Genomic DNA, 56,764 nt, shown 5'->3' on the forward strand with positions numbered 1-56,764 from the left:
AGCAGTTCCCCCAGCCGTGCGAACAGAGCTTCCCGGTTCTGTTTGAAAAGGTAGCCCAGGCGCGCCAGGTTGATGGTCACCACTCCGATGGAACCGGTCATTTCCGCGGAGCCGAACAGGCCGCCGCCGCGCTTGAGCAGTTCCCGCAGGTCCAGCTGGAGGCGGCAGCACATGGAACGCACGGCGTCCGGCTTGTAGGCCCGTTCGTCAGGCACGCGTTCCCCGTTTTCATTGACAGTGTACTGGCTGCCGATGAAGTTCTGGAAGTAGGAGGAGCCTATCTTGGCAGCATTTTCAAACAGGAGCGGGACGTTTTCCCCTTCCCAGTCGAAGTCTTCCGTGATGTTGACCGTGGGAATGGGGAACGTGAAGGGCTGCCCCGTGCTGTCGCCTTCCGTGAGCACTTCATAGAAGGCCTTGTTGATCAGGTTCATTTCCTTCTGGAAGTGCTTGTAGGTCAATTCAGTCAGACTGTTCACCCCGCGTTCCTTCGCTAGGAGGAGCAGGGCGGGGTCTTCCACTCCTTCAAACAGGTGTTCTCCGCCACTGAAAGGGGCCTGGTCCTGAAGGTCGCGCGGAACAGTCCAGTCGATCGTTACGTTGGTGAAGGGGGACTGCCCCCAGCGGGAAGGTACATTCAGGTTGTACACGAAGCTGCGGATGTCCTTCTTGATGCGGGTGAAGTCCGCCTGGTCCTTGAAAACGTAAGGGGCCAGGAAAGTATCAAAGGAGCTGAACGCCTGGGCTCCGGCCCATTCGCTCTGCAGAATGCCCAGGAAATTGGCCATCTGGCCCAGGGCTTCCCGGAAGTGGCGGGGAGGCCGGCTGTTTACGCGGCTGCGCACGCCGTTGAACCCTTCATTCAGAAGGTTGCGCAGGCTCCAGCCCGCGCAGTAGCCCGTCAGGCAGTCCAGGTCGTGAATGTGGTAGTCCCCTTCCCGATGGGCGGTGCCTTCCCGTGCGGAATAGACTTGGTCCAGCCAATAGTTGGCGATCACCTTGCCAGCGGTGTTGTTGATCAGCCCGGCATTGGAATATGTGGTGTTGGAGTTGGCGGCGATGCGCCAGTCGCTCTGGCCGATGTATTCCTCCACCGTCAGCTTGCAGTCCACATACGTATTGCCGGAATACAGGCCGGCAATCTGTTCGCGCTGCATCTTGTGCAGGAAGCGGTAGGTGATGAAAGCCTTGGCGGTTTCAAAATATCCGCAGCGGAACAGAGCCCGTTCAATCAGGTCCTGGATTTCCTCCACGGTTGCGTTGTCCTGGTGGCCCAGCTTGGCCTCCACCTCTTCATAAATGGCGCGGTTGTAAACAGTGCCGGAACTGTGGAACGCCTTTTTAATGGCTTCCTCGATCTTGTAGCCCTGATATGGTTCCTTCTTTCCGGAACGTTTGATGATGCTTGTCGCCATGGTGATGTCTCGCTTGAAAGGATGATGACCGCTCATCCGCGAGCCTGGCACAAGCCTGGAAAATCATAAGCAGGGGAAGCCGCGTGCAGCCCGTCTGGAAAGCGGTACACGAGGAAACCTGTGCGTATGTTCATCCTGTCCGCGGGATGGGAGATACGGCAGCATCAGGTCGTCTTCTGGCTCCCGGTGCGACATGTGATGGAGACTTCCCGATTAACTGGCAATCAGTGTCCGGTCCATCGTCTACCGGTTACAGCGGCGCGTCCGCGACGGATTTTCACCGTCTTCCGTTACCTGCGCTGAAATGCAATGAACCATAGAACATATAGGGCTGCAAGGAAAATGTGCAAATAATGTATTAAATATTTTTATTATACAACATATTGTATAATATTGGAAGCGGATGATTGAAAATACGGCATCCGCCTTCGTCATGACACCATATGTGCCCGGAAGGGCTTCCCTGAGGACGGCATGAGAAAATGGATCAAAAATTACGGGTTCTTTGTTTTACTTTTGTCTTGCCTGATCCGTCCGGGTTATGCATATCAACTGATTGGACGGCGCCATCAAACTTCTGCGTTTATCATTCAAACGCTATCATTAAAGGGGTAAAACGATTCTGCGGGATTATTTCATATAATTCCGAAAAATGATTAAGGAAGAAATTTTAAAACTGGTTTGTTTGTATATATGAGTATGCAAGGATTTTCTTTCTCATTCAACAGGCTGCAACAAAGCATACTGGTTCTGTTTCTGTTCTTTTTGTCCGTATTCAGAGTTGCTTCCGGCGCTCCTGCGGACTGGAAGGAAAAAACCATCAAGGAAAATCTTGAACTTGTAGCAGCCTGGCAGATAGCCCATCCTGTCAAGCGTTCCCATTTGCATTGGACCTATGGGGCATTTTATTCCGGCCTGATGCAGTATGCCCTGGCCAATCCGCAGAGCATGAAGCTTCAAACCGTGAGGACGGTCGGGGAAGGCAGCCAATGGGGCATTCTGAAACGGCCTTACCATGCGGATGACCATGCGATCGGCCATGCCTGGATGGAAATGGCCATGGAGGATGAAAACCCCGCCGCCGCCGAAAAGATCCGGGCCGTTCTGGATAAGGTGATGGCCCGGCCCTCTTCCGCTTCCCTTGAATTCCAGACGCCCGGATGCCAGGACCGCTGGTGCTGGTCGGACGCCCTGTTCATGGCGCCCCCCGTATTCGCGAAGCTGGCGGCCTATACCGGGGACCGCCGGTATCTGGAGTTCATGGACCGGGAATACAAGGCCGCATACGATTATTTGTTCGATAAGAAGGAAGGCCTGTTTTACCGGGATTCCCGCTACTTCACCATTCCGGCGGCCAACGGGAAAAAGATGTTCTGGAGCCGCGGAAACGGCTGGGTAATTGCCGGACTGCCGATGATTCTGCAGGACATGCCGCAGGACTGGCCCACACGTCACTTTTACGTGGACCTGCTCAAGCGCATGGCGGCGGCATTGAAGAAATGCCAGTCTCCCGACGGCTCCTGGCACGCCAGCCTGATGGACCCCGCCGAACCGCCCTTGAAGGAAATGAGCGGCACCCTTTTTATCATGTACGGGATGATGTGGGGCGTGAACCAGGGTTATCTGGATGAAAAGGAATATTTGCCCGTTATCCGGAAGGCATGGCAGGCGGCCTGCGGCGCCGTGAATGCGGAGGGAGCGCTGGGCTGGGTGCAGCCGATCGCGGACAAGCCGGGTCATTATTCCGGGAATGATACGGAAGTGTACGGTTCCGGAGCCTATCTGCTGGCCGGCTGCGAACTGCGCAAATGGGTGATTCGTCAAGATCATCCGCGTCGGAAAACCGTTTCCGTCACCAATCCCTTGAATGTTTTCCGACCCCGGGAAACGGTGTCCGTTCCGTGGAATCCCGGAAAAGGGCGGGATTCTTCCCGGCTGCGCGTGTTTGATGTGCGCAACGGCTGCGTGATCGTTCACCAGCTGGCGGATACCGACGGAGACGGCAGGATGGACACCCTGCTGTTCCAGAGCAATTTCCGCGCGGGAGCGTCCCGCGATTTCTGGATTCTGGAGAATTCCTCCCTGGATGCCGCTCCTGTGGAAGGGGTGTGCTTCAGTCGTCATGTGCCGGAGCGGCTGGACGATTTTGCGTGGGAAAACGACCGTACGGCCCACCGTATTTACGGTCCGGCAGTTTCCAGGCCTGCGCCGGAGGGGGAGGGGCTTGTTTCCAGCGGAACGGACGTATGGAGCAAGAAGGCAGGGGTGCCTGTAATTAATGAATTTTACAAGAAGGGAGATTATCACCGTGACCACGGCAACGGACTGGACATGTACAATGTGGGGCCCGGACGCGGATGCGGCGGCATTGCCGTATTCAGAGACGGGAAAGCCCATGTTTCCGGCAACTGGGCCAAGGTACGGACCCTGTACAACGGACCTGTTCAGACCGCTTTTGAAGTAAGTTACGCGCCGTGGAACGTGGGAGGAGGAATGAAGGCTGTCGAGACCAGGAAGGTGACTCTGGATGCCGGAAGCCATTTCACAAGGGTAAGAAGTTCCGTGACTCTGAACGGGGGCAATTCTTCGGAAATCCGAGTCGGTGCTGGCCTGGATACCGGGAAGAAAAGGAACAGTTATGAAGTTGTCACGGCGGACCGTGAAGCCGGAATCATGGCCGCATGGAGCAGGCCCAAGGAGGATAACGGCTGTTTCGGAACCGCTGTTATGGTGCCGTGGGCGCCGGATGGCGCCGCGGAGGATGGAGAGGGATGCTCCTACTGGACCCGCTCCATGAAGAGCGGGAATTCCTTTGACTGGTACATGGGGGCGGTATGGAGCAAGGCTTCTCCCGTCAAGTCCGCTGAACAATGGGAAAAAGAGGTGCGCCGCGTCCGCGATTGCATCCGGACTCCGCTCCAGGTAAAAGTGCGTTGAGTTCCGGCGGGCGCCGTTTTATCGCAGAATGTCGTGGTTTCCTTCACAGGCTGGCTGCCGTGGCCGTTGCGAACGGCTGCCAGTCCGCCAGCACTTCCGGCTGGATGGGAACGGCGGTTTCTTTTGCCTGCGGGGCGGCCAGGTTCAATTCCGGCCGCACGGTCTCTGAGCGGATGGCCGCCAGGGACAGGAGGGTATGGAAAATATGGTCGTGTGAAACGGCTTTCAGGCGGTTGGCCTTCAGGGCGCGCACCATGTCCGGGTAACGCGCGGCGAAAGCGTCCGAATACCAGACGAACATGGCAGGGCGGTAAACACAGGGGAGAGTGTGGCCCTGGAACATTTTCCCTTTTTCTCCCAGGGCCACGCCGTGGTCGGAACAGTAGAAATAAATAGCGGGCCGGTCTTTCAGCCGGCTGATCATGCGGTGCACGGAGGCGTCAAGGTCCACGATGGAATTGTCGTAGGCATTGATCGTTTCATCCAGATGCGCCTTGGGGTCGTCCATGTTGCAGCGGGCCGGAGTGAAACGGGCGGCTTTTTCCGGATAGGAAAACGCCATGTGGCTGCCCTCGTTGTAAATGACGTACAGTTGTCTGGCGTTCCCGTACTCTCCCAGACATCCCTCCATTACCAGGGAAGTGCGCTCCTGCATCATGTCCGGTGTCCGGTGAAGCGGCGGCGTTTGTTTCTGCACCCGGCAGTTCCGGGTCAGGATGCCCAGGGAATAGTCGTGCACGGAATCCCCGTTCAGGTCCATGATGCGGATGGATTTGAAGCCGTGCTTGTTGAAAAGGTCAATAAAGGAGGAATGGCCGGGCTGGCGCCGCTCCAGTTCCGCATCCGTAAACATGCCGATGGCGGAAATGCGCGTAACGATGCCGAAGGAGGTAGCGTGGGGGAAGGAAACGACATTGGGCTCACGGGAGAGCAGAGGCATTGTATTGCGGTGGTAGCCGTTGAGAGGGAGATGGTCGGCCCGGACGCTCTCGCCCATGTGGAAGACGACGACCAGGTTGTCCGGCGCATCGCAATGGGAAAGCGGCTCCGCGCAGGAGGGAAGCTCCTGGAGCAGGTTGAACTGCCTGGCGTCATTTGCAACGTACTCGTTGACCAGCTTGTGAGCCATTACAAAATCCACCAGCGGCCAGCCCATCGCCTTGTCGGAAGTATAATAGAGGTAAAGGGGTTCCGCACTGCAGGAAACGGCCGGGATGCTCAAAAGAAGGGAAACGCCGTAAAGGCTCCAGATGCAGGCAAGGGCGGCCCATGTGGCCGTCTGGTGAAGGGAACGGCGGCTCCAGTAGATGGCCAGGTAGATAAAGCCGGCCAGCAGCAGCGTTCCCGCTATGGAGCCGGCCGTGCAGAAGGCGCAGGCTTCCTGGAAATTGGTTTCTGCGATGCTGGCCAGGACGGAGAGGCTCAGGGTCACTCCGTACCGCATTTGCATCATGTACAGGCCCGCATTGAACAGGATGACGGCCGGAAGAACGGCGTAAGCCGTGAAGCGGTATTTCAGGCAGAGCAGGATGACGCCGCAGAGCAGGATGACGCCGCAGAGCAGGCTGGTGGAGCAGACAATCCCCATGCAGCTCATCAGCACGCTTTGACCGTCATTGAGTACATATGGATTGACCACCAGTGCCGCTACGAGGCTGGCCGCCCACAGGCAGCGCATGCGGCGGGGTACGAACGCGGCACGCAAAGCCTGCAAAACCGCCGTCCATACGTGTTGTTTTGCAAGGTGCCGTGCCGGAGAGTCGGTAGTTGTCCGGGGTATTGCCATCAGATGAACGGGGCGGGGTTCCTTCCGCCCCGGAAAGAAGCTATTGTAAGGCCTCGGAAACGAGGCTCAAGCAGAATTATGCCGGAATGAATTTCATGGCGGCGAGGGTTTATCTAATTGAAGTATTCGTCAAAGGTGGAAAAATTGAAAAATACGTTTCCTGACGTTTCTATGAGCAATAGTTTATCCCATTCGTCATCTATTCCCTGGTTTCCCCGACGTTTCAAATAAAAAAGTTCCTGCAGACGCACCCGGTTGGAGGAGAGTGATTGAAGCAGTTTTTTGGCTTCCCCGGCATTGCCGGAAAGAGGGTCCATGGGGATTGCCTGGTTCAAAGCCTGCCGGGTTTTGTCCCACTCTCCTTGTTCCGCAAAAAAACGGCCTTTGAGCAACAGCAGCAACTGACGGGATGCATAAGAGGTGTATTTGGAGAAAGATTTTTCCAGATGTTGAAGGGCTAGTGATGGATTATTTTTATAAGTGTCGTCCAATTTGAAAAGATCTGCCCCCATGCGGATATTGTCCCAGGCATGCGTACGCAGGTAACGGGACATTTTGGAATGGGGAGAAATGGAAATAATTCGGGCCTGCACTTTTTCCACTGGCTCTTGTAGAAATGAATCCAGGAAGGAGGGGTCCTTTTTCAGGGGGTGGATGTATGGTTCCACAGCCAGGTAAGATTCCAGGAACTGCTTTACGACAGGAGAGGCATTGAGCCGTGTTTGATAAGGCTGGAGGAATGATTGCAGCTGTTCCATGTTTTCTGCGTTGGAGATGATTTTGAGAAGTTCACTCAAAAGCTGGTTCATCTGCTCAATACGGCGAGCGCGTTTTTTTAATCCGCTGGAATCTTCGCCGTCGTTTTTCAGCGTTTTTTCCATCCAGTTGCGGTAGGAAGCATGGAATTGTTCTATTCCGTCAGGCATGGACAGGAACAATTGTCCGATGAGGCGGAAATCCGGATTTTTGCCGGGCTGCCTGTCCAGGGATTGAAGAATTTTCTGTATGACGGGTTTGCGCTCGGCCGCAATAACCAATTCTTCCAGGACCCAGTCCATTCCCATGGTCCATTCACCGGAGAAACTGTAGTAGGGGCGGCTGGAGGCATCACAAAAAACGATGGCGGTGGACGGAGAATCCTCCGGGTCGGACAGGGGCATTTGCTACTTCACCAGAATGTAGTTGCGGCGTGCGGCATTTGTGAAGTGAATGGAATGGAACAAGGGCTCCGGATTTTCGTCACTGAACAGGGGGTATTCCCCGATTTTGTAAAGCACCAGGATATCCTTGCCATCATTTTGCGCAGCTTGTTTTGCCTTTTCCATGTCCTGCAGCCAAGTTTCATCCGAGGCGGCGGCAGTACACAGCCACAGACAGCAAACGGTCAGTATGAGGAAGATTTTTTTCATTATTGGAATTAGTTGATCTCCAACCATTAGCACTGCTTTTTCATTTCTGCAAGCCCATCTTTAATGGAGATGATGACCGCTGTATCTGTCAGGACGCCTGGTACACATGGGGAAAGGGAGGTAAACAGGTTTTACCGGATTTGCCTGCAAGTGGAGTTTCATGGAAGAGGGCGCGGCTGTGGCTGCACAGGAGCAAATTTCCGGCTACCGGCATTATTTACCCGGAATTCCGTAAACCGAATGATGTTGGAATTTTTTACCTGAGATTCTTTGGCAATGATTGACAATCAGCTGTGGCAAGGTATATAGGAGACATATGGAAACTCAAAACCAACCTGTTGCCTGTCAATGTTCTGGAGTCCTTAAAGGTATTACGGTCGCTTGTGCCGTGCTGGCCGTGGTGCTTCCATGGTTCGGCATGATGGCGGCCCTTATCGGTATTCTGCTTGCGGTAGTATCCATCGTATGCGCCATTGTGGCCGTATGTAAAAAGGCCACCATGTTCGGCATCATCATGATCGTCGTGGGCATGATTGCCGGCGGCATAGCTACGGGTGGGTATTTGTTCTCCGTAGCCAAGGATTTGAATCTCGTTGATCAAGGCAAGATTCAGGTAGAGTTTGCAAAGAAAATCGAGGCTGCCCAGAAGGCCGGCGACCTGAAGAAGGTGGAGGAGCTGAAGAAGGAGCAGCAGGAGGCACTGGAACAATATTCGCAGAATCTGCAGAAAAAGTTCGCTAAATAGAAACTCTTGCTCTTTTCCGGCCCGCGTGTATTGCGGAAGCTGGTGTAAAAAACCGCCCGGGAATAACCCGGGCGGTTTTGCAATGTCATGGAAGGTCTCCGGTGCTCAAGCAGAGTTTATCCAATGACGAGGAATTTTTCAGCCTTGGTGCCGCAGAGGGGGCAGGCTTCCACACCTTCCAGAGATTTGAAGGTGTCCCCGCACACAAGGCAGATCCAGTATTGTCCGGGCAGGGCGCTGGTGTCTCCGTTTTCCAGGGCCTGGAGGGCGGCGGCGTAAAATTCGGCATGTTCCTTTTCCGCTTCCGTGGCCCAGGTGAAGGAACGGACGGCGGCCTTCTGCCCTTCTTCCTCCGCTGCGGCGATGAATTCCGGATACATGCTTTCAAATTCATGGGTTTCCCCGGCAATGGCGGCTTTCAGGTTTTCCGCCGTAGTGCCCACATGAATCTGGATGTCAAAGGGGTCCATGCTGGCTCCGAGTTTTTCCAGTACCTTGTTGTGGTTGGCGGCATGGACGGATTCAGCCTTGGAAGCAGCTTCAAACAGTTTCTGGATGAGAGGCTGCCCTTCCTGGGCAGCTTTGGCTGCATAGGCCGCATAAGTGGCGGAGGCGGTGCTTTCGCCAATAATGGCGGCTTTCAGATTTTCTATGGTCTTGGTCATCGGAATTAAATTTATAATAATTCTAAAAAGATGCAACTGAAAAAGTCCGGAAGCTTGAAAAAATGGCAAAACACGTTTTCTGCGGCATCAGAGGGAGCCGTAACACAATGAGGCATTGACGCAGACATGGAGAGCCTGTACAAGGAGAACGCTATGAAGAGCATTGTAACAATTAGTTCGGCATGTGCCCTGGCATTTGCAGGTATGGCTTCCGCCCAGGATGCCCCGGCTCCGGCCCCCGCGCCGGCTGCTGAAACGCCTGCGGAGCCGGCTGCACCGGCCGCTGAAGTTTCCAAGGAAGCGAAGGAAGCCGCAGACCAGATGCTGGCATTGATGAAGGAAATGTCCGCTACGCTCAGCACGGTAAAGGACAAGGCCACCGCAGATGCGGCCGCCGAAAAGATGGCGAAGATCAATGAAAAGGGCGAGGCCCTTTCCAAGGACGCCCAGAAATTGGCGGACCAGGTGGACGCCGCCATGCAAGCCCGCCAAGCTGAACTTCTGCCCATTTTCATGGGCATGATGACTGACATGCAGCGCTTGCAGCAGGCCGATTTCTTCGGCAGCCAGGCTCTGAAGGACGCCATGAAAAAGACCGGCGCTTCCGGCCCGGAAGAAGGCGTTGAAGTAGAGGAAGAAGAAGTGGAAGTGGATGCCGCTCCGGCTCCCGCTCCTACTCCTGCACCGGCTCCCGCCGCCAAGTAATTTTCCTTTTCTCATTGATTCGCTCCCGGTGTCTTTAGGATGCCGGGAGATTTTTTTGCCGGTTGCGGCATGCCGCCGAAGGGGAAGGGAAATGCCAGACCCGGTTTATGGAGACATGGCCCTGCCGGTCATGCACGTTTTCCGGAATGATGCGGACAAGCTTTCCCATGAAACAGGCCGCATCCGTTCCCGGGTGCGGCCTGCTGTTCAGGGATGTATCAAAGACTGGCTTTACTTGGCCTTCTTTTTCTTGGCGGCGGCTTTGTCGGTCTTGGCAGCGGCCTTGGATGCCTTGGCCGGTTTGCCGCAGACGCTCTGGCATTGATTGACGGAATTCCAGGACCAGTCCCATTTGTCCACATTCATGGCGCAGGCGGCCAGCAGGTCCACGGCCGCATCCAGATCGCTCTTGCTGGCCATTTCAATGACCTGGTGGACGTTGCGCGTGGGAACGGAGATGGCGCCGGCGATGGAGCCGCCGGGCACGAATTTCTGCATGGCTCCGGCGTCCGTTCCGCCTGCGGGCAGCATTTCCACCTGCCATTTGATCTTGTTGGCTTCCGCGGTGGCTTTCATGAACTGAACCATGCGGCGGTCCGCGATGATGGAGCCGTCATAGAGCTTGATGGCCGCGCCTTCGCCCAGGCGGGAGACCTGGTCGTGCGCCGGGGTGCCGGGAATGTCGCAGGCGATGGTGACGTCCAGCGCGATGGAGAAGTCCGGCAGAATATCCAGCGTGCCGGCCTGCGCGCCTCTCAGGCCCACTTCCTCCTGCACGGTGAATGCGGCCACGAAGTTGCAGGAGGGTTTCTTTTTGGAAGCCTTGATGGCGCGGAGGGCTTCAATGAGTACGTAGCATCCGGCGCGGTTGTCCAGGGATTTGACGTTCACGCAGTCGCCCATTTCCACCAGATCCCGTTCGCGGGTGACGGAGTCGCCCACGGAGACGTATTTTTCCACTTCCTCCTTGCTCATGCCCAGGTCGATGAAAAAGTCGGTCACTTCCGGAAGCTTGGTGCGTTCCGCGGGGGACATCACATGGATGGGCTTGACGCCCATGACGCCGATGAGGTCCTTTTTCCCGTGTACGATCACGCGCTGGGCGGTCAGCGTCTTGGCGTCAAATCCGCCCAGGGGCAGGAATTTGATGAACCCCTTGTCGTCAATGTGGCGGACCATGAAGCCGATTTCGTCCATGTGGGCGGCGGCCATCATGGTTTTTTCCGTATCCTTGCCTTCCACAATGGCGATCACGCTGCCCATGTTGTCCACGCGTATGGCGTCTACGAGGGGCGCCACTTCCTGAATGATGAAGTCGCGGATTTTGTCTTCAAACCCCGGAGCGCCCGGAGTTGCGCAAACCTGACGAAGCAGTTCCAAATTCATAATGCCGCCAATGTAATGGTTTTCCTGGGACTTGGCTAGTCCATAATGCGGCCTCGGGGAGGGCCGCACGGCATGGTTTCCTCCCGGATTCAGCGGAGTTCCCGGGTGATGACGGCATCCGGGCGTGCGGGAGCGCCGTTGTCCGGCCTCTTGTAGTTCACGCCGCGGGCGTCCAGGAACGGGAGCTGGCGTTCCAGCCGCAGCCGGAAGTCCTGCTCGTTCTTCAATTCGCGCGGCGTCCAGGCTACTTCCGCCAGCGCCAGAGCGCGGGGAAAAACCTGGTATTCCCACTTCGGCAGGTTGGGGATGTATTCCGCCCAGACGTTGGCCTGGCAGCCCAGGACCTGTTTTTCCCGGGCTTTCGGCGTCCCCGGCGGGACGGGTTCCAGGGAGTACACGTGCTGCCAGGTGAGAGAGTCGTTGTTGATGGTTTCGTATTCCGCGGCGGCGGGTTTTCCGGGTCCCTGGTCATAGTCAAAGTACAGGTGGCTGTTGGGCGTCATCACGATGTCGTTGCCCTGTTCCAGGGCATGCCTGGCGCTGTCCGGCATCCAGCTCCGCCAGACCATCATGGTGGCGGTCGGGGAAAGCCCCCCTTCCTGGATTTCATCCCAGCCGATCAGCCTTTTGCCGTGGGCGTTGATCATTTTTTCCACCCTTCTGACGAAGTAGCTCTGGAGCTCGTGCTCATTTTTCAGGCCCTTGTCTTTCATGACCTGCTGTGCCGCGGGAGACTGCTTCCACTGGTCCTTGGGGGCTTCGTCTCCGCCGATGTGGATGTACGGGCTGTCCGGGAACAGGCGGCACACTTCGTCAATGACGTCTTCCAGAAAGCGGAAGGTTTTTTCCGTGGGGGCGAACGTGTAGGGGTGGACTCCCCAGGTTTCCTGCACCTTCGGGGCGTAATTCGGAATGTCTGCGTTTCCCAGCTCCGGATAGGCGGCGATGGCTGCGGCTGCATGCCCCGGCAGTTCCACTTCCGGAATAACGGTGATGCCCCGGTTCTTCGCATACTGGACTACCTCCCTGATTTCCTCCGCCGTGTAATGGCCGGAATAGGGCTTGCCGTCCGGCTTGCTGCGGCTGCCGATTATGGGGGATTGCGCACGGGTTCCTCCTGTTTCCGTGAGCCTGGGGTATTTGGCAACGGGAAGCCTCCATCCCTGGTCGTCCGTCAGGTGCCAGTGCAGGATGTTGAATTTGTACCTGGACATCAGGTCCAGCACTTTCTTGATGTCCCGCACGGGCATCATGTGGCGGCAGCTGTCCATCATGATGCCGCGCCAGGAGAAGCGGGGCTGGTCCCTTACCTTCAGCGCGGCCAGCGCAGGAGCGCCGCCGCCGTCCGTGACGATGTCCTGCATGAGGCTTTGCAGAGCATGGAGCCCGCCGTTGGCCGCGCCGCAGGCAATGGAAATGGAATCCGGGGTGACGGTCAGGCGGTAGCCTTCCCCTCCCAGGGATTTGTCTTCCGTAAAGGAAATGTCGGCGTCCTGTTCCACCATCGCCGTTTTGACGCCGTTTTCCCGGAAAAGCCGCTCCGCCTGTACGGAAAGGGGATGGCCCTCCGGCAGTTTTACGCCGCCTTTCAGTGAAAAACCGGGTTGTCCGGCCTGGAATTCCAGCGCAGCGGGCCGTGGAATGATGGCGGGAACCTCCTGGACGGGGGCGGAAGGGGCTCCCCAGCAGAAAGGGGCGAGGATAAAAGCTGTTGCCGCAGGAAAGGGGATGGAAGTCATGACAAGAAGGAATACGGGCGGTGCCTGCAAAAAATTCCGTTCTGCATTTTTATTTATTTTTGTTTCCGGCGCGGCAGGTTGGATTTTCCCCTTCAACGGGGCATCCTGGAGCATTTCCCGGCTATTTGAAAACCGGAGGATGGATCACAATTTTATAACAATTATTTTTTAATTGACGAAATGTCTCCTTTATTATTCCATCAGAATAATTCCTCTATCTTTCTTTACTATGTTTTCTCTTTCAGTGACCTGTACCTGGCGCGCCCTGATCCGTTTGTCTGTCTGCCTGTTCGCGGGCGCCCTGACCCTGACGGCGGTACATGGCGCCCCCAAAAGCTCCGGAGCTCCGCAGCAGGCTTCCTCTTCCATTCCCCGGTGTCCTGCCTCCTTCCTGATGGATGCCGTTGTCGACCGCCAGGGCGCCCTCTGGGCCGCTTCCGAGAATCAGGGGCTCTGGAGGCTTATTCCGGGAGGCTCCTGGCAGCAGATGAACAAGACTCCCGGTTTTCCCGGTGATTCCCCCAACATTTACGCGCTGGCCGTAGATGGTCAGGGACGCATTTGGGCCGGCACCGCGCATGAAGGGGTGGCCGTATGGAACGGACGGGAATGGAAGGTCTATAACCGGCTCAACGGCCTCGCCGGAGACCGCGTTTTCGATATCCAGGTCAGTCCGGAGACGGGGGATGTGGCCGTGGCTACTTCCGGAGGACTGAGCATCTACAGCCCGGCGGAAAAAAATTGGACGGCCGTCAGCAGGGCCGAGGGGCTGGCGGAAAACCAGATCGAATCCCTGGCCTTCATGGCCGGTGGAGCCTTGGTGGCGGGCTACCAGTGCGGCGGAGTGGGGATTTCCACTCCGGAGAGCGGATGGAAAAAATGGAACAACACGCAGTCGCCCTGGCACTGGGATGAAGGCAGGCGCATGCACCAGCCCGGAGAAATGTACGGAACGGGACTGCCCTCCAATCTGTGCAACGCCGTGGCGGCGGCGGGAACCCGGCACGTATGGGCTGCAACCAGTTGCGGCCTGGCATGGCTGCGTGATGGCAAGTGGCTTTATACGCGCGGGAAGGATGCGGCGGCCAAGAACAAGGGTATTTACGGAGGGCTTCCCTCCGTCTTCCGCAAAACGGGGTTTCCGTCGGAAATCGGGAAGCCGGACGTTCTGCCGGAGGATTACGTGACGGCGCTGCTGCCCTGCCGCGAAGGATTGTGGGTGGGATTCCGCAAGGAGGGGGCGGCTCTGGTGGATCCCGCGGGAATGAAGGTGATAAAAAGATCGCTGGACAGGCAGCGCAACGGCAGGGCCAAGTGGGTCAGGAGTTTTGTAGTGTTGCCCGGCGGGGATGTGTACGCCTGCACGAACGGGGGAGGGCTGCAAAAGGTGGGAGAGACAGCCAAATACCGTATCCAGGCGCCAGCCGCCTCCACGCCCCCGCATCCCCGGGAAGCGCCGGTGGAACGCATACGGAATGCGGCGGCGGTGAAGGAAGGAGGGAATTCGCCCGCTACGGGAGTGGTGTACGTAGGGGAGGATTGGGCGACGCGCGGGGACTGGTGTGGCCATTATGGACAGGACCAGGCTCTTTTGTGTGCCGTAAACGCTCCTTTGAGCAATACCTATTTTTCTACGCGCTATCCGGATTGGCGCCAACCCGGCGCAGTGACCAAGGGAGAAAAAATTCTGGAAGTGGACATTCGCGGTTACATGGGTCCCCATAAGAGGAAAAAGGACTTTCTGCGCGCCTGGTGCCACAGGCCCAGCTGGCCGGAGAACCGCAACGTACTTTATTGCCCGGAAGTAGGAACGCGCACGGAGGCGGAATGGGACGACCACGGGGAAGCTTATGAAAGCACGTTTGACGGGCCGAATGTCTGGGTGGTAACGGATATTCCGGAAGGGTTGCACGAGGTGGCCCTGTATTTTTACAGTCCGAACGGCAGGGAGGGGAACAACGGCTACCGGGATTTTCTCCTGGAAGCCCGGACATGGAAGCCGAAATATCCGGGCCTTGTCAATTTCCTGATCCAGGGGAACCGGATGCGGTTTCTCCAGGGGAAAGAGCCTCCCCAAGGGGCCTGGGGCAGGAATATGGACAAAAGGAAGGAGGAAATATTCGACCAGCAGGGTAAGCCGGTGGAAGCGCGGACGCGGGTGAAGGATTTTGCGGGGAACGGCGTGTACAAGAGATTTTTGGTGAAGGGGCCCGTCTCATGCGGTTTCACCGTAAGGCGCAATGCGTCGTTTAATACGATCGTCAATGGTGTTTTCGTGACAAGGCTGGACGGGAAATACGACACGTTGCCCATCCTGGCGTCCAGGGATCCTTATATTCCTTCCGTAAACGGTTTGTCGGCAGGGGATGACCTGCCCATGGACGTTCTTTCCCTGTGGAGCGGGGCTTTTACGGATTACCTGCCTTCTCCCTCCCGGTGGGACCGCGGAGAGCGGGACCGTCTCCGGGCCTACAGGTCCATGCGAAAGCATCTGATGCCCCGCGCCGAAAACGTGCAGCACCGGGAATTGCTGAGAGTATGGCAGTTTTCCCTGAAACTCTGGGACGGCGAATTGAGGAACGCTTTTGATAGGGCGTGTATCCGTTCATGGAACGAGCTACAGGAACGCAGCGTTATTTATCGTTCCAGGGAATGGAGGCCCAACAGCCCCAACGTTCTGCCCCTGAGCCGGGAAGAGCTGTCCCAAATGGCGGCCCGCGGCATTGACTGGAAGCAGTATCTCCCGGGTTCGGCATCCCCCCCGCAAATGTCTCTGGAGGAACTGAAACGTTTTCTCAAGGAAGCTCCCCCTCAACAACCCGAAAATAATGATGAAGAATAACGTATTACGCCTATTGCCGATTGCCGGTGCGGTTTTTGGTGTCTGGACCTGCCTGTTCGCCTGCGGATATGCCCAGGACCGGAAACCGGAAGAAGTGGATGTGGATGATGCCCGTTGGAAGAAAACAGATAATCTGACGGTTACTTCCGAAAACGTGACCAAGCACATTGTGGAACTGGAGCACAGCCAGGATTCCGACAGCTTTGTTTATATCCGTACCTCGGAGAACAACAGGGAGCATTTCCGGGCTTCCTGCAAATTCATTCCCACCGTTCACCGGGAGACGAATGCGGAAGTGGAGGCCAAGCTGGTATGGAAGATGGAGGACGACCGGGGCTACGTAAAGCCCAAGGAAGAAGAACTGTCCTGGGAATATCCGTATGAGGCGGATCTCCAGAATATCCAGCCGGAAAATGATCACCGCATTCTGGTTTGCATGCGCGCACGGCTCAAATCCCCGGGAGAAAAGGAGGAATGGAAGGAAAAGCGCGGGCAGTTGCGCCGCGTATTCGTGCAGGATCCCCGGTTGGAGATGCGGGTCAAATCCATTGCGTTCAATACCGTTCCCGGTAAAATCAGCAATGACGCATTTGACCTGGTGGACAAGGTGAAGGGAAAGGTTATCAACGACAAGCCCGAATTCAAGGACGGCAAGCTGGTGAATCAGAACATGGCCGTTGTTTATCCCGTCAAGTCGCAGCCAGTGGTGGAAACCGTACTTCAGCTCTCATCCAAAAAACTGACCGCAAAGCAGCTGGAACCCTTTCAGTGGGGAGCAAGGGCGGAACCATTTGTCAAAGATGATGCAGATAACATCTTGGAAGATTTAAAACAAGACGGAGAGATCAGAAAATCCATTGAAGTCGGAAAATTACTCCTGACAGGTCGTTTTTCGGCTGAGGCACCTCTGGGCGACAAGATGCGCAAAGGGAAAATCGATCTGGAATGGGTTCTCAAGGAGGGCAAGGATGATATTTATCTGGAAAAGGTTCACCGAACCACGATCCAGGACACCTTCCTGATCCTGAGACAGGCGGAAATTGACCAAAGCGCAAGTAAGGACACCAAGATCTGGAAAAATGGTATTAAGCTGGCTGTTGATACACTTCTGCGCCCTACTCCGAAGGAGGACGCGCAAACATGTTCGGAGCCGGGGGAATATGCCAAAATGCTGGTGAAGGGGATTTATCAGAAAAGCTGGTATCCTGAAAAATTTATGCCATCTTATAGCCGGAAGTTTCAGAAAGGAAAGGGTTATGTGCATGACATTTTCCTCAACAAAATGGTAGACAATTTTGCCGAAGACAAGATATTTCTAATCTGTGTAGAAGCTGCCGCCTTATTCCGTTCCATGCAGAATTTGGTGACAGATGGAGAAGCAGCCGCACAGGACATCCTGCGCAAGTATGACTGGGGCCATCAAGTGGCTATTTATGGAGGAAAAGTCTATGACGGTACACCTTGTAAGAAGACGACGGACGGGCAAAGGCCGCCACAGGGAGAACACGAAGTAGGCACCATGACGTTGAATGAATTCATTGACAAGCGAAATGAAGGGATAGTGAATGACCGCTGGTATATTTCTGAAGGAGATACGGAACACCGATTGATTAATTGATATGAAAAGGCTATTGCTGATACTTTTATTGTTCTGGACGGCTGTTCCCGCAGATGCGCGGGTGGGGATGTATTTTTTGAGTGGACCCACACAAACGGCAGTAGAAAAAGAGTCCATGTCGGAATGGGGAGAGTGGATGACGTTTACACCTCTTACAGAGAAAACAAAGACTCTTCGTGAGCTGTTGGGCATCATGTATGACTCTCTGATAGGAGCTAACATGGACCTTCAGGAGCCTCTGCCGGAAAAGATGGCCGTAAAGAACAATCTGAGAATAGGAGAATACTATGTATTCACGCTGGACGGGGAATCTGTTGATTTGAATTCGTGGCTGGTAATGAACAAAAAAGGGCATATTGTCCATGCGTTTAATTTCAGCTACGGCAGCGGAAAGGTGCTTCCGCGCATTGATGCCGTGTGGATTGGGATGTCCGGGTATGGAACGCCCGCGCGGGATAACATGGAACTGCACGAACAGGGCGATGAAATGTGGATCTATTACGTGGATGTGCAACGCGGGAAGAGACGGCTGCGCTCCTTCGTGAAGGGGAATGTTTCTGTTGTTACGGAAGATGTGGCAGGCGGCTATTATTTCGACTGGCCCCTGGAGTACGACTCGCCGACGATCCGGCAGGACGAGTTGGTTCCGGTTTTGCGTGAATTCGTCCGTGTGCAGAAGGGATTGAGCAAGGGAGTGGAGGCGGAGCGGGAAATACTTTCCGTGCTGCCGAAGGCTAAAAAGTTGAAATACGACCATATGTACCGGACGATCCGCTACGAGAACCCGCCTCCACCTCCGCAGGCGCTTCGCAATGGAATGATTCCTTACTTTAAAAAAGACAGGAAGCCGTTGATGGATAAGCTGGGTTTTCCGGATGCTTCCCGGTACAAAATAACGGAGGCTTCCGGTCCGCATCCTCAGAGGATGACGCATTGCCGCTTGGATTGGCTGAAGAAATTCGGAGTCAAGAATGTGGTGCGGGAATATGGAGCGCCAGCGTCTCTTGTATGCCGATATTTGCCTGACGAACGTACCCATAAGTCCATGTATATTGCTGTGGCGCAGTGCGGGACACGGGAGTTTGCTCTGGATAGTTTGGCTCAGATGAGACTCTGGAAGGCGCGTCTGGAGGAGGAATCCCGCCTGAAAGCGCAGGGAGACAAGGAATGGGACAATCCGCCGGAGCCCGATTCCGAGGTGGTCGCGGCCCGGACGAACACGTCGGACAAGCTGGTGGGAGAGTTTGCGCTGTACTTGAAGGGCAGTCTAGACAAGTTGGGCCGGGTGACGGAGAAGGGGATGTACAGTTCCGTGTTCTTCGTGAGGGGGACGACGGCGGTATGTGTGATCTCGGAAGACCCGGAGAGGAACGTGCTGCCCCTGGCGCGCAGGATGGACGAAGAGCTGAAGAAGATGTACGTTCTTGGTCCGGAGAAGAGGGAGCCGAAGATGTGGGAGCCGGATTCCGGTAAAGAAATGAATTTCAATGATTATCTGAAGTCGAAGGGGGTGGATCCGGAGACGGGAGGGCCATGGAAGGGGGGAGAAGATCGGGAACCCGACAGCGAGGAGCCGGAATAATGAGAAGGGGAGTGGTGATGATCTGGCTGGCCCTGTGTTGCTGGGTGCAAGTTGTTCCTGCGGATGCGCGGGTGGGCATGTATTTTGTGAAGGGAGACAGGCATGATTCATTGGAAAAAGAATCAATGTCGGAGTGGGGCAAGTGGATGACCTTCGGACATCCGTATGAGGAACCCCAGACCACCCGGGACCTGCTTGGCATCATGTATGACTCCCTGATGGGCGCCCACATGGACCTTCAGGAGCCTTTGCCGGAAAAGCTGGCCGTAAAAAACAATCTGAAGATCGGAGAATACTATGTATTCACGCTGGACGGGGAATTTGTTAGGTTGAATTCATGGCTGGTAATGGACAAGAAAGGGCATATTGTCCACTCCTTTGTGTTCTGGTATGGCAGCGGAAAGGTACTCCCACGCATTATGGCTGTATGGCTTGGCGTCGGAGCTTATGAAACTCCTTCGCGGGATAACATGGAATTGCATGAACAGGATGATGAAATGTGGATTTATTATGTGGACAAGCAGAAGAAGAAGCGCCTCTTGCGCTCTTTCGTGAAAGGAAATGTCTCTGTCATTACGGAAGATGTAGGAGGAGGCCATTATTTCGATTGGCCTCTGGAACGCGAATTCCCGACGATCAGGCAGGACGACCTGGTTCCGATTCTGAGGGAATTCGTCAAGATGCAGACGGGGGCGAGCAAGGCGGTGGAGGCGGAGCGGGAAATCCTGTCCCTGCTGCCCAGGGCTAAAAAGCTGAAATACGACCATAATCGTCGGACGATCAGTTACGGGAATCCTCCTCCGCCGCCGCAGGCGCCCGACAGAGGCGTGATTCCGTCCTTTGAGAAGAGCTGGAAGGTGGTGGCTGAAAAATTGCACTTTCCGGATGCCTCCGGGTACCGTCAGACGGAGGAATCCGGTCCGCACCCGCAACGGCTGACCCACTGTTGCCAGGCCTGGTTGGAAAAATGCGGGGTACTTTATGTATTGGAGAAATGGAAGGCGGAGGCGTCTATTGCGCGCCGGTGCCTGTTGAGCGATGAGGACCGGAGCGCGGTGTATGTGGCGGTGGCGCAGTGCGGGACGCGCGCGTATGCGCTGGAGGGATTGGCGCGCATGCGTCTGTGGCAGGCTCAGCTGGAAGAAAAGGCGCGGCGCAAGGCGATGGGGGAAAAGGAGGAAGATCCTCCTGTGGAGCCGGATCCTGTGGTGGTGGCGGGCCGGACGAACGTGTCCGACAGCCTGGTTGGGGACTACGCGCTGTACCTGAAGGGAACGCTGGACAAATTCGGAAGGGCGACGCGCGAGGGGAGGTACGGCGCCATTTTCTTTGTGAGGGGGACGACGGCGGCGTGCGTGATCGCGGAGGACCTGCGGAGGGACATGCTGCCGGCAGCACGGAGGATAGACCGTGAGTTGAAGAAGATGCACGCGCTGGGACCGGAGAAGAGGGAGCCGAGAAAGTGGGAGCCGGATGACGGTTTGGAAAACAAATTTAATAAGTATATGAAATCCAGTGGAGTGGATCCGGAGACGGGAGGGCCATGGAAGGGGGGAGAAGATCGGGAACCCGACAGCGAGGAGCCGGAATGATGAGAGAGTTTTTCAACGTGTTCCGTGTTTTTCCTGAAAAAACATTTGGAATGTACCGGGAAAGCAGCGCCGGCAGGTGTGGCTGTGTGATTGGAACTTGTCAGGAGCCATGTTTGTGGTTAAATCAGGAAATCCTTGGATGAATGTATCGCGACATGTCCTGCGTATCCTGACGGCGGCCGGCTTCTTTTTCCCGGCGTGGCCTCTCGCTGTTTATGGGCGGGAAGATGAAGAACCGCATGCGGCAGCGGCCGTAGAGGAAGATTCCCCTGTATCCGGGAAGGATGATATTGTCGTGCGTCCCGTCAATATTACCGGGAAGGTATTCTCTCTGGATGGGAGCGGCTCTGTGGACCACTTCTTTTTTCTCCCTACCATGAAGGACAGCAGGGAATTTTTCAAGGTGGCGCGTCCTTTTGTCCCGGTGACGGGGCATAGCGTAAGAGCTCTGCCATCCGAACGTGTAAGATGGTTTTCCAAGGCATGGAACGAGTCGGTTCTTTGCCGGGATATGGAGGAAGAGGGCGTGTTTGAAATTGATTTGGGACGCATTGACCGGGAGAACGGGACTGGATTTTGGGTGGTCAGAATGCCTGCTCCTTCCGCGCTCAGCGACAGCGAGGAGGCGGTGGAGCCGGAAACCGTTCTTCCGCCGGAGGAGGGAAAGACTGGCAGGGGCGAAGGTTCGCACGGACCGGAAGATGTGAAGACCGGTGAGTTGCCTGGAAGGGAATAGTAATATGAATTTCCGGGCGAAGGAACGGGATGATGTTTGCGGAGCCGGGAATGGATACCATTGATCCCTGAAAAATAGCGGTTGCTCCTGTTTTCGGCCTGTGAGAGTATCCTGCCGCTATGAGTGATGCCGCTTCCCCCCGCATCAGAAAGACGATGGTGTTTGTGCTGCTGGCCCTGTTCCTGGGGCAGTTCGGGAGCGGCGTGTATGATCTGGTGTTCAGCAATTTCCTGCGGGACGCCCAGCATCTGGACGTGGAGATGCGCGGGTTTATCGAACTGCCGCGGGAGCTGCCCGGCATCCTTTCCCTGTTTGTGGTCGGCATGCTTTTCATGTTCAATGAGGTGCGCATGGCCGGCGTGGCCTGCCTGCTGATGTTCGGCGGCATGTATGCGCTGGCCCTGTGCGGTCCCAGAACCGGGCTGTGGGTTTTGTCCGCGTGGATTCTGACGGTGAGCCTGGGCCAGCACGTTCTGATGGGGATGATCGATACCATCGTGATTCATACGGCGCGGCCCGAAAACCGCAGCCTGAGGCTGGGGCAGATGAAGGCGCTCGGCACGGCGGCTTCTCTGCTGGGGGCTTTGTGCGTCTGGATCAAGTGGAAGTTCAACCAGTCCTTTGCCGTGGATTTTTTCATCATGGGCGGCGTGTGCCTGCTGGCTGCCGTCCTTCTGAGCCGGGTGAAGACGCCCGTGTTTCCCAAGCGCCGCGGGTGGCGGGAATGTTTTGTTTTCAAGCGCAGGTACACCGTTTATTACGGGCTGGAAATTTTGCACGGCATCCGCAAGCAGCTGTATCTTACATTCGGGTTCTGGCTGATGGTCAGTACGCTGGGTCAGTCTCCGGAGCATATCGGGAAGACCCTGCTGATTGCCGGGGTGGTCGGTCTGGGAACGCAGCCTTTGATCGGGTGGAGCATCAAGAGGTTCGGGGAGAGGAATGTCACGATTTTCGACAGCATTGCACTGTCCCTGCTGTGCCTGGCTTACGCGTTTGCCCCCGGGCTGCTGCCTTCGCACTGGGCCGTGGCGGTAGTGACCGCCTGTTTCGTTCTGGATAACCTGTTGTTTGCGCTCGGCATGGCCCGCAGCACGTATGTGGCCCGCATTTGCGAGAGGCCGGAGGATATTACGCCCAGTATTTACACGGGGCTGGCCATCAACCATGTGGCCTCCATTTCCTACGGCGTTTTGGGCGGCCTGATCTGGATGAGCACGGGCGGTCCGCAGGCCGTATTCCTGATAGGCGGCCTGGCTACGGCCGGAGCCGGCCTGGTGGCGCGGCACATGGATGCGCCGCCGCGGAAGGGCGAAGCATAGCGGGCAGCAGGAAGAAGGCAGACTGCTCAAGAGTCTTTTTTGACGGGAACAGCCTTGTTTTCCTCCCCTTTCATGGCCGCCATGATTTTGCGGAAAATGTCCGTGTTTTCATAGATGCCGGTGAAGGCGCCGCTTCCGGAGCCGAAAGCGTAAACGGGAACGGCCACTCCGTCATGGTTGCCGGAAGAGAACAGGGCCGTGATTTCCCCTTTTTCCAGATTGCCCCCGGAAAGGGAGAAAGCGCCGGTGTTGTGGTCCGCCGTGATGACCACCAGCGTGCCGGGATGACGCGCCGCCCATTCCAGCACTGCTCCCGCCGTCCGGTCAAAGTCGAAGATTTCCTCCATCATTTCCGCCAGTTTGCCATGGTGGGCCGCCTTGTCGATGTTGGAGCCTTCCACCATCAGGAAGAATCCCCTGGGGTTGCGGGAGAGGGTTTCCAGGGCTTTCAGCGTGGCCTGGCGGAGTACGGCGCCCCTTTTGCCGGGAGGGGGCAGGTTCCCCGGAGCTACGACGGCGAGCGTTTTTCCCGGCGGCAGGGCGGCGGCTTCCTCCCAGGAACGGGCGATTTTATAGCCCAGGGCCCCCATTTCCTTGAAGATGTCCCTCCCGTCCGGCCTCTGGGTAAAATATTTGCTTCCGCCGCCAAAGATGAAGTCCGCACGGGAGCGTGGATAGTCGCCGATGATGCCGTAGGAGTCGGATCTTTTTTCATTATTGGCGCAGAAGGCTGCCGGGGTGGCGTCATTCAGTTCGCAGGTGACGATCACGCCCGTTGATTTTTCCATGTCTTTCGCCTTGTCGATCAGGGAGTCCAGCTTGTTGCCCTCCGGACATGTGGCCACCCTTTTGTAAAGTGTCTTGGTCCCCGTCGCCATGGCGGTTCCCGCCGCGGCCGAGTCCGTGACCAGCTTGTCCCGGCACCAGGTTTTCGCAATACCCGTCACCGGGCAGTTTTCAATGAACAGGCGTCCCCGGTTGGCGGCCCACGCCGCGGAAAGGTGGTGGATGCCCATGCCGTCCCCGATCATCAGGATGACGTTGTTGACAGGCAGGTGCTGTTCCGGCTCCCGGATGTTTGCCACAGGGTAGGGCTTTTCCGATATAAAGCTCTGCGCATCCGCCGCCGGAAGCTGGGACGGAACAAGCAGCAGGGCACAAGCCAGGACACGCAACAGGAGAGTCATGCCTCCACTTTCCCGCCATGGAGCGGACAAGTAAAGGGGAAAAAGGCGCCGGTTCCGTCAAGAGCCGGCACGGGCGGCGGAATGCCTATTTGGTTTCCGCCTGTTTCTGGAGAATGTCGCGGATTTGTTCCAGCAGGACGACGTCATCCGGCTTGGGTGCGGGCGCGGCGGCCGTTTCCGCCTGCTTGCGGTGCATGGCGCCGATCAGTTTGATGGCGAGGAAGATGGAGAAGGCGATGATCAGGAAGTCAATGGTAGCCTGGAGCAGTTCTCCATACCGGAGTTCCACGTCTCCCAGCTTAAGGGTCAGGAACGCAAGGTTCACGCCGGACGTGAGGTAGCCGATGATGGGCGTGATGATGCTGGAAACGAATACGGAGACGATTTTGTTGAACGCGCCGCCGATGACGACGGCCACGGCCAGGTCAATAACATTGCCTTTCAGCGCGAAAGCCTTGAATTCCTCCAGGAATCCCTTGGGATTAAGAAAATGTGCCATAGTGGACTGATGCTGTTGATGGATTTATTTTGATACGGTACAGATAAAAGAAAAGAAAAATCAAATCCTGCCCTGAACAGAGATATGACTTCCGTTCCGGATAAAATGTGCAAATCATGACGTGGGTCCTAAAAAAATCATTTACAGACGGGGCCAGAAGCGCAAACTACAGAGGCATTATTCAACCTCACCTCCATGAATACAGAAGAGAAATTCAACCAGTACGTACTTCACACTTATGGCCGCTATCCCATGGCAGCCGTTCGCGGAGAAGGCGCCCGTCTGTGGGACAGCACGGGCAAGTGCTATCTGGATTTCTGCGCCGGCATCGCCACCTGCGTGCTGGGGCATTGTCATCCCGCTGTCACACAGGCCCTGCAGAAGCAGGCCGCCACGCTGGTGCACTGTTCCAACCTGTACCAGATTCCCCAGCAGGCGGATCTGGCGGAGTTCATCGTGACCAAGTGCGTGGAGCGTCCGGGAAAGGTGTTTTTCTCCAACAGCGGGGCGGAGTCCAATGACGGGCTGATCAAGGTGGCGCGCCGCTACGGCCACCGGCGCCCCCAGCCGGACGGCAAACCGCGCTTTGAGGTGCTTACGTTCAACAAGTCCTTCCACGGCAGAACCTTGGGCAGCATGTCCGCCACGGGACAGGACAAGATCAAGATCGGCTTTGATCCGATGTTGCCGGGGTTCCGGCACCTGCCCTTCAATGATTTGGAGACGGCGCGCGAAGCCATCAGCCCGGAAACGGTCGCGTTCCTATTGGAACCCGTTCAGGGCGAGGGCGGCGTCAATTCCGTGACGCCGGAGTTCCTGCGCGGGCTGGCTGAGCTATGCAGGAAGCATGACCTTCTTTTACTGATTGACGAAGTCCAGTGCGGCTTTGGACGCTGCGGCAATATCATGGGATGGCGCGCTGTGGCCCCGGACGTGGAGCCGGACGGCGTTTCCTGGGCAAAAGCCCTGGGCGGCGGCTTCCCGATCGGCGGCTTCTGGATTTCCGACCGCGCCATTGACGAGAGCGGCACGGAGCTTTCCTCCATCATGGACCCCGGCTCCCACGGTTCCACTTACGGCGGCAATCCTCTTGCCGCCACGGTCAGCCTGGCCGTTCTCCGGGAAGTCGTTTCCGAAGGGCTGCCGGAACGCGCCCACCGGCTGGGTACGGAAATCCGTGCGGAGATAGAGTCCTGGAATCTGCCCGTGGTGCAGGGGGTGCGCGGATTGGGGCTGCTGCTGGGCATCGGCCTGAATCCGGAAATGGTGGACGCGCCGGAAGGCAAGACGATTGCCTCCGTCGTTGTGGAGTCCCTGCGGCAGGAAGGTTTGCTTTCCGTTCCCGCCGGACCGGAAACGGTACGCCTTCTGCCCCCTCTGAACGTCAGTGAAGAAGAGGTTCAGCAGGCGCTCGCCATCATCAGGCGCGTGCTCAAGACGTACGTGAAGTAAAGAGAGTTCCAACCCGTTTTTTCGCAGTCATGCAGGATGAAGCCATTCAACCGCCCGGCAGTACGGTCAAGCAGTTTTCCGTGATGCTCCAGAACCGGGTGGGGGCCTTGTCCGCCCTTTTGGGCCTGCTGGACATGCACGGTATTTTCTGTCTGGGGTTCAGCATGCATGACTGCCATGAAGCGACAATCGCCCGGCTGGTGGTGAGCGATCCGGAACGGACTTCCGAGATTTTTCTGGAGAAGGGCATCTGCTATACGGATTCCGACGTCCTGGTGGCGGCTCTGCGCCACGGTCCCGCGGACCTCAAGAGGTGTTTGGATGTTCTGTATTCAGCGGAGATGAACGTCAATTTCGTGTATCCCCTCCTGCCGCGCGTTGCCGGGGTGTCCCTGATAGCCTTGCATGTGGATGACATGAATTTCGGACGCACGGTTTTGAATTCCTCCGGCATCAAAGTGCTTTTCCAGCAGGATCTCAGCCGTTAGAAACGCATGGCCGGGGGCGGTTTTTCCGTCATGATGGAAGAGCGTTTCAGCCAAGCGGATCAAGGGGTTGACGGGTTTTTTTCAGCTTGACGGAGAGGGAAAACATGGTATGTTACGGGCCGCATGGCAAAAGTACCCGTAATCAATCTTCGCAAGGGACACGCGGTTAATCATAACAATGACGTTTGCGTTGTAGTCAGCATGGAGCACAAGTGCCCCCCCCGCATGGCTTCCTATGTGCAAATGAGCATCCGCAGCATTTCCACCAAAAAAGTGTACAACCTTCGCCTGACTTCCAATGAATCACTGGAAGGCGTGAACCTTGCCCGTGAGGAGTATGAGTTCAGCTATATTGACGGCATGGGCTACCATTTCATGAATCCCGATACGTATGAGGATATCACCGTGTCTCCGGACATCGTGGAACCCGTGAAGGATTACCTGATGGAAGGCAATATTTACATTCTGCTTTTCACTGATGAAACGGTCGTTTCCGTGGAACTGCCCGCCTCCATCACGATGGAAGTGGCGGAAGCCCCGGAAGGGATCAAGGGTGACAGCGCCAACAACGTTTACAAGTCCGCCACCATGACCACCGGCTTGGTTGTGCAGGTTCCCCTGTTCATCAAGCCCGGCGAAAAGATTTCCGTGAAGACGGAAGACGGTTCCTACCTGGGCCGCGTGAACTAAGCGTTCTTTTTTCCTACTACGCCCTTTCCGGTCGATTGCCACCGGGAAGGGTTTTTTTATGTCTGCGGCAAAACGCCGGAAAGACCAGAAGCCGGGCGGCCCGATTCCTTTACATCCGTCCCTGCTTGCGTTACACCATTTTCATCACAGATTTCCGGCCATGAAAAAGTTGATCATTTTATTAGGGATTTGCATGTGGTACGCGCTGATTCCGGCGTATGGCGCGTCTCCGGTCCGGATTGCGTGCCTGGGGGACAGCATTACCGCCGGAATGCTGGTCAGGAAGGAGGATTGCTGGGTGTCGCGTGTGGCTAAAGCTTTGGGCAAGAAGGCGGAAGTCGGAAATTTTGGCGTGTCCGCCCGCTGCTTGCTTTTCAAGGGCGACCGGCCCATCACACGGGAAAAGGCTTACCGTGACGCTCTGGCATTCAAACCCGGCATGTTGCTGATCGGCCTGGGGACCAATGACAGCAAGGAAGTGAATTGGAAACACAAGGCTGATTTTGCGGATAATTACAAGGAGGTGATCGCGGAGTTCAGGAAAGAGAATCCCAGGTTGAAGGTGTATTGCCTGTTGCCCATTCCGTCCCAGGAGGCCCGGGAAGGCGGCATCAGCAGGGAGCGCATTTCCAGTGAAGTCATTCCGCTTATCCGACAAGTGGCCAAAAGCACCAACTCCAGAGTGATCGACCTCAACAAGGTCATGAAGGACAAGGAGGGCCTGCTGGTGGACGGCGTACACCCCAACGCGGAGGGGCACGCCCTCATGGCAGAACACATTCTCCTGGTTCTCAAGGGGAAAGCTGCGGAATAGAGACTGCCTGCCGGGTATTTTAAAAGATTTTCACGCCTCCTGGCAGTGTGGTAACGTTCCTGAAGGGAGAAATTCCGGGACCGTGTTCTTCCCGGCCATCATTCTATCCGGGCTTCCGGTTTCTTTTCCGGCTGGTACGGGATAGTCCCCTTGTGGGGGGAATCCTTTTTCTGGTAAATGCGGACGTAGTCTATTTCGTATTTCTGGGGCAGGGGAAGTTTGTTCAGATCGCCTCCGGTGGCGCCCAGGGCCAGGTTCAGGATGATGAAATGAGGTTGCCGAAAGGGATTGGCGATTTCCTTGTAAACGGCGTTGATTGTATTGTCCAGGGAGGTCTTGTTCAGCAGGATGTCGTCTGCGTACAGGCGCACTTCTTTTTCATCCCAGTCCATGCGGAAGACATGGAAGCGGGAATCCCACTGAGGGTCTTTTTCCCGCAACCATTTCAGAGGCGTGTAGGTAGAACTCCATTTGCCAACGTGTTTTTTGGCGGATCCCCAGCAGAGGTTGGCCAGATACGTGGACTGGTAGTATTCCATGATGTCTATTTCCCCGCACCTGGGCCATCCTTCCCTGACCCCCAGTGTCCAGAACGCAGGCCACATGCCTTCCCGAGGGCTGAATCTGGCGCGGATCTCAAAACGTCCGTACTGCCAGGAGAATTTGCCCTGTGTCGTCAATGAGGCTGATGTATATTCCGCATTCTTCTGGGTGGTGCGCCAGTCTTTTCCTTCCGGATTGTAGCGGGGGTTGGGGCGCTTCTCCTTCCTGCCTTCAATGATCAGCATGCCGTCCTTGCAATAGGCGTTTTCCGGCTGGTACCACTGGGCTTCCTTGTTGCGGACGAATCCCTTTTCATAGTTCCATTTGGCGGGATCGGGGCGGCCGTCCTTGTCAAATTCGTCATTCCAGACGAGTTCATAGCCGGAATAATCCGCCTTTTCCACGACTCTGTCGGCTTTTTTGACGCCGTCCCCGTGAAGCGAGTAGAGCTGGGCATGGGCGGGAACGGCCAGAATTGCGGCGCAGGCCAGGGACCGGAGAAAGAAGGCGGTTTTCATATGATGTGAATGACGGTTGTTTTATCTTTTACGGTCATAGGTAAGGCGGTTTGTCATCTTTTGCCATAAAAGTTCATTTACGCGGAAGAGTGTTGAGAATTTCATGGCATGTGTTAGGATTGGCTAACAATAAGGAGTTTCAGTTTGTCTGAATAAGGAAACAATCACTTTTAACGACCATGGAAGAAAAGAATTATCTGGTTTCCGGCATGCATTGCGCCGGCTGTGCCGCCAAAGTAGAACGGGCCGTGGGAGAGTTGCAGGGGGTGGAGAGTGTGGAGTTGAATTTGCTGACAGGCCGCATGACCGTCGTTTTCCGGGAGCATGGTTCTCCCGCCAGGGGCCGTATGGCGGAGGTGGTGGAAAAAGCCGGATTCCAGTTGGCGGACTGGGTGGACGGAACACCTTCCGGCAAGGATGAAGAAGAAAAGGCAGAAGATGCCGGAGGCGCCCGGCTTGTGTGGTCCGTCTTGCTGCTGCTGCCCCTGATGTATTTGTCCATGGGGCCCATGTGGAGCTGGCCGGCGCCTTCCGGAGAGTGGGGGATCTGGGCGAATTTGTGGGGGCAGTGCATCCTGGCGGCCCTGATTCTGTGGCTGAACAGGCGTTATCTGGTCAACGGCGTGCGTCAGCTGGCCTTCCTGTCTCCCAATATGGATTCCCTGATTGCCATCGGTTCCGGTTCCGCCTTCCTGTATGGCCTGTTCCTGCTGTGCGGCAGGATGCTGCAAGGCGGCAGAGTGGATACCATGGAGCTGTATTTTGAGTCCTCCGCCATGATCGTCACCCTGATTTCCCTGGGAAAGTATTTGGAGCGCCGTTCCTACCGGAAGACGAATGCCGCCGTGAAGGGTCTGGTGAATTTGATTCCCCAGGAAGCCCTGGTCTGGCATGAAGGGGAGGAACGGGCCGTGCCCCTGAATGAACTCCAAGTGGATGACCTGATTGTGGTGAAGACCGGCCAGAGGGTTCCGGTGGACGGCGTGATTACGGAAGGACAGGCCGCTCTGGACGAGTCCGATCTGACGGGCGAAAGTTTACCCGTGGATAAGAGCGCCGGAGACAGGGTGATCAGCGGTACGTTCAACCGCGCCGGATATCTCAAGGTCCGCGCCGAACGGGTGGGCGGGGATTCTACGCTGGCCCGCATGATCCGCCTGGTGGAGCAGGCCGGCCAGTCCAAGGCTCCCATTGCGCGGCTGGCGGACCGGGTGTGTTATTTCTTCGTGCCCGCGGTGATTGCCATTGCTCTTGCGGCGTTTGGCATCTGGCTGGCTGCCGGGGAGGGCTTTTCCTTTGCTCTTGCCAGGGCGATTGCCGTGCTGGTGATTTCCTGCCCCTGCGTTCTCGGTCTGGCCACCCCCATCGCGATTATGGTGGGTACAGGCAGGGGCGCGCGCCTGGGCATTCTGTGCAAGTCCGCCAGCGCTTTGGAGGCCTTGAGCCGTGTGGATACCGTGGTGTTTGACAAAACAGGAACCCTGACCGTCGGGGAGCCGCGCGTGGTGGCTGTTCTGCCGGAGCACGGCATGAATGCGAGTGAACTGATGGAAGCGGCGGCCGCCCTGGAACAGGGATCGGAGCATCCGGTCGGAAAGGCCATTTATGAACACGCCAGAATGCTGGAGCTGCCCGTGCGGCCTGTGTCGGACCTGTCCATCGTGCCCGGCCGCGGGATTGCGGGGACGGTGGACGGAGTACCGTATGTCATCGGCAACCTGGCGTTCATGCAGGAGAAAGGGATTTCATGGGAGGAGGAACAGGGGCGGTTCAGGGAGTTCATGAGGCAGGGCGCTTCTCCCCTTTACGTGGGACGCGAAGGACGCCCCGCCGGGGCGGTCATGGTGGCGGATTCCCTGAAGCCGGACAGCCTTTCCGCCGTGGACAATTTGAAGAGAATGCAGATGCGCGTGGTGATGCTGACGGGGGACAATGCCGCTACGGCGCGGCATATGGCGGAAGAACTGCATATTGACGAAGTGGTTTCCGACGTGCTGCCGGATGAAAAGGCCTCCCACATCATGAAGATGGAGAAGGCGGGGGCCAGGGTGGCTATGGTCGGAGACGGCGTGAACGACGCGCCCGCCCTGGCATGCGCCCAGGTGGGCATTTCCCTGAAGTCCGGGACGGACCTGGCGATGGAGTCTTCCGACATCGTGCTGATGAAGAGTCATCCGCGCGGCGTGGCGGAGGCCCTGCAATTGGGGCGCGCCACGCTCCACATTATCAGGCAGAATTTGTTCTGGGCATTTTTCTACAATACGATCGGCATTCCTCTGGCCGCCGGAGCCCTGTACCCTGCTTTCGGCATTACGCTGAATCCGATGATAGCTGCGGCGGCCATGAGCCTGAGTTCCCTGTGCGTGGTGTTCAATTCCCTGAGGCTGCGCACATTTAAGCCCTATCTGGAGAAATAAGGCCGTGAGACGTTGCAGAACAGGGGCTTTGCCTTGATGGAGAAGGGGCTGAAAAAGAATGTCAGGAGTTTTGCAGAAGAGCCTGGGCCAGCGTGCGTGCGTGATCGCCTCCGCCACCCAGCATGCGGGCCAGTTCATCTATTCTTTCTTCCTGGTCCACTTCCCGCAGGCAGGAGATGGTGCGGTTGCCCGCGGAGGCTTTCTGGACCAGATAGTGGTGGGAGGCCAGGGCGGCCACCTGCGGAAAGTGCGTGATGGAGATGACCTGATGCCTGGCGCCCAGTTGCTGCATTTTAAAGCCCACGGACCGGGCCACTTCCCCGCCCACGTTGGCGTCTATTTCATCAAACACCAGCAGCGGCGTGGAGTCCTTGTGGGCCAGGGCGCTCTTGATCGCCAGCATGATGCGGGCCAGCTCCCCGCCGGATGCAATGAGCCGCAGGGGCTTGGAGGGTTCTCCCGGGTTGGGGCCGAAGAGGAATTCCACCGTTTCCATCCCCTGTGAGCCGGGGTCCTGGAGCGGAGTCAGAGATATTTCAAATACGGCCTGACGGAAGCCCAGTTCCCGTGAATGTTTGACGATAGATTCCGCCAGACGCGGCGCGGCGGCCTGGCGTGCTTTCGTCAGGGCCTGTCCGGCGGCGTCCAGTTGCTTGCGCAGCTGGGCAATGGCGGCCCGCAGTTCTTCCAGGCGTTCCGTCCGGTGCTCGATGCGGTCCAGCCTGCGTACGGCTTCCTCCCGTCGTGCGGCGATGTCTTCAAAGGAATGCCCATATTTCATTTTCAGGGATTCCAGCAGGTTGATGCGTTCTTCAAGCCGGAACAGCTCCTGGGGATCGCAGTCCAGTTCCGCGGAGTAGTCCGCCAGGCGGCTTTCAATTTCCTTGAGTTCCAGTGTCACTCCCTTCAGCGGAGCCAGCCATGCGGCGGTGGAAGAGTCCATGCGTTCCAGGTCGTGGGAGGCACGGGAGAGTTCCCGCAACTGGGAGCCGAGTCCGGGACCGTCCGTTTCCTCCAGCATGGAGAGCATTCTGGATACCAGCTCCTGGAGCCTTGTTCCGTTGCGGGCGCGCTGCCAGCGTTCCTCCAGAGTGAGCACTTCCTCCAGGGTGAATCCGGCGGCGTCTATCTCGTCCACCTGGTGGCGCAGCAGTTCTATTTCCCGGTCGGCGGCGGCTTCTGCGTGCTCCAGGTCGTCATACGCCCTGCGCGCGTCCTGCCATTGTCTCCAGGAGTCCGCGTAGGCCTGCGTCAGCCGGGCGTGTTCACCGAAGGCGTCCAGCAGGGAGAGCTGCCTGTCATGGGAGGTCAGGGAACGATGGTCATTGGGGCCGTGCATGTCCACCAGGCAGGCGCCCGCCTCCCGCAGAAGGTTCAGCGTGCAGGGGCTGTCGTTCAGGAACTGGCGGTTGGCGGTGGGGGAGATGATGCGCTTGATGATGAGGTTGCCGTCTTCACAGGGGGGCACCCCGTGTTCGTTCAGGATGGCGTGCACAGGGGATGAGTTCGGGAGATGAAACACGGCTTCCACGCTGCATTGCTGTTCTCCGGAACGGATGAGCGTTTTGTCCGCACGTTCGCCCAGCGCCAGACGAATGGCGCCGATGATGACGGATTTGCCCGCTCCCGTTTCCCCCGTGATGCAGATGAAGCCGGAGCTGGGTTCCCACAGCAGCTGGTCCACGAGAGCCAGGTTCCTGATTTTCAGCAAAGTAAGCATTCGGGCTTTGGATTTTGAATGCATTATGGCATAATCAGCTCTAAACGCAACCATGACATCCGTGATGAACATTCTCTTTTTGGGCACGGGCACGTCTACCGGGGTTCCCCAGATAGGTTGCTCCTGTGCGGTCTGCACCTCCCCGGACCCCAGAAACAAGCGATTGCGTTCTTCCATTTACGTGGAGGCGTCCGGCATCCGTATCCTGCTGGATTCCTCTCCCGATCTGCGTCAGCAGGCCCTGAGGGAAAATATTACCGATCTGGATGCCGTGCTGTACACGCATGCCCATGTGGATCACATAGGCGGGTTTGACGATTTGCGAGCCTTCTGCTGGCGCAGAGCGGGAGGATTGCCCATGTACGCCTCCCCGGAAACCATGAAGACTTTGAGGACCATGTACGGCTGGGCGTTTGAGTCCGGAAAGGCCAGAACCGGCTACGTGCGGCCGGAACCCCACGAGACGACGGAACCCTTCCACGTGGGCGGCGTTCTGGTGACGCCTCTTCCCGTTATGCATGCCGGAGTGGAGACTTATGCCTACGTGTTGGAGTCCGGAGGCAGGCGGCTGGTGTACATGCCTGATGTCAAGAGTATTCCGGAGGCCTCCCTGGAGCGCATGACGGGGGCGGATCTTCTGATTATCGACGGCTTGCGCTATGACCTTCATCCCACTCACATGTGCCTGGACGAGTCCTTGGCCGCCATCAGGGCCATCGAACCCGGACAGGCTTTTCTGACGCACCTTTCCCATAACATGGATTACCGTATTTTGTCCGGCAGGCTGCCGGAGAACGTGGGGGCGGCCTATGATGGCCTGCGGCTGTCCCTGCCATGATTTCTTCCTTCCCTGCCGACATGACCTCTTTTCCCGACAAGAACAGGAATGACGCGTCGCCGGATATCGGCACCAGAGACGTGTTCGGCTTTTCCGTGGCCGTAAGCTCCGTTGGAGAGATGTGCTCCGTTCTGGTGGAACGTGCCTTGGCCGGGGAAGCCCCTTTTCTGGTAGCCGCCGCAGATGTGCACGTGATAACTCGCGGCGTACATGAACCGGAGTATGGCGCGGTTTTGGAGAGGATGGATGTGATTTGTCCGGATGGCATGCCGGTGGTATGGAAGCTCAACAGAGTGCGGGGGGGGGGAAGACCGCCGAACGCGTGAGCGGGCCGGATTTGATGGAAGCCGTGGTGAAGGCGAATGCCGAATATCCCGGCCTGAGACATTTTCTGCTGGGGGGCGACGAAAGGACACTGGAAACCCTGGCGGCCAGGCTGGCGGAAAAGTTCCCCGGTTTTTGTTTGGCCGGAGTTTATTCTCCGCCGTTCCGCTACTGGAGTGAGAAGGATTTGCAGGATATGAGGGAGGCCATTGCCAGCAGCGGAGCCAATGTGGTCTGGGTGGGGCTGGGATGTCCCAAGCAGGAACGGTGGATGGCGGAACAGAAGGACCTGCTTCCTCCCGCCGTGTATGCAGGCGTGGGAGCGGCTTTTGCCTTTCATGCGGGCACGGTGAAGCGTGCGCCGGTGTGGATGCAGAAGAACAGTCTGGAATGGCTGTACCGCATTTGCAGGGAGCCGGGAAGGCTGCTCAAGCGGTACGTGAAGCATAACAGCCTGTTCGTGTGGTACCTGCTGACGGGACGGTAAAGCCTTTTCCGGTGCGTGCCCCGGACAGGAGGCGCAGGTTTTTTGGCTTGTACCGTTCTTGTGCGGTTTTATCATGTCTTCTCCCGGTCCTGCACGTCCGCAAGGGGTACGGGTGACGTTTCTCATTCCTGCGCCGCCTTAAACTCCATTTCTCCTATGTTCTTTCACCGCATTCCCCGGAAAACCTGGTATGAAAAAGCCGTGGAGCGCGTTTTCAGAGACAGGAAACTGTGTGAAGAAAAGCTGCTCCCCTTCGGCTGCGTTCGCGGAGAAAACGGTTTCCTGTACCGGACAAAACTGCTGAATGGCCGCCGCATGGAATTTGAAATACGCGCGGACGGTTCCGTCTGCGTGGCAATGCATGATGCAGACGGGAGGGACATCCGGCATTCAGCCCGGGAGGCGGCGGACAAGTTGCAGGAAAGGGCGCTCCGGAGGGAATATGAGGAAGAACTGTGGCATGTGGCAGAATGCTGCTTTGAGCCTGATTTCTTCCACGGCGATCCTGCCCGGAGCCTCGTCGCTCACGTCCGGGAGGTTTACGGGGACGAACTGGAATTCCTGTGGCGCAAGTCGCCGGGGAGCGCCATTGTGCGCCGGAAGGACACGGAAAAATGGTATGCCGTTTTTCTGGCCGTGCCGCGGCTGAAGCTGGGCAGCAGTTCCAAAGAGAGGGTTGAGGTGCTGAATTTGCGGGTTTGTCCCGGAGAGCTTGACGGCCTTGTGGACCATCGCAGTCGTTTTCCGGCCTACCATATGAATAAGAAAAGCTGGGTGAGCCTTTGTCTGGACGGGACCATTCCTTTTGAAGAACTGGCCGCGCGCCTGGGGACCAGCCGCCGTCTTGCCGGGAAGTGAATGCCGTTTCCGGCGGTTTTCCGGACGGCATATATTCTCCGCACCCGGAATCCATCCGGAATATGGCGGCGGAGTTCGCGGATGGAAGGGAGGACGGGGCTCTTGACCCGGAAGGAGGCCGGGCCTACAGTGGGGGCATGAACGTTGAAGAAAAGGCGCTGTCCACCTTCCGCACGGAACCCTGGCGCCACAACTGCGCCCAGGCCGTTTGCGCGGCGCTGGGAAGGGAGGATTTGCTGGAAGCCGTCTCCGCGTGCGGCACGGGAAGAGCGCCTGACGGGGTATGCGGCGCCTTGTATGGAGCCCTCCTGTGCACGCCCGTGCAGTCAAGGGAGGAGCTGAAGCGGCGGTTTGTGGAAAAGCTGGGTTATTCCCATTGCAGAGACCTGAAAAAAGAAGGCCGTGTTCCGTGCCGGGACTGCGTTGCCTCCGCGGCTGTTATGGCTTTTGATTTGCAGGAGTGAACGCAGAATGACACGACTGTATTCATAGTTTTTCATGAAGAAAGGGTCTATTGGAATGAATCCAAATAGAACAACGTCATGAAAAAATTGATATATGCTATAGCAGCGGTAGCCGTTGCAGTTCCCGTCGTGGCCCTGGCCCAGAGCGCTTGTAACAGCGGTTCCTGCACCAAGGGTGACAAGGACATGGCCGAAGCCAAGGACCACATGAAAAAGGGTGCCCAAGCCGCCAAGGATGCCGCTTCTGAAAAAATGAAGGAAGGCAAGGAAGCGATGAAGGGCGCTTACGAAAGAAGCAAGGAAGCCGTCAAGGATACTTACCAGGACAGCAAGGAAGCCGTGGACCATGCGGCGGACAGGGCTGCCGATAAGGCCGAAGCCGTCGGTGATGCTGTGAAAAACGGTTAATTCAAACGATAAAAAACAAACCATTTAATTATTATGTGTGACTCCAAAGATCATATGAACCATATGCATGAAGGCTGTGGATGCTCCAAAGATGCCGCTTCCGGAAAGATGGAAGAGGGCAAGCAGGTGATGAAGGACGCCTACGAAAAAGGCAAGGAAGGCGTCAAGGATATGGCTTCCGGTGTAAGTGACAAGACCAAGTCCATGATGCACAAGGACAAAGACGCTTAATTCCCGCGAGTGAATAAGCCGTTTTTTATTCTGCATCCCGTATGCGGAATGATTTCCCCTTGTCAGGGTTTCCCGGGCAGGGGGATTTCTATGCAGGCTGGTTTGCTGGAGAAGGGGCGCCTTCTTCCGGAAGTTGGAGGGCGTGCAGGCTGATCTTATGCTTCTTGCACAGCTGCTCCACCCGGTCCCGTTCCAGCAGGATGGTTTTTCCCGCTTCCAGGGCGATTTGCCTGATGCCGCATTCCGCGCACGTCTGGATGGTGACGGGGCCTACGGTGGGGATGTCGAAGCGCATGTCGTGCCCCAGGCGGGCTACTTTGGCCAACGTGGCGGGTTTGCCGTTGCCCAGCTCGCCGCCGCGGCGGATGCAGTTGTTGGTGCCTTCAATGGCTTCCACGGCCACCACGGTGCCATGGTGCACGATGACGGACTGGCCGATGTGCAGACGGCTGATTTCCTTAGCCGTTTGCATGCCGAAGACGGCGTCTTCCCATTGCTCCGGGGTGGGTCTGGGGCCGGCGATGTGACCCGGCTGGGGCATGTGTTCCTCCATGTATGTGGAGGCAGGCAGGATGTTGAAGCCTTCCTTTTCCGCTTCCGTGATGACCGCCCCCAGCAGGGAGTCCGCGTTTTTCTCCGGCATGCGCATCAGGACGGAAAGGGCGCGCAGGTCCGGCCGGAGGGAAAGGATGTTTTTGGGGTTGATGCCCCCCGCCATGATGACGTCGGTCACACCGTGTTTTTTCAGGAAGGAGAAGGGCTTGCTGATCTGCCCTACGCTGAATTCCCGGTACTCGTCGCACAAGGGAATGACCGCTGGGTTGGTTTCCCCCTTGAAGCCCACGGCCACGATGCGCAGGTGCGGCGTGTGGCGGCGCGCTCCCCGGACGATGTATTCCGGATAGGCTCCGTCACCGGCTACCAGACCTAAGACGGGCGGGTTGGTGGTCATGCGGCTTGGGCAGGCGGGAGGAATGGAAAGAGTTACAGGTATTCCGGGCGCTGGAGCAGTTCCGCCACCCGCTTGAGCACGCGGCCGATGTCGGCGCCGTCCACCACGCGGTGGTCTCCTGTAGCCACGATGTTGGCTTTGGAAATGGGAATGAACGCTTCCACTTCATCGCTCCATACCGGGGTCTTGGTCACGGCGCCTACGCCCAGAATGATGGATTCGCTGGGCATGGGCATGGGAGCGGCGAAGGTTAGGCCGAAGCCGCCGAAGTTGGTGACAGTGGCGATGCCCCCCGTGCTGTCTTCCGGGGCCAGCCTTCTGCGGCGCGCCTGGGCGATCAGGCGGTTGTAGTCCTCCAGCAGTTCTTCCATTGTCCGTTCATTCACACGGCGCAGTACGGGAACCATGACGCCGTCCGCCACCTGAACGGCGATGCCGATGTCAATGGTGCGAGGGGAAAGGATGTTTTCCCCCACCAGATAGCCCGCACATTCCGGGTTTTCCGCCAGGGCCAAAGCCAGGGCGCGCGCAAAGTAAAGGGTGATGCCGGGCCGGTGCGGGGAGTGCTGCCTGTGTTTGATCAGGGGATCCATGAACACGGGACGCCCGGCGGAGGCCAGAGGACGCGTCCAGCTGCGGCGCATGGCGTCCGCCACGGCCAAGCGCATGGAGGATGCCTTGCGGCGCGGCCACTGGCTGACGTATTCCAGGAATTCCTCCAGATCATCAATGGTGACGCGGCCGCCGGATCCGGAACCGGAGATGAAGGCTATGTCGGACGCCCTCATGCCGAGTTCATCCATGCGGGCTTTCATGCGGGGGGACATGTAGTGGGCGCCTTTCATGCCGGCGGGAACGGGCAATCCGCGCACGCTGGGCTGTACCTTCAGGTCTGCGTCGTGTTCCTGATAGGAGTCTCCCGTTATGCCGAAGTGGACACCGGCAGGCTTGTCCGTCGCGGCGGGGGCGGCAGGGGAGGAATGGGGGACGGATTCCGGGCTGGCGGGCAGGGAGGGCTGGTTGTCTTCCCCCGCCGGGGTGGCCCCGGAACGTTCTATTTCCTCGTCCGTGGCCTCAATCATCGCCATGCAGGCGCCGACCACGACGGAGTCCCCCTCCTTGATGAACATGTCGCTGAGGATGCCGCCGCACATGGTGGTGACGCCCATCGTGGCCTTGTTGGTCTCTACCTCAAAGATTTCCTGGTCGGCTTCTACGGTGTCCCCCGGAGCCGCCAGCAGGCGGAGCACGGTGGCCTCCGCAATGGAGTCCCCGAGCTGGGGCATGAGAATGGGTACTTTAGGCATGGTTGGAAACTGGGTTGAATCAAATGGATAAAAGATGGCGGATGGACGCGGCGATGGATTCCAGAGTGGGACGGTGAGCTTTCCACAGGTTGGGATGCTGGGGGATGGGCGTGTCTTTGGCGTTGAGCCGCTGGGGAGGCGCGTCAAGCAGGTGGAAGCCTTCCGCCACGATGCGGGAGACTATTTCCGCCGTGACTCCGCCCCACGGAAAGTCTTCCCCGACTACCAGCACGCGGCCCGTGCGCGCCACGGAGGCGATGACGGTGTCCATGTCCAGCGGACGCACGGTGCGCATGTCCACCACTTCCACTTCATAACCGCTTTCCCGCGCCAGAAGGTCCGCCGCACGGACGGCTTCATGCACCATGGCGCTGTACGCCACTACTGTGGCGTGTTTTCCGGTGCGGGCGATGCGCGCCATGCCGAAGGGGACGACGGGTGCTTCCTTGTAGTTGTCTTCCGCCTTTAACCAGCGGTACAGGAATTTGTGTTCCAGGAAGATGACCGGATCAGGGATTTCCACGGCCTGGCGAAGCATCCAGTAGGCGTCCGCCACCGTGGCCGGCGTCATGACATGCAGACCGGGATAATGGGCGAACAGGGCTTCCATGCTCTGGCTGTGGAAGGGGCCCGTGCCGGGCGTTCCGCCGCAGGGGAGACGCACTGTAATATTGGCCGGAATGCCCGTACGGTAGTAGTGGGTGGCGGCCATGTTGACAATCTGGTTGAAAGCAATCGTGCTGAAGTCCGCAAACTGGACTTCCATGATGGGCTTTTTGCCCATGACGGCCGCGCCGGTGACCATGCCCGCCATGGCGTCCTCACTGATGGGGGCGTCTATCACGCGGTCCGGGAACAGATCCTTCAGGCCCTTGGTGGCCTTGAATGCGCCGCCGAAAACGCCTATGTCCTGCCCGTACAGGAAGACGTCCTTGTCTTCCGTCAGCAGGTCTTTCTGGGCGTCGTGAATGGCATCAATGTATGTTACGCTCATGGGAATGTTCCGTTTGCGGTCTTAATAAGGTCTCCAGACAGTGGCGTTCCAGTCTTCCCGGAAGGGGTCCGGCTCCGGTTCCCGCTGTGCCGTGGCTACGGCAAGCTGCACTTCGTCCGCATACTGCCGTTTCAGGTCCGCCGCTTCTTCCGGAGTAAGCCATCCGGCTTCCAGAAGCTGGCGCTCCGCGACGGATACGGGGTCCTTTTTTTCATATTCCTCCTTCAGTTCCTTAGGGATGTAAGAGGCGTCGTCATGTTCCCCGTGGCCGCACATGCGCAGGGTTTTGGCCAGCACCCACTGGGGGCCATCTCCGATGCGCGCGCTGCCTACGGCTTTCCGGAACGTTTCCAGAAGGGCCATGAAGTCAGTGCCGTCCACTTCATGAACGGCGAATCCGTAGCCGCGGCCCCTGTCCGCCAGGGAGGCAGTGCCGAATTCGCGGACATTGGGCGTGGAATAGGCGAATTGGTTATTCGTCACGACCAGCACCAGGGGAAGCTGTTCCACCTTGGCCATGTTGGCCGCTTCATGAAAGGCTCCCGTGGAAGTGGTGCCGTCCCCGCAGAAAACCATGCCTACGGGGCCCGGAAGCTTGCCGTCCAGCCGTTTGGCGAAAAGGCAGCCGTTGACAAAAGCCACGGAGCTGCCCAGATGGCTGATGGGGGCCATGTAGCCTTCAGCCGGAAGGCCGCGGTGAACGTTGCCGTCCCTCCCCTTCATGTATCCCAGGGCGGACCCCAGGTAGGCGCGTGCCGCCTCAATGATAGGTTCCCCCCATGCGACGCGGGCGGCCTGTTCGCGGATGAAGGGCGCAATTACGTCGTAGCCGGCGGTAAGAAAAACGCCGCCGCAGGCGGCAATGGCCTCATGGCCCCTGCCCAGATAAACGCCGCCCGTGATTTTTCCGGCTTTATAAAGGCTGGAAATTTTGGTGTCGAAGGCGCGCGCCAGAAGAATGGCTTGATAGGCCTTGAGGGCGCTTGCCTGCAAATCCGGTAATGTAGTGTCGCCATGTGCCACGTCCTTATTTTATATGCTGCATGCGGAAATGCAATGTCATTTCATCATACGCCGGGCCTCCCGGCCTTCCGGTCGGCCGGAGGGCCGGTCCGGAAGGTTCGCAGGGGTCAGTTTCTGCCCCTGGCGTTCATGAAAATGAACACGTAGTACAGCAGCATGGCCAGGGAGGAAAGAGCCCCCACCACATAGGTCATGGCCGCCCAGAAGAGGGCGCTTTTGGCCTTGCCATGGTCAAAATAGTTCATCAGGTGTGAGCGGTCCAGCCATTTCAGAGCTCTGGCGGAAGCGTCAAATTCCACCGGTAGCGTGATGAAAGCAAATATCGTAGTGACGGCGAACAGGCCGATGCCCAGCCCCAATACCCAGGGGGAACCGCCCATCGCCAGCAGGACAATGCCGATCATCAGCACGATTCCGACCAGGTTGGAGGATAGCTGCACCACGGGCACCAGCGCGGAGCGCAGTCCCAGCCAGTGGTAGGCCTGGGCGTGCTGGACGGCATGCCCCACTTCATGGGCCGCCACGGCCGCTGCCGCGATGCTGTTGGAGTTGTAAACGGATTCGCTCAAATTGACGGTCTTGTCCGCCGGATTGTAGTGGTCCGTCAGATGGCCTGGGGTGGACGTCACCTTGACGTCCGTGATGTGGTTGTCTTTCAGCATTTGCTCAGCCACTTCCCGTCCCGTCATCGGGATGGGAATCTGGGAGTATTCGCTGAAACGGCTTTTCATCCGCGCGCTGACCAGCCAGCTGAGCAGCATGGAGCCCAGCAGGATGATCCAATAAATGGTATAGGAATGCTGCGGAGCGGATTCCGCGTTTTGCACGTAATAGGAAAGGATATTTACGTTGAAGAATTCAATCATTGCAGTTTTGACTTTATATCATCTGGTTTCATTGACTCCAGCGAGCGGCGTGTCAGTGTACGGCCCGTTTGTCATCAAGGGTTCATGCCCCTGGGGAAGGATCAGTCGTCAATTTTTTTGGAAAGTAGCCTGCCGTCCGGGGTATAATACAGTTCCAGCTTTCGGACGGCGGCGCTTTCCGAACGGCAGTCGACGCGGTATTTTACGGTTCCCCGTACGGTGATTTGTTTGGCGCTGCGCAGGGCGTATCCCGGAAAGTCCTTAGCGACCGCCGCCGTGACCGGAGCAGGAAGGCTCTGGAGGGGAACATCCGCCTTGATGAGGAAGACGGTGCCGTCTGCGGAGAGTTTCATCTCGTATTCCAGGCCGTTGATGTGGAATTCCGCTTCATAGACGTCTTCGTCATGGTCAAAGTCCCATTCGATGACGCCGGCGTTCGGAAACTGGTTCTGCACTTGGGCTTTGACGGGGGCGGGCACATTGGAGGCCGGGATGTCTGCAAAACCGGATGCGATGAATGCGGCACAGAGAACTGGTAAAAGAATTCCGGAAATGTTCATAACATATGCAATAATTGTATTCATTAAAAAAACAAGATTTTTTTCAGGCTTCCGTGTGACAGTTGCGTCACGCATTACCCTCAGAAAAATGAGGCGGATTTGATTGGAAGGGGGTGTCTCCGGGAATTTTCCCCCATCCACAGGAACAGTTTCCGTTTTACGAGCGTACGTGTGCGTATGGCGGGGTTTGTTATCGCCAGGGGACTGTTCGTGAGGTTGAATGACAACATGCAACAGGGTATCGTCTATTTGCTTGGAGCGGGTCCGGGAGACCCCGGTCTGATTACGGTCCGCGGCCGGGAGCTGGTGGAAACGGCGGAAGTGCTGGTGTACGACGCGCTGAGTTCCGCAGAGATGCTGAATTGGGCGCCCGTTTTCTGTGAAAGGATTTTTGTAGGCAAAAGAGCTTCCCGGCATGCGCTGCCGCAGGAGGAAATCAATGCCCTGCTGGTCAAGCTGGCCCGCAATGGGAAAAAAGTGGTGCGGCTGAAAGGGGGAGACCCGTATGTGTTCGGCCGGGGGGGAGAGGAGGCGGAAGCCCTGAATGCTGCCGGCGTTGCTTTTGAAGTTGTACCGGGCATCACTTCCGCCATTGCGGGTCCCGCCTATGCGGGCATTCCGGTGACGCACCGCAGGCATTGCACGCAGTTTACCGTGTTTACGGGCCATGAAGACGTGAACAAGAAGGAGTCTTCCTTGGACTTGAAGGGAATCGCAGAGGCTCAGGGGACGAAGGTCATGCTGATGGGCATGCAGAAGCTGGAGGAAATATGCAAGGCCCTGATCGGTTATGGACAGACCCCTTCTACGCCTGCCGCCGCCATTCAATGGGCCACGACGGGGAGACAGCGCACCGTGGCGGGTACGGTGGAGACACTGCCCGGAAAAGTGTTGAAGGCCGGGCTGGGCGCTCCGTCCGTGGTCGTGATCGGGGACGTTGTGGAGGAACGCGTCCATCTGGATTGGTTTGAACGCCTTCCCTTGTTCGGAAAGCGCATCGTGGTGACCCGCACGCGGGCGCAGGCGGGGGAATTGAGTTCCCGGCTGCGCCGCCTGGGTGCGGAAGTGCTGGAAATGCCCACCATCCGAATCGCCCCCCCTACGGACAAGCGGGAATTTGCGGAAGCCGTAGTGCATGCCCATACCTATGACTGGCTTGTTTTTTCCAGTCCCAACGGCGTGGAACGCTTCTTCCAGGCATTTTTTGCCGTATACAAGGACATCCGGAGCATCGGGGGCGCCAGGATCGCCGCCATCGGGCCGGGGACGGAAGCCAAGCTCCGGGAATACGGGCTGGCTGTGGATATCATGCCTAAGAAGTACGTGGCGGAAGGGCTGGTCAAGGCATTCAAGGACGCCCGGGAGGAGATAGGCACCATTGAACACAGCACGTTTCTGTGGGTACGCGGGGAAGACGCCCGCCGCGTTATCTACGACGGCCTGATGTCCATGGGAGCCATTGTGGACGAATGCGTAGCTTATAAAACGGAACCGGAGACGGATGATGTGGCCGGAGCCCAGGCTGTCTTCCGGGAGACGGGGGCGGACATCGTGACGTTCACCAGCTCCTCCACGGCGGAGAATTTCTTCAAGCTCGGACTGCCCTGGCCGGCCGGGTGCAAGGCGGCCAGCATCGGCCCCGTGACTACGGATACTTTAAAGGAACTGGGACATCCCCCTGCCATCAAGGCCAGGGAGCATGATATCAACGGCCTGGTGGAAGCCATCCTCAAGGCCTGCGGCAAGTAACGGGGAGAAGGCCGTGGCTCCGCGTGCCTTCTGGCGCATGGTTCCGTCTTGGGACGCCGATGTGTCAGAAGCCCTTGACGGCTTCCCAACTGACGACTTTTCCGTTTTCAAACAGGACGTTGTATGAAATGGGAGGCCTGCCTCCCAGCGGCATGGTTACGCCGACTCCGGTACCGACGCCGGAGTCCCTGCCGCGGAATCCGCCCCCGCCCAGCCCCAGGGACCAGCCTGTGCCGCTACGCGTGTAAATCCAACGTTCCGTATTTTTGCCGTTGCTCCACCCCGCCATTTTCTGTTCCGGTTCCCCCCAGGCCAGAAGGACGGCCTCCGGACTCATTCCTTTTTCCAGTTCTCCCCGTGCTACTTTGACTTGCTGTTCCTTTGGCAGTTGCTGGTAAACCGGCATGTTTTTGGCGATGCGGTCGGACGGCGTAGGGGAACAGGCCGCCAGCAGGGCGATGCAGGCCGGAAACAGAACGGGAAAAAGGCTTCTTTTCATCATCCGGTTTCATAGCATGCGGCTGCGCGGCTGGCAAGGGAACAGCGAGGCTGTACCGTGTGAGAAATAGCGGAAATGCCCTTAATCCTGACATAAAGGGGCACTTTTTCCGTAGATACATAATTGGTGATTGACAAGGATGGGGGGTAGGGGAGTAGGAATTCACCTCCAGATGCAACGCGCCGCCAGGAGCGGTTTTTGACGTGCACGTATTTTCCACTATTTTCATCTTTCCGAGCCTTTCATATGTCCAAAACCTTAATTATAGCAGAAAAGCCGAGCGTAGCCACTGATTTGGCGAGAGTTCTCGGCAAAGAGCTTGGAAAATTCACCCGTGACAAGTCCGGTTCCTTTTACCAGAACGACAAAGCCATCATCACCTCCGCCGTAGGCCATCTTCTGGAGCAGAAGAAGCCCATGACGGAGGGCGGCAAGTCGCTTCCCTGGAAGTTCGATTATCTGCCCGTCATTCCCAAGTCCTTTGAACTGGAGCCCATCAAGCAGTCCGAAGACCGTTTGAAAAAGGTTCTTCAGCTTGCCAAGAGCAAGGATGTGACGGAAATCGTCAACGCATGCGATGCCGGCCGCGAAGGGGAATTGATTTTTCACAACCTGGTGCGGTACGGAAAGTGGACAAAGCCCGCGCGCCGCCTCTGGATGCAGTCCATGACGGACGAGGCCATTTTGAACGCCTGGCACAGCATGCGCAGCGAGGCAGACATGCAGCCGCTGACCAACGCCGCCGTCTGCCGTTCCGAGTCCGACTGGCTGATAGGCCTGAACAGCACCCGCGCCCTGACCATTCTTCAATCCCGCGGAGGGTTCAGCGTAACGCCCGCCGGACGCGTCCAAACGCCGACGCTCGCCATCCTGACGCAGCGCGAACTGGAGATCCAGGCGTTTGAACCGGAACCCTATTCCGAGGTGTGGGCGGATTTCGGCGTTCAATCCGGAGTTTATTCCGGCCGCTGGATTGACCGTGACTGGAAGAAGAACGACAATCCCCATTCCCGTGCGGAGCGCATCTGGGATTCGGCGCTGGCCACCGTCATCCGCGACCGCTGCCGGGGCAAGTCCGGTACGGTAACGGAAGAAAAAAAGCCCGTCACGACGATTGCCCCTCTGCTGTACGATTTGACTTCCCTCCAGAGGGAGGCCGCCAACCGTTACGGCTTTTCCGCCAAAAGGACGCTCCAGCTGGCCCAGGAGTGCTATGAAAAGCACAAAGTGCTGACTTATCCCCGTACGGATTCCCGCTACCTGCCGGAAGATTATCTGGGCAAGGTGTACGGCATTGTCGGCGCCGTGGCTGAGGAGAATGCGGAGTTCGCCCCCTTTGCCAGAGACATTCTGGATAACAAGCGGGTGAAGCCCAACAGACGCGTGTTCGACACCAAGAAGGTAAGCGACCACTTCGCCATTATTCCGACGGGCAAGATCGAAAAACTGAGCGGCGACGTGCAGAAGCTTTTTGAAATGGTCATGGCGCGTTTCCTGGCCGTTTTCTTCCCTCCCGCTGTTTTTGAAGATACCAGACGAACCACTCTTATCGACCATCGGGACGGCGTCACGGACGCCTTCCTGACCACGGGGCGCGTGCTCGTGGAACCCGGCTGGCAGGCCGTGTACGGCCGCAAGACCGGCAGCTCCTCCAAGGAGGAACTGGTGCCGGTGCAGGACGGCGAACAGGCTGCCGTGCGCGAAATCGAGATACGCAACGCCATGACCAAGCCCCCGGCCCGCTATAATGAAGCCACCTTGCTGGCCGCCATGGAAGGTGCCGGAAAACTGGTGCATGACGAAGAATTGGCTGCCGCCATGAGCGAACGCGGCCTGGGTACGCCCGCCACCCGCGCCTCTATCATTGAAGGTCTGATTTCCCAGGAATACATTGCCCGCGACGGCAGGGACCTGCTGGCAACGCGGCGCGGCATTGAATTGATCGCCCTGCTGGAACGCATCGGTCTGAAAACTCTGACATCCCCCAGCCTGACCGGAGAATGGGAATACAAGCTCAAGCAGATGGAGCAGGCGTCCCTGGGCCGGGAATCCTTCATGGACGGCATCAAGAAGCTAACCGGGGAGATTGTGAAGCGCGTCCATGACTTCCAGGAAGCCCAGCAGCAGGTGGAACTGCCGGAAATCGACCTGGATTGCCCGTGTTGCCATGTCCACGGTCTGAAGAATACGCTGGATGCAGTTTCCTGCCGTTCCTGCAAGTTCAGCATCCGCAAGGTGATTTCCGGCCGCGAAATGGCGGATGAAGAGTTGAAGACCCTGATTGTGGACGGCAAGACGGGGATTCTGCAAGGATTTACATCCCGCTTCGGCAAGCCCTTTGAGGCAGGTTTGGAACTTAACGACAAGTGCCGCGCCGCCTTGTACTTCCCCGCCAGGGAGGAGGACGAGTCGACGGTTAATGAAGAAGCCGTGAAGGCCGCCAGCGTCACCGTTCCCGGTATGGGAGAGCACGACGTGATGGAAACCGCCAAGGCATGGAAACTGCCTACCCTGACAGTAGGGAAGGAACATACTCCCGTTTCCGTGGCCCGCACCATCCTGGGCCGTGAAATTCCCCTGGACCAGGTGTTGAAGATCCTTTCGGAGGGCAAATCGGATTTGATGAAGGGATTCATTTCCCAGCGCACCAAGCGTCCGTTTGACGCCTATCTTGTGTTCAATGCCAAGTTGGGCAAGATCGGCTTTGAATTCCCGCCCCGGGAAAAGAAGTTCCCTGCCAGGAAAACGGGAGCCTCCGGGAAGAATGCCAAAGAGGGAAAGGCGAAGGAAAGCAAACCGAAGTCGAAATAGGGAATTTTCCCTGTAGAGGCATGGATTGCGGATTTCCCCTGCCGCACAAAGGATAATCGGCAATGCTGAGAGGAGAAGCATCCTTCTGCCGGATGCGGCTGCTTTCTAACGGCGGATTTTCCGGCAGCAGCGATTCCAACCATCTTTTTGCCGGGGGCGTGAAGGGTTCCGCTTGGCCTGCGGCGGAGGGATGGGTGGAAAAAGCTTTTTCCCCTTCTTCCTTGTGCTAGTCTGGAACTGCAACCCGTTTTCCCTGTGATGAAACATGCATTAATCCTTATGTTGGCGTGGTGCGGCATATGCTGCAGCCTGGCGGAAGATTATCCTTTCCCGGGAGAACGGGAATGGGTCTCCAAGTTAGGAGACGTGGTGAAGGGAACTTTTCAGTCCTGTACAGGAACCAAAGTGGCGGTCAAGGTGGGCCGCAAGCGTGTGGAGATTCCCTTGAACCGCCTGGATGAGGAGGATGCCGCGCTGGTCCGTTCCCTGACGGGAACAACAGCCCGGCGGGATATCAAGCTGGCGGAAACGTTCTGGCCGTATATCATGAAAGAGCTTGAAAAGGTTACCTGGATTCCGGTGGAAAGGGACATATCCCCGAGATTCAGCGGGGCCGCCCGGAAAGCCGCCACCAAGACCGTAGCGGGAATGAGGAAGGTGGACGGTTTTTCCTGCACGACTTCCCTTACTTCCATCAGAGGGAATCCCTTCCTGATACGGGAATATTACCGTCCGCAAGTCCGTCCTGCGAGTGGAGGGGGTCCGAAAAATTTCGATATGATTCTGGAGAATGGAGAAGTTTACGCCTGCTACGATACGGGAAAGGGGTTGCTGGCGCCGGAAAAACACCTCCTTGAGGCGCGGACGGAAATGCGCGGTCCGGTATCCTCTCTTCTGCCGGCGGGGGAGAAGATTGCCGCCCGTGAATCAAAAACTTTCAGCAATGCTGATTATTCCCTGAGTATGGCAAAGAATTCCGTCAAGGGCGGCTACGAGACATGCAAACCCAATTTCCTGACCCGGAAGATTCTGTCTTTCCAATGGAATGCGGAGGGGAAAATGGTCTGCGGCGTCATGAAGCTGGAATACGACAATGCCCGGGTGGCCGTTCTGTTTGATGCGGAAAAGAAGCTCATGAACGCTCCGGGCCTGGGGTACGCCGTGATGATTTCCCGCATGAACAAGAAGAGCCGGGACCCCAAGGTAAAGGATGAGCATTATTACCATGTGGGTCTGGCTGCGGACGGGCTGCCCGTTTACCACCATGAAGGGCCGGAGAACGAGGCTGGAATGGACCCGTTGCGGTACGGGGAGCTCCGGGAGTCAGAGAAGAAGGTCATAGCTGAAAAGGAGAAGGAACGGGAAAGGGCGTTTCGGGCCAAATTGGAAGCACGGCAGCGTCTGGTGGAGTCCGCCAGGAAGAGGAACGGATAAGAGGATGTTTTTCCGGGAAGATTATTCCTCGGGAAAATAATCCGGATGGATGGAATAGTTGCCGGGAGCGTCCAGCGTTTCAATGAGGGCCATGTCCTCTCCGTCCAGAGAAAAGTCAAAAACGTCCAGATTGGCACGGATTCTGTTCTTGTGCGCGGATTTGGGCAGAGGCACGATGCCGCGTTGCAGCACCCAGCGGATGCAAATCTGGGCGACGGATTTGCCGTGCTTGTCCGCGATGCGGCGCAGAATCGGTTCCTCCAGCGCGCCTCCCCTGGCCAGAGGCCCCCATGATTCCACGAGGATGCCGTTTTCCCGGCAGAAGGCGGCCGTGGCTGTCTGGTGGTACCGGGGATTGATTTCAAGCTGGTTGACCATGGGCATAACCTCGGCCCGGTCCATCAGGGCCTCCAGATGGTGGGGGAGGAAGTTGCTTACGCCGATGGCCTTGATCCGTCCGTCCCGGTAGAGTTGTTCCATGGCTTTCCAGGTTTCCCGGTTGAGCTGCCGGTAGTCGTCCGCATGCCCGGCGGGCACGGGCCAGTGGATCAGGTACAAGTCCAGGTAGTCCATTTGAAGAAGCTGCATGGAGGCGTCAAATGCCCTCAGGGTGCTGTCGTATCCCTGGTCCGTGTTCCAGATTTTGCTGGTGATGAATATTTCTTCCCGCGGCAGGGCGCTTTCACGCACGGCGCGGCCCACCGTGTCTTCATTGCCGTACAGGCTGGCCGTGTCTATCAGGCGGTAGCCCGCTTCCAGCGCGTCCAGGATGCAGCGGACCCCGGCCTCGTCGTCAGGGGACAGGTACGTTCCGTAACCGATGCCGGGCATCGGCAGCCCGTTGTTCAGACGGTGCGTATCTCCGGGAGAAGTGATGGTGCTCATGCTTTCCATGAAGCACCCTTTGCCGGGGCGCGTAAAGAGGCCTTATTGTCATGAAAGCGGCATGCAGGAGCCGCATCGCAAACGGGTGGAGAGGCTACTTCCCGGCCTGGAGGCAGCGGTAATAGTAGTCCACGCGGGAGATGAACCAGCTCCATTTATAACCGGGACGCCCGTTGGTCATCAGAGGGGCGGGGCAGTTTTTTCCGGACCAGTAGTTATGGGGGACTACGTTGCGCAGGGGAACTCCGTACCGTTGCATGAGCAGGGCGGTCAGCTTGGCCGTCTTGTTGTAGATGATGGCGGGGTTATGGGTGGTGCATTCGCACATTTCAATGGCTACGGAGTATTTGTCTCCCGGACCGGAATGGTCCGCGTGATGGCCTGTTTCCGTCGTGGGAATGTGCTGGTAGGCTCCGAACTGGTCGACCGTGAAGTGCCAGTTCAAACTGCGGGATTTGCCGCTGTTCAGATAGCGGGAATGGGCGTTGGCGTCCCCCTTGGGGTTGGCCGTGCTGTGGATGGTGATGAAGCGGGGGGTCATGGAGGAAGCCCGCTTCCGGGCATAAGTGCTTTTGGGCATGTAAGATACGCGGATACCTACTTCCCGGCTCATCTGGTTCATGGAGCGCGGCACGACCGGGGCGTTTTGCGGTTTGAAGGAGATGGCAGGCGGCCTCATTTTGTCGTTCTGGGAACAGCCGGCGAATGTCAGGGCCGCAAACACGGCAAGAAGGCCCGTCCAAAAAGATCTGTATTCCATGTGCCTGTTCTAGAAACAGGCCGGAGCGATTGCAAGCAGAATTTGGAATTAGTTTACTCAAACTAAGTTGCCGTGTCATGCCTGCCTTGAAACGGGGAGGGCCATGCGTGCGTGCACAGCCCGCGCTTCCGGGAAGAGGCGCACGGACTGTCTGCACGAATTCCGTACCGGATTTCCCGGTATGGAATGGTTATTTAAGGATTTGCGTAAGCACGTATTGCAGGATGCCTCCGGCCAAGTAGTATTCCTTTTCAATGGGGGTGTCAATGCGGACGACTACGGGAATGTCAAAGGCCGGAGCGTCTGCGGGCTGCACGCGCAGGGTGACCTGCTGGCGCGGGGCAATGCCGTTGTTCAGGCCGAGAATGGAGAAAGTGACATCCTTCAACGGAGCGATGCGGTCGTAATCCTCCTTGTTGGCGAAGTTGAGCGGCAGTACGCCCATGCCGATGAGATTGGAACGGTGGATGCGTTCAAAGCTCTTGGTTACCACGGCTTTCACGCCCAGCAGGTTCGTTCCCTTGGCCGCCCAGTCCCGGGAGGAGCCCATGCCGTAGTCTTCCCCGCCGATGACGATCAGGGGGGTGTTATCACGGGCATAGGCCATGGCGGCATCGTAAATGAAGGCGGGGGAGCCCGCGGAGGCGGGGATGTTCTTGTCCGGGGCCGGGATTTCCCTGTTCCCGAAGTACAGCGTGTAGCCGCCTTCCGTTCCGTCCACCATCAGGTTCTTGATGCGGACGTTGGCAAAGGTGCCGCGGGTCATGACGCGGTCGTTGCCGCGGCGGGAGCCGAAGGAGTTGAAGTCGTTCCGGGAGACGCCCATGAATTGCAGGTATAGACCGGCGGGACCCGTTTCCCGGATGGCTCCGGCGGGGGAGATGTGGTCCGTGGTTACGGAGTCGCCAAAGATGCCCAGGGGCCGGGCGTCTGTAATGTCCGCCAGCGTGCGGGTCTGTCCGTTGAAGCCGCAGAAGAAGGGCGGGTTCTGGATGTAGGTGGAGTTTTCATTCCACTGGAAGACGGAACCGGAGGGGGCGTGGACGGCGGCCCACCGCGGGTTCTTGTCCGGCGTGATGGTGTAAAGCTCCCGGTAGGCCTCCGGGTTGCGGGATTTGGCGACGGCTTCCGCAATTTCCGCGGAGCTGGGCCAGATGTCCTTCAGGAATACCGGCTTGCCGTTTTTGTCCGTACCCAGGGGTTCCTTCTGGAAGTCAATGTCCACGCGGCCCGCCAGCGCGAAAGCGACGACCAGAGGCGGCGACATCAGGAAGTTGGTTTTGATGGAGGCATGGATGCGCGCCTCAAAGTTGCGGTTGCCGGACAGCACGGAGGCGCCGATGATGTTGTTTTCCTTCACGGCCTGTTCCAGTTCCGGGTTCAGGGGGCCGGAGTTGCCGATGCAGGTGGTGCAGCCGTAGCCGACGGTTTCAAAGCCGAGGGCGTCCAGGGAGGCCTGGAGTCCGTTCGCGGCGAAGTAGTCGGAAGCGATGCGGGAACCCGGAGCGATGGATGTTTTTACGTGGGAGGGGACCGTAAGCCCCAGTTTCACGGCTTTTTGGGCCAAAAGCCCGGCGGCCAGCATCAGGCCGGGGTTGGAGGTATTGGTGCAGGAGGTGATGGCGGCAATGAGGATGCTGCCATCCTTCAGCTCGGCTTCCTGACTGAAGCCTTCCACCGGAACGGGAACGCCCGCGGGGGAGTGCATGGTCACTTTTACGGAGGGGGATTCCGTTTTTCCGTAACCGCCTTCCGTAATGGGTGCGCTGACCATGCTGCGGAAGCTGTCCCTGATGGAGTCCAGACGGATGTGGTCCTGCGGACGTTTGGGGCCGGAAACGGCGGGCTGGATCGTGGAAAGATCCAGCTCCAGCTGGTCCGTGTAGTCCAGCTCTCCATTGCGGGGCATGCCCCAGAGGTTCTGTGTCTTGAAATAGTTTTCGTATGTGGCGATGGATTCCTCGCTTCTGCCGGTCTGGCGCAGGTAGTCGGAGCATTGTTCGTCCATCGGGAAGAAGCCCATGGTGGCGCCGTATTCCGGGGCCATGTTCGCCACGGTGGCGCGGTCCGCCAGCGGCAGGGCCGCGGCGCCTTCTCCGAAGAACTCCACAAATTTGCCCACCACGCCGTGCTGGCGCAGCATTTTGGTAACATGCAGGGCCAGGTCTGTGGCCGTGACTCCCTCCCGGAGCTTTCCAGTCATGTGAACGCCCACGACTTCCGGCACCAGAAAAGTGACGGGCTGGCCCAGCATGCCGGCTTCCGCCTCAATACCGCCCACGCCCCAGCCTACCACGCCGATACCGTTGATCATCGTGGTATGGGAGTCCGTACCCACGAGAGTGTCCGGGAAATAAACGCCGTCCTTTTCCATGACGCCCGGCGTCAGATATTCCAGGTTCACCTGGTGGACGATGCCCACGGAGGGGGGAACCACGGAAAAGGTCTGAAAAGCCTGCTGGCCCCATTTGAGAAATTCATAACGTTCCGCATTGCGCTGGAATTCAATGTCCAGGTTTTTTTCCAGAGCGTCCGTGCGGCCCGCCCAGTCCACCTGCACGGAATGGTCCACGACCAGGTCCACGGGCACCAGCGGTTCAATAACGGAGGCGTCTTTTCCAAGTCCGGCCACAGCGGAGCGCATGGCGGCCAGGTCCACCAGAAGGGGAACGCCGGTCAGGTCCTGGAGAACGATGCGGGCTACGGTGAACGGGATTTCATAGGAACCGGGATTTTTCGCGTTCCAGGAGGCCAGATTGTCCACATCCTTTTCCGTCACTTTTAATCCGTCGCAATTGCGGAGCAGGGATTCCAGCACGATCCGGATGGAAACGGGCAGGCGGTTGAGGCGCGGGTAGCCGCTTTCCGCCAGGGCGGGCAATGAATAAAACTGTCCCGGGGTTCCGGCTCCCGTGGTGAACGTGCTTTTGGCGATCTGGGTCATGTGCTGAATAGCGGTTAACAATAAACAGACGGCTGCCCTGCTGGCAGTCGCGGGTACTATACAGGTCAAAGACAATAAGGCAAGGATTCTGTGCGGCGAAAGAAGGATTTTCCTGTTCACGGAGGGGAAGATGCCTTTTTTCCAGACCGGCAACGTGCCTGATTCCCGCCGGAGGAAGGTAGCCGCCTGGGGGGAGGACTGACAAATTGCTGGCATACCAAGACGTTATTGCGTTGAACATGGGGGAAAGGATTAATGTCGTAACCGTACTTAACCAATGTTTTCAAGAAATGGATATGGAACATATGTCTCAGCCGGTCAGGCCGAATAACACCCTTGCTATTTGCGCCCTTGTCTTTTCTGTCTTGTGCAGTCTCGTAGGTCTTGTCCTTGGTATTATCGGCATGAGCAAATACCCGAAGAACACCAGTGGAAGGACCATGAGTGTCATTGCCATTATCATCAGCGTACTCATGATGGTGGGAGCTTTCATGCTCCGTGGCCGCTGGTAAGACGGCAGGAAGTGCAGATGAATTTAAGGCTTGCGGAATAAGGGCATTTCGCAGGCTTCCCCAACGCATGAAATTGTTTGCCTTGTATGGGGCGCTCCTTGCCTTGGCGTGCGGCGTGCTCGTGTTTACGGGAGATCCCTCCCGCTCCAGCTGGCTGCCGGAGTGCCCTTTTTACAAAACCACGGGGTGGCTTTGTTATGGCTGCGGTTCCACCCGGGCTCTCCATGCCCTTTTGCACGGGCACTGCGCGGATTCCTTGAAGTACAATATCCTGCTGGTTCCGACCCTGGTGTGGCTGGGAACCCTTTTTTTTATCCGGAACAGGCGCGTGTTTAACCGGACATTGCTGGCAGGAGCAGGGGTGCTTGTGGTGTTTACGGTTGTGCGCAATCTCCCGTGCCTGTAGCGGTGTTGGCAACAGGGAGGTAATGCAGAACGGGGCTTTCCGGTCCGGTCATGGAGAGCAGAGGATAAAAGAAGCTTGCATGCCGGAAAAATGAACTTGCCCTCTCTACGGGGGAATGGGATAGTGCCATAAGCGGCTTCCCATGAAACTTCTGCCTTATTTGCCATTACTGATTCTGCTGTTGGTCCCCGGCACGGTTCATGCTGCTATGGAGGGGGAGCATCTGGAAACCCATACGGAATTCGTAGCCCGCAAAGGGTACCCGGAAAGCATGGAACAATGGTCTGACCGTCATTTGCTGAAAGCAGTGGATGCCAGGGTGCTCCATGTAGTTATTTATCTGGGAAGCCAGCGGGGACGGCTGTACGCAAATGAACAGGTAGTGATGGATTTTCCCGTTTGCACCGGGGACCGGGATCATCCTACCCCCGCAGGAACTTTTACCGTACTGGAGAAGGACAAGGACCATTATTCGGACCTGTACGGTTTGGCAATGCCGTGTTTTATGAGACTCACCAGGGACGGAATCGGGCTGCACGCGGGGCCCGTTTTCCGGACGCCTCAGTCTCACGGTTGCATTCGCATGACGCGGGAGTCCTGTGCAGCTCTATTTAATAAAATCCGCATTGGAACGCCTGTGAGGATTGTGGCAGAATGCGTCATGAAACATTGAAAATAAGTCTGTGATATGTCCAACTCATAAAAGGGAGTTGAATATTATGAATGCAAAGAAAAGCTCGGTAATCATTGGAAGCGCCCTGGCGGGAATGCTGGCGATGGTTTCCTGTTCGGGACCGCCGGAGGAGAATTTGAGAGTAGTTCCACTGACGATGCCCATGGCATCCTACAATCCCAATACGCGGGTTGTGGTAGCCGGCGTGGATTATACGGAAGTGCATGATGAATGGATGAACCCGGATATCATGAAGAAGGCCAGATCCGGCAATACACGTGTGGTGATAAGCCGGAGCGCCCAGAGGGGGCAGCTGATGGTAGGCGATGAAGTTGCCATGGATTTTCCCGTTTGCGTAGGGACTTCTACACACAAGACGCCGCTTGGGCATTTTAACATTACGGAAAAGAAAGTTCACCATGTTTCCAACTTGTATGATGCCTCCATGCCTTATTTCATGCGCCTGACGGATGGCGGAATCGGGATGCATGTGGGGCCCGTCTTCCGGACGCCCCAGTCTCACGGCTGCATCCGCATGACGCGTTCCTCCTGTGTGCCGCTTTTTAAAACCGTCAAGGTCGGAACTCCCGTGAAGATTGTGCCGTAACGGGAAAAAATGGCCGCAGACGACATCTGCTTTTTATTGATGAGGAGGAAGCAATGAGTTCTCCCATTAGAACAGGAGAACGAACTGAATGATCTGCCGGAGGTGCTGGTTTTACTGACAAGCCTTGATTTGGCCGTTTTTCTGGAATCTCACTCTCCATGATTTATTGCGGTATTCCTTATTCTCAGAAAAAGGTCCGGAAAAACTGCGCATACTAATGGAACCGGGAAAGATGGAAAAGACCGGGACTTCCCGCAAGAAGGGGCAGGTTTTCCGTCTGGAAACCTTCTTGCGTTCGCTGAAGTTTTCTTATGAAATAGGGGATATTTGTTCATTGCGGAACCCCGAAGTCAGGAGGGTATTTGTTAATTATTTCCATAATAGATTTATTGCATTAATATAATGAATGACATATGAGAGCATGAAAAAAAGATAAAAGAAGATTTTTTACACAAAATCGACCCGGCTGCCGCTATCAAAATAGGAACGTATGAAGATAATCGGTTTTGTACCGCAAGTCGCATTGCTCCCAACAACCCAAACCCTCCTCCATGCCTTACTGCCGGTTGAACGGTTCCCGAATTCGGCCGGCAGCGGCATGAATGGATTTCCATCATGTACGCACCCGTTGTTTTTGGCGCATGAGAATGATTGTTAAGATTTAGAGTGATGGAAATACGGCATCTGCTTTCACTCTGTAACAATTCCGCCTGCTTTGGCTGTTCTGTGGAGAAAAATACGGCTTGTGGAAGCCGTCCCGTGGGCGACTTTGTCTGCACTGTTGTTCGGAGTGGTGACACGACGCGCGGCAAATGTACCGGCTGGCATGCAACCATAGAACCTTCTCCGTAACCCTGCCGGAAATATGGTTCTGAATGCAGCGGTTGTTATCCCGCGTTCTATTGATCTTTTCCGGAGTTATTTTGCAGGAGGGGAACGTATCTTCCATAACCCTGGGCTTCCATGTCCTGTTCCGGAATGAATTTCAATGAAGCGCTGTTGATGCAGTAGCGCAGGCCGCCGCGTTCTTTGGGACCGTCCGGGAACACGTGGCCCAGGTGGGCATCCCCCGTCCTGCTGCGAACTTCCGTGCGGTTCATGCCGTGTGAAAAGTCCTGTTTTTCCTGAATCAAGCCTTCCTTGATAGGGCGGCTGAAGCTGGGCCATCCGCAGCCGGAATCAAATTTATCCGTGGAAAGGAACAAGGGCTCTCCTGTAGTTATGTCCACGTAGATGCCGGGACGGTCATTGTTGAAATATTCATTCCGGAAGGGGGGTTCCGTTGCGTTTTTCCGGGTGACGGCAAATTGTTCCGAAGTCAGGGACTTCCGCAGTTCTTCATCCGATTTCTTTTGATAAACGGGT

The 56,764-nt window shown here is 57.2% G+C and carries 50 protein-coding genes and 1 riboswitch (2 of these 51 only partly in view); of the genes, 28 read left to right on the forward strand and 22 right to left on the reverse strand.

The window, feature by feature from the left end; translation table 11 throughout:
- On the reverse strand, positions 1-1,415 hold the 5' portion of the coding sequence (locus V3C20_RS05505; protein ID WP_130084172.1) for a ribonucleoside triphosphate reductase. Its footprint begins 682 nt before the window's first position; 1,415 of the gene's 2,097 nt are visible here — the first part of the coding sequence; the start codon lies at positions 1,413-1,415; its stop codon lies beyond the left edge, outside the window.
- Positions 1,416-1,564: 149 nt separating this feature from the next.
- Positions 1,565-1,749: riboswitch (cobalamin riboswitch) on the reverse strand.
- A gap of 431 nt (positions 1,750-2,180) precedes the next feature.
- Here V3C20_RS05505 and V3C20_RS05510 point away from each other — a divergent pair.
- A complete protein-coding gene (locus V3C20_RS05510; protein ID WP_161981478.1) occupies positions 2,181-4,352 on the forward strand; it encodes a glycoside hydrolase family 88 protein in 2,172 nt (723 codons plus the stop codon).
- A 43-nt stretch (positions 4,353-4,395) separates the two neighbouring features.
- On the opposite strand, the gene V3C20_RS05515 is transcribed toward V3C20_RS05510, so the two are convergent.
- The 3 genes from V3C20_RS05515 to V3C20_RS05525 all read right to left on the reverse strand — a co-directional run bounded on the left by V3C20_RS05515 (position 4,396) and on the right by V3C20_RS05525 (position 7,547).
- Positions 4,396-6,138: a phosphoethanolamine transferase gene (locus V3C20_RS05515; RefSeq protein ID WP_130084174.1), complete on the reverse strand. Its 1,743-nt coding sequence runs from the start codon at positions 6,136-6,138 to the stop codon at positions 4,396-4,398.
- Between the two features lie 113 nt (positions 6,139-6,251).
- The gene (locus V3C20_RS05520; RefSeq protein ID WP_130084175.1) at positions 6,252-7,298 is read right to left on the reverse strand and encodes a hypothetical protein; all 1,047 of its coding nucleotides are present in this window, start codon (positions 7,296-7,298) and stop codon (positions 6,252-6,254) included.
- Between the two features lie 3 nt (positions 7,299-7,301).
- Positions 7,302-7,547, reverse strand: a complete 246-nt coding sequence (locus V3C20_RS05525; RefSeq protein WP_149873362.1) for a hypothetical protein — start codon at positions 7,545-7,547, stop codon at positions 7,302-7,304.
- A 316-nt stretch (positions 7,548-7,863) separates the two neighbouring features.
- Here V3C20_RS05525 and V3C20_RS05530 point away from each other — a divergent pair, with 316 nt between their 5' ends.
- On the forward strand, positions 7,864-8,292 hold the full coding sequence (locus tag V3C20_RS05530) for a hypothetical protein (protein ID WP_130084176.1): 429 nt from the start codon (positions 7,864-7,866) through the stop codon (positions 8,290-8,292).
- A gap of 116 nt (positions 8,293-8,408) precedes the next feature.
- On the opposite strand, the gene V3C20_RS05535 is transcribed toward V3C20_RS05530, so the two are convergent.
- Positions 8,409-8,957 carry a rubrerythrin family protein gene (locus V3C20_RS05535; protein WP_130084177.1) on the reverse strand — a complete coding sequence of 183 codons (549 nt, stop codon included), beginning with the start codon at positions 8,955-8,957 and terminating at the stop codon, positions 8,409-8,411.
- 153 nt (positions 8,958-9,110) lie between these two features.
- Between V3C20_RS05535 and V3C20_RS05540 the strand changes: the two genes are divergently transcribed.
- Positions 9,111-9,662 (forward strand): hypothetical protein, encoded by a 552-nt coding sequence (locus V3C20_RS05540; protein WP_149874317.1) that lies wholly within the window; start codon positions 9,111-9,113, stop codon positions 9,660-9,662.
- 231 nt (positions 9,663-9,893) lie between these two features.
- On the opposite strand, the gene V3C20_RS05545 is transcribed toward V3C20_RS05540, so the two are convergent.
- Both V3C20_RS05545 and V3C20_RS05550 read right to left on the reverse strand, forming a co-directional pair.
- Entirely contained in the window at positions 9,894-11,048 is a 1,155-nt protein-coding gene (locus V3C20_RS05545) for a M42 family metallopeptidase (RefSeq protein ID WP_130084179.1), read from the reverse strand.
- 89 nt (positions 11,049-11,137) lie between these two features.
- The gene (locus tag V3C20_RS05550) at positions 11,138-12,787 is read right to left on the reverse strand and encodes a beta-N-acetylhexosaminidase (RefSeq protein WP_130084180.1); all 1,650 of its coding nucleotides are present in this window, start codon (positions 12,785-12,787) and stop codon (positions 11,138-11,140) included.
- Between the two features lie 229 nt (positions 12,788-13,016).
- Here V3C20_RS05550 and V3C20_RS05555 point away from each other — a divergent pair, with 229 nt between their 5' ends.
- The 6 genes from V3C20_RS05555 to V3C20_RS05580 all read left to right on the forward strand — a co-directional run bounded on the left by V3C20_RS05555 (position 13,017) and on the right by V3C20_RS05580 (position 22,479).
- Complete coding sequence (locus tag V3C20_RS05555; protein WP_130084181.1) at positions 13,017-15,629, forward strand: two-component regulator propeller domain-containing protein; 2,613 nt, start codon at positions 13,017-13,019, stop codon at positions 15,627-15,629.
- 436 nt (positions 15,630-16,065) lie between these two features.
- The gene (locus V3C20_RS05560) at positions 16,066-17,247 is read left to right on the forward strand and encodes a hypothetical protein (protein ID WP_149873361.1); all 1,182 of its coding nucleotides are present in this window, start codon (positions 16,066-16,068) and stop codon (positions 17,245-17,247) included.
- A 193-nt stretch (positions 17,248-17,440) separates the two neighbouring features.
- Positions 17,441-18,829: a hypothetical protein gene (locus V3C20_RS05565; RefSeq protein WP_130084183.1), complete on the forward strand. Its 1,389-nt coding sequence runs from the start codon at positions 17,441-17,443 to the stop codon at positions 18,827-18,829.
- Positions 18,829-20,421 (forward strand): hypothetical protein, encoded by a 1,593-nt coding sequence (locus tag V3C20_RS05570; protein WP_130084184.1) that lies wholly within the window; start codon positions 18,829-18,831, stop codon positions 20,419-20,421. The genes V3C20_RS05565 and V3C20_RS05570 overlap by 1 nt, the downstream gene beginning before the upstream one ends.
- Before the next feature lie 139 nt (positions 20,422-20,560).
- Complete coding sequence (locus V3C20_RS05575) at positions 20,561-21,157, forward strand: hypothetical protein (protein ID WP_130084185.1); 597 nt, start codon at positions 20,561-20,563, stop codon at positions 21,155-21,157.
- A gap of 119 nt (positions 21,158-21,276) precedes the next feature.
- A complete protein-coding gene (locus tag V3C20_RS05580) occupies positions 21,277-22,479 on the forward strand; it encodes an MFS transporter (protein WP_130084186.1) in 1,203 nt (400 codons plus the stop codon).
- A gap of 26 nt (positions 22,480-22,505) precedes the next feature.
- Here V3C20_RS05580 and V3C20_RS05585 read toward each other — a convergent pair whose 3' ends face one another.
- A complete protein-coding gene (locus tag V3C20_RS05585; protein WP_130084187.1) occupies positions 22,506-23,666 on the reverse strand; it encodes an alkaline phosphatase in 1,161 nt (386 codons plus the stop codon).
- A gap of 85 nt (positions 23,667-23,751) precedes the next feature.
- Positions 23,752-24,165 carry a large conductance mechanosensitive channel protein MscL gene (mscL, locus tag V3C20_RS05590; protein ID WP_130084188.1) on the reverse strand — a complete coding sequence of 138 codons (414 nt, stop codon included), beginning with the start codon at positions 24,163-24,165 and terminating at the stop codon, positions 23,752-23,754.
- Between the two features lie 195 nt (positions 24,166-24,360).
- On the opposite strand from mscL, the gene V3C20_RS05595 reads away from it, so the two are divergent.
- From V3C20_RS05595 to V3C20_RS05610, 4 genes are all read left to right on the forward strand, one after another.
- The gene (locus V3C20_RS05595; protein WP_130084189.1) at positions 24,361-25,617 is read left to right on the forward strand and encodes an acetylornithine transaminase; all 1,257 of its coding nucleotides are present in this window, start codon (positions 24,361-24,363) and stop codon (positions 25,615-25,617) included.
- A gap of 29 nt (positions 25,618-25,646) precedes the next feature.
- The gene (locus tag V3C20_RS05600) at positions 25,647-26,105 is read left to right on the forward strand and encodes a hypothetical protein (RefSeq protein WP_067569173.1); all 459 of its coding nucleotides are present in this window, start codon (positions 25,647-25,649) and stop codon (positions 26,103-26,105) included.
- 123 nt (positions 26,106-26,228) lie between these two features.
- A complete protein-coding gene (gene efp / locus V3C20_RS05605) occupies positions 26,229-26,795 on the forward strand; it encodes an elongation factor P (RefSeq protein ID WP_067569176.1) in 567 nt (188 codons plus the stop codon).
- Positions 26,796-26,955: 160 nt separating this feature from the next.
- A complete protein-coding gene (locus V3C20_RS05610; RefSeq protein WP_161981371.1) occupies positions 26,956-27,609 on the forward strand; it encodes a GDSL-type esterase/lipase family protein in 654 nt (217 codons plus the stop codon).
- A 98-nt stretch (positions 27,610-27,707) separates the two neighbouring features.
- Here the strand turns inward: V3C20_RS05610 and V3C20_RS05615 are convergent, their stop codons facing one another.
- Positions 27,708-28,670, reverse strand: a complete 963-nt coding sequence (locus tag V3C20_RS05615; RefSeq protein ID WP_130084191.1) for a glycoside hydrolase family 16 protein — start codon at positions 28,668-28,670, stop codon at positions 27,708-27,710.
- A gap of 179 nt (positions 28,671-28,849) precedes the next feature.
- Between V3C20_RS05615 and V3C20_RS05620 the strand changes: the two genes are divergently transcribed.
- A complete protein-coding gene (locus V3C20_RS05620; RefSeq protein ID WP_130084192.1) occupies positions 28,850-31,087 on the forward strand; it encodes a heavy metal translocating P-type ATPase in 2,238 nt (745 codons plus the stop codon).
- A 61-nt stretch (positions 31,088-31,148) separates the two neighbouring features.
- Here V3C20_RS05620 and recN read toward each other — a convergent pair whose 3' ends face one another.
- The gene (gene recN / locus V3C20_RS05625) at positions 31,149-32,807 is read right to left on the reverse strand and encodes a DNA repair protein RecN (RefSeq protein WP_130084193.1); all 1,659 of its coding nucleotides are present in this window, start codon (positions 32,805-32,807) and stop codon (positions 31,149-31,151) included.
- A 64-nt stretch (positions 32,808-32,871) separates the two neighbouring features.
- Between recN and V3C20_RS05630 the strand changes: the two genes are divergently transcribed.
- The 7 genes from V3C20_RS05630 (at position 32,872) to V3C20_RS05660 (ending at position 36,417) form a co-directional block, all read left to right on the forward strand.
- Positions 32,872-33,645, forward strand: a complete 774-nt coding sequence (locus V3C20_RS05630) for an MBL fold metallo-hydrolase (RefSeq protein WP_161981372.1) — start codon at positions 32,872-32,874, stop codon at positions 33,643-33,645.
- Positions 33,646-33,665: 20 nt separating this feature from the next.
- Positions 33,666-33,971 (forward strand): hypothetical protein, encoded by a 306-nt coding sequence (locus V3C20_RS05635; RefSeq protein WP_161984341.1) that lies wholly within the window; start codon positions 33,666-33,668, stop codon positions 33,969-33,971.
- A complete protein-coding gene (locus tag V3C20_RS05640) occupies positions 33,923-34,456 on the forward strand; it encodes a WecB/TagA/CpsF family glycosyltransferase (protein ID WP_149875901.1) in 534 nt (177 codons plus the stop codon). Before V3C20_RS05635 ends, V3C20_RS05640 begins: the two co-directional genes overlap by 49 nt.
- Positions 34,457-34,612: 156 nt before the next feature.
- Positions 34,613-35,314 carry an MmcQ/YjbR family DNA-binding protein gene (locus tag V3C20_RS05645; protein ID WP_130084196.1) on the forward strand — a complete coding sequence of 234 codons (702 nt, stop codon included), beginning with the start codon at positions 34,613-34,615 and terminating at the stop codon, positions 35,312-35,314.
- Between the two features lie 62 nt (positions 35,315-35,376).
- Positions 35,377-35,778, forward strand: a complete 402-nt coding sequence (locus V3C20_RS05650) for a hypothetical protein (protein WP_130084197.1) — start codon at positions 35,377-35,379, stop codon at positions 35,776-35,778.
- 78 nt (positions 35,779-35,856) lie between these two features.
- Positions 35,857-36,186, forward strand: a complete 330-nt coding sequence (locus V3C20_RS05655; RefSeq protein WP_130084198.1) for a hypothetical protein — start codon at positions 35,857-35,859, stop codon at positions 36,184-36,186.
- A gap of 54 nt (positions 36,187-36,240) precedes the next feature.
- Complete coding sequence (locus V3C20_RS05660; protein WP_153812566.1) at positions 36,241-36,417, forward strand: hypothetical protein; 177 nt, start codon at positions 36,241-36,243, stop codon at positions 36,415-36,417.
- Between the two features lie 88 nt (positions 36,418-36,505).
- Here V3C20_RS05660 and lpxI read toward each other — a convergent pair whose 3' ends face one another.
- From lpxI to V3C20_RS05690, 6 genes are all read right to left on the reverse strand, one after another.
- Positions 36,506-37,369: a UDP-2,3-diacylglucosamine diphosphatase LpxI gene (gene lpxI, locus V3C20_RS05665; protein ID WP_130084199.1), complete on the reverse strand. Its 864-nt coding sequence runs from the start codon at positions 37,367-37,369 to the stop codon at positions 36,506-36,508.
- Between the two features lie 32 nt (positions 37,370-37,401).
- On the reverse strand, positions 37,402-38,676 hold the full coding sequence (locus V3C20_RS05670; protein WP_130084200.1) for a 2-oxo acid dehydrogenase subunit E2: 1,275 nt from the start codon (positions 38,674-38,676) through the stop codon (positions 37,402-37,404).
- 19 nt (positions 38,677-38,695) lie between these two features.
- Positions 38,696-39,670, reverse strand: coding sequence for a transketolase C-terminal domain-containing protein (locus V3C20_RS05675; RefSeq protein ID WP_130084201.1), 975 nt, complete (start codon positions 39,668-39,670; stop codon positions 38,696-38,698).
- A 21-nt stretch (positions 39,671-39,691) separates the two neighbouring features.
- The gene (locus tag V3C20_RS05680) at positions 39,692-40,693 is read right to left on the reverse strand and encodes a thiamine pyrophosphate-dependent dehydrogenase E1 component subunit alpha (protein ID WP_238623830.1); all 1,002 of its coding nucleotides are present in this window, start codon (positions 40,691-40,693) and stop codon (positions 39,692-39,694) included.
- 107 nt (positions 40,694-40,800) lie between these two features.
- Complete coding sequence (locus tag V3C20_RS05685) at positions 40,801-41,481, reverse strand: zinc metallopeptidase (RefSeq protein ID WP_130084226.1); 681 nt, start codon at positions 41,479-41,481, stop codon at positions 40,801-40,803.
- Positions 41,482-41,660: 179 nt separating this feature from the next.
- Positions 41,661-42,119 carry a PepSY-like domain-containing protein gene (locus V3C20_RS05690; RefSeq protein WP_161981373.1) on the reverse strand — a complete coding sequence of 153 codons (459 nt, stop codon included), beginning with the start codon at positions 42,117-42,119 and terminating at the stop codon, positions 41,661-41,663.
- Positions 42,120-42,296: 177 nt separating this feature from the next.
- On the opposite strand from V3C20_RS05690, the gene cobA reads away from it, so the two are divergent.
- Complete coding sequence (gene cobA / locus V3C20_RS05695; RefSeq protein WP_238623831.1) at positions 42,297-43,868, forward strand: uroporphyrinogen-III C-methyltransferase; 1,572 nt, start codon at positions 42,297-42,299, stop codon at positions 43,866-43,868.
- Between the two features lie 64 nt (positions 43,869-43,932).
- On the opposite strand, the gene V3C20_RS05700 is transcribed toward cobA, so the two are convergent.
- A complete protein-coding gene (locus V3C20_RS05700; protein WP_130084203.1) occupies positions 43,933-44,370 on the reverse strand; it encodes a hypothetical protein in 438 nt (145 codons plus the stop codon).
- A 243-nt stretch (positions 44,371-44,613) separates the two neighbouring features.
- On the opposite strand from V3C20_RS05700, the gene V3C20_RS05705 reads away from it, so the two are divergent.
- From V3C20_RS05705 to V3C20_RS05715, 3 genes are all read left to right on the forward strand, one after another.
- Entirely contained in the window at positions 44,614-47,178 is a 2,565-nt protein-coding gene (locus V3C20_RS05705) for a DNA topoisomerase (RefSeq protein ID WP_238623833.1), read from the forward strand.
- Positions 47,179-47,240: 62 nt separating this feature from the next.
- Complete coding sequence (locus V3C20_RS05710; RefSeq protein WP_153816397.1) at positions 47,241-47,408, forward strand: hypothetical protein; 168 nt, start codon at positions 47,241-47,243, stop codon at positions 47,406-47,408.
- A 49-nt stretch (positions 47,409-47,457) separates the two neighbouring features.
- Positions 47,458-48,612 carry a hypothetical protein gene (locus V3C20_RS05715; protein ID WP_130084204.1) on the forward strand — a complete coding sequence of 385 codons (1,155 nt, stop codon included), beginning with the start codon at positions 47,458-47,460 and terminating at the stop codon, positions 48,610-48,612.
- A gap of 21 nt (positions 48,613-48,633) precedes the next feature.
- Here the strand turns inward: V3C20_RS05715 and V3C20_RS05720 are convergent, their stop codons facing one another.
- The 3 genes from V3C20_RS05720 to acnA all read right to left on the reverse strand — a co-directional run bounded on the left by V3C20_RS05720 (position 48,634) and on the right by acnA (position 53,201).
- Positions 48,634-49,497: an aldo/keto reductase gene (locus tag V3C20_RS05720; protein WP_130084205.1), complete on the reverse strand. Its 864-nt coding sequence runs from the start codon at positions 49,495-49,497 to the stop codon at positions 48,634-48,636.
- 94 nt (positions 49,498-49,591) lie between these two features.
- Entirely contained in the window at positions 49,592-50,257 is a 666-nt protein-coding gene (locus V3C20_RS05725) for an N-acetylmuramoyl-L-alanine amidase (RefSeq protein ID WP_130084206.1), read from the reverse strand.
- Between the two features lie 190 nt (positions 50,258-50,447).
- The gene (acnA, locus tag V3C20_RS05730) at positions 50,448-53,201 is read right to left on the reverse strand and encodes an aconitate hydratase AcnA (RefSeq protein ID WP_130084207.1); all 2,754 of its coding nucleotides are present in this window, start codon (positions 53,199-53,201) and stop codon (positions 50,448-50,450) included.
- A 579-nt stretch (positions 53,202-53,780) separates the two neighbouring features.
- Here acnA and V3C20_RS05735 point away from each other — a divergent pair.
- The 3 genes from V3C20_RS05735 (at position 53,781) to V3C20_RS05745 (ending at position 55,399) form a co-directional block, all read left to right on the forward strand.
- Positions 53,781-54,119 (forward strand): DUF2752 domain-containing protein, encoded by a 339-nt coding sequence (locus V3C20_RS05735; protein WP_130084208.1) that lies wholly within the window; start codon positions 53,781-53,783, stop codon positions 54,117-54,119.
- Between the two features lie 142 nt (positions 54,120-54,261).
- Positions 54,262-54,792, forward strand: a complete 531-nt coding sequence (locus tag V3C20_RS05740; RefSeq protein ID WP_202975670.1) for a L,D-transpeptidase — start codon at positions 54,262-54,264, stop codon at positions 54,790-54,792.
- Positions 54,793-54,838: 46 nt separating this feature from the next.
- A complete protein-coding gene (locus V3C20_RS05745) occupies positions 54,839-55,399 on the forward strand; it encodes a L,D-transpeptidase (protein ID WP_202975671.1) in 561 nt (186 codons plus the stop codon).
- Positions 55,400-56,298: 899 nt separating this feature from the next.
- Here V3C20_RS05745 and msrB read toward each other — a convergent pair.
- Positions 56,299-56,764: the final stretch of a peptide-methionine (R)-S-oxide reductase MsrB gene (gene msrB / locus V3C20_RS05750; protein ID WP_130084209.1), read on the reverse strand. 647 nt of this gene lie beyond the right edge of the window; only the last 466 of its 1,113 coding nucleotides appear in the window; its start codon lies beyond the right edge, outside the window; the stop codon is at positions 56,299-56,301.

The organism is Akkermansia sp. RCC_12PD (genome assembly GCF_036417355.1).
GTDB lineage: Bacteria > Verrucomicrobiota > Verrucomicrobiia > Verrucomicrobiales > Akkermansiaceae > Akkermansia.

What these genes read in the sequence shown, in the direction of transcription:
- V3C20_RS05515 (WP_130084174.1), bottom strand. Translation starts at nt 6,138, where the DNA reads ATGGCAATACCCCGGACAACTACCGACTCTCCGGCACGGCACCTTGCA.
- V3C20_RS05520 (WP_130084175.1), bottom strand. Translation starts at nt 7,298, where the DNA reads ATGCCCCTGTCCGACCCGGAGGATTCTCCGTCCACCGCCATCGTTTTT.
- V3C20_RS05525 (WP_149873362.1), bottom strand. Translation starts at nt 7,547, where the DNA reads ATGAAAAAAATCTTCCTCATACTGACCGTTTGCTGTCTGTGGCTGTGT.
- V3C20_RS05530 (WP_130084176.1), top strand. Translation starts at nt 7,864, where the DNA reads ATGGAAACTCAAAACCAACCTGTTGCCTGTCAATGTTCTGGAGTCCTT.
- V3C20_RS05535 (WP_130084177.1), bottom strand. Translation starts at nt 8,957, where the DNA reads ATGACCAAGACCATAGAAAATCTGAAAGCCGCCATTATTGGCGAAAGC.
- V3C20_RS05540 (WP_149874317.1), top strand. Translation starts at nt 9,111, where the DNA reads ATGAAGAGCATTGTAACAATTAGTTCGGCATGTGCCCTGGCATTTGCA.
- V3C20_RS05545 (WP_130084179.1), bottom strand. Translation starts at nt 11,048, where the DNA reads ATGAATTTGGAACTGCTTCGTCAGGTTTGCGCAACTCCGGGCGCTCCG.
- V3C20_RS05550 (WP_130084180.1), bottom strand. Translation starts at nt 12,787, where the DNA reads ATGACTTCCATCCCCTTTCCTGCGGCAACAGCTTTTATCCTCGCCCCT.
- V3C20_RS05555 (WP_130084181.1), top strand. Translation starts at nt 13,017, where the DNA reads ATGTTTTCTCTTTCAGTGACCTGTACCTGGCGCGCCCTGATCCGTTTG.
- V3C20_RS05560 (WP_149873361.1), top strand. Translation starts at nt 16,066, where the DNA reads ATGCGCGCACGGCTCAAATCCCCGGGAGAAAAGGAGGAATGGAAGGAA.
- V3C20_RS05565 (WP_130084183.1), top strand. Translation starts at nt 17,441, where the DNA reads ATGTATGACTCTCTGATAGGAGCTAACATGGACCTTCAGGAGCCTCTG.
- V3C20_RS05570 (WP_130084184.1), top strand. Translation starts at nt 18,829, where the DNA reads ATGAGAAGGGGAGTGGTGATGATCTGGCTGGCCCTGTGTTGCTGGGTG.
- V3C20_RS05575 (WP_130084185.1), top strand. Translation starts at nt 20,561, where the DNA reads ATGAATGTATCGCGACATGTCCTGCGTATCCTGACGGCGGCCGGCTTC.
- V3C20_RS05580 (WP_130084186.1), top strand. Translation starts at nt 21,277, where the DNA reads ATGAGTGATGCCGCTTCCCCCCGCATCAGAAAGACGATGGTGTTTGTG.
- V3C20_RS05585 (WP_130084187.1), bottom strand. Translation starts at nt 23,666, where the DNA reads ATGACTCTCCTGTTGCGTGTCCTGGCTTGTGCCCTGCTGCTTGTTCCG.
- mscL (WP_130084188.1), bottom strand. Translation starts at nt 24,165, where the DNA reads ATGGCACATTTTCTTAATCCCAAGGGATTCCTGGAGGAATTCAAGGCT.
- V3C20_RS05595 (WP_130084189.1), top strand. Translation starts at nt 24,361, where the DNA reads ATGAATACAGAAGAGAAATTCAACCAGTACGTACTTCACACTTATGGC.
- V3C20_RS05600 (WP_067569173.1), top strand. Translation starts at nt 25,647, where the DNA reads ATGCAGGATGAAGCCATTCAACCGCCCGGCAGTACGGTCAAGCAGTTT.
- efp (WP_067569176.1), top strand. Translation starts at nt 26,229, where the DNA reads ATGGCAAAAGTACCCGTAATCAATCTTCGCAAGGGACACGCGGTTAAT.
- V3C20_RS05610 (WP_161981371.1), top strand. Translation starts at nt 26,956, where the DNA reads ATGAAAAAGTTGATCATTTTATTAGGGATTTGCATGTGGTACGCGCTG.
- V3C20_RS05615 (WP_130084191.1), bottom strand. Translation starts at nt 28,670, where the DNA reads ATGAAAACCGCCTTCTTTCTCCGGTCCCTGGCCTGCGCCGCAATTCTG.
- V3C20_RS05620 (WP_130084192.1), top strand. Translation starts at nt 28,850, where the DNA reads ATGGAAGAAAAGAATTATCTGGTTTCCGGCATGCATTGCGCCGGCTGT.
- recN (WP_130084193.1), bottom strand. Translation starts at nt 32,807, where the DNA reads ATGCTTACTTTGCTGAAAATCAGGAACCTGGCTCTCGTGGACCAGCTG.
- V3C20_RS05630 (WP_161981372.1), top strand. Translation starts at nt 32,872, where the DNA reads ATGAACATTCTCTTTTTGGGCACGGGCACGTCTACCGGGGTTCCCCAG.
- V3C20_RS05635 (WP_161984341.1), top strand. Translation starts at nt 33,666, where the DNA reads ATGACCTCTTTTCCCGACAAGAACAGGAATGACGCGTCGCCGGATATC.
- V3C20_RS05640 (WP_149875901.1), top strand. Translation starts at nt 33,923, where the DNA reads ATGGAAGCTCAACAGAGTGCGGGGGGGGGGAAGACCGCCGAACGCGTG.
- V3C20_RS05645 (WP_130084196.1), top strand. Translation starts at nt 34,613, where the DNA reads ATGTTCTTTCACCGCATTCCCCGGAAAACCTGGTATGAAAAAGCCGTG.
- V3C20_RS05650 (WP_130084197.1), top strand. Translation starts at nt 35,377, where the DNA reads ATGGCGGCGGAGTTCGCGGATGGAAGGGAGGACGGGGCTCTTGACCCG.
- V3C20_RS05655 (WP_130084198.1), top strand. Translation starts at nt 35,857, where the DNA reads ATGAAAAAATTGATATATGCTATAGCAGCGGTAGCCGTTGCAGTTCCC.
- V3C20_RS05660 (WP_153812566.1), top strand. Translation starts at nt 36,241, where the DNA reads ATGAACCATATGCATGAAGGCTGTGGATGCTCCAAAGATGCCGCTTCC.
- lpxI (WP_130084199.1), bottom strand. Translation starts at nt 37,369, where the DNA reads ATGACCACCAACCCGCCCGTCTTAGGTCTGGTAGCCGGTGACGGAGCC.
- V3C20_RS05670 (WP_130084200.1), bottom strand. Translation starts at nt 38,676, where the DNA reads ATGCCTAAAGTACCCATTCTCATGCCCCAGCTCGGGGACTCCATTGCG.
- V3C20_RS05675 (WP_130084201.1), bottom strand. Translation starts at nt 39,670, where the DNA reads ATGAGCGTAACATACATTGATGCCATTCACGACGCCCAGAAAGACCTG.
- V3C20_RS05690 (WP_161981373.1), bottom strand. Translation starts at nt 42,119, where the DNA reads ATGAACATTTCCGGAATTCTTTTACCAGTTCTCTGTGCCGCATTCATC.
- cobA (WP_238623831.1), top strand. Translation starts at nt 42,297, where the DNA reads ATGGCGGGGTTTGTTATCGCCAGGGGACTGTTCGTGAGGTTGAATGAC.
- V3C20_RS05700 (WP_130084203.1), bottom strand. Translation starts at nt 44,370, where the DNA reads ATGATGAAAAGAAGCCTTTTTCCCGTTCTGTTTCCGGCCTGCATCGCC.
- V3C20_RS05705 (WP_238623833.1), top strand. Translation starts at nt 44,614, where the DNA reads ATGTCCAAAACCTTAATTATAGCAGAAAAGCCGAGCGTAGCCACTGAT.
- V3C20_RS05710 (WP_153816397.1), top strand. Translation starts at nt 47,241, where the DNA reads ATGCTGAGAGGAGAAGCATCCTTCTGCCGGATGCGGCTGCTTTCTAAC.
- V3C20_RS05715 (WP_130084204.1), top strand. Translation starts at nt 47,458, where the DNA reads ATGTTGGCGTGGTGCGGCATATGCTGCAGCCTGGCGGAAGATTATCCT.
- V3C20_RS05720 (WP_130084205.1), bottom strand. Translation starts at nt 49,497, where the DNA reads ATGAGCACCATCACTTCTCCCGGAGATACGCACCGTCTGAACAACGGG.
- V3C20_RS05725 (WP_130084206.1), bottom strand. Translation starts at nt 50,257, where the DNA reads ATGGAATACAGATCTTTTTGGACGGGCCTTCTTGCCGTGTTTGCGGCC.
- acnA (WP_130084207.1), bottom strand. Translation starts at nt 53,201, where the DNA reads ATGACCCAGATCGCCAAAAGCACGTTCACCACGGGAGCCGGAACCCCG.
- V3C20_RS05735 (WP_130084208.1), top strand. Translation starts at nt 53,781, where the DNA reads ATGAAATTGTTTGCCTTGTATGGGGCGCTCCTTGCCTTGGCGTGCGGC.
- V3C20_RS05740 (WP_202975670.1), top strand. Translation starts at nt 54,262, where the DNA reads ATGAAACTTCTGCCTTATTTGCCATTACTGATTCTGCTGTTGGTCCCC.
- V3C20_RS05745 (WP_202975671.1), top strand. Translation starts at nt 54,839, where the DNA reads ATGAATGCAAAGAAAAGCTCGGTAATCATTGGAAGCGCCCTGGCGGGA.